47 protein-coding genes and 2 tRNA genes (1 of these 49 running past the window's edge) are annotated in these 57671 nt (G+C 60.5%); 21 read left to right on the top strand and 28 right to left on the bottom strand.

Annotation, left to right across the window (positions count from 1 at the left end):
- Nucleotides 1–81 carry the start of a YccF domain-containing protein gene (locus AB5Y90_RS04125; protein WP_005336982.1) on the bottom strand. 354 nt of this gene lie to the left of the window's left edge, so 81 of the gene's 435 nt are visible here — the first part of the coding sequence; the start codon lies at nt 79–81; its stop codon lies beyond the left edge, outside the window.
- 441 nt (nt 82–522) lie between these two features.
- Here AB5Y90_RS04125 and tig point away from each other — a divergent pair, with 441 nt between their 5' ends.
- The 6 genes from tig (at nt 523) to ppiD (ending at nt 8961) form a co-directional block, all read left to right on the top strand.
- On the top strand, nt 523–1833 hold the full coding sequence (gene tig, locus AB5Y90_RS04120) for a trigger factor (protein WP_005336981.1): 1311 nt from the start codon (nt 523–525) through the stop codon (nt 1831–1833).
- Nucleotides 1834–1919: 86 nt separating this feature from the next.
- A complete protein-coding gene (clpP, locus tag AB5Y90_RS04115; RefSeq protein ID WP_005336979.1) occupies nt 1920–2543 on the top strand; it encodes an ATP-dependent Clp endopeptidase proteolytic subunit ClpP in 624 nt (207 codons plus the stop codon).
- Between the two features lie 70 nt (nt 2544–2613).
- Nucleotides 2614–3888, top strand: coding sequence for an ATP-dependent protease ATP-binding subunit ClpX (clpX, locus tag AB5Y90_RS04110; RefSeq protein ID WP_005336977.1), 1275 nt, complete (start codon nt 2614–2616; stop codon nt 3886–3888).
- 141 nt (nt 3889–4029) lie between these two features.
- Complete coding sequence (gene lon, locus AB5Y90_RS04105) at nt 4030–6384, top strand: endopeptidase La (protein ID WP_307895027.1); 2355 nt, start codon at nt 4030–4032, stop codon at nt 6382–6384.
- A 240-nt stretch (nt 6385–6624) separates the two neighbouring features.
- Entirely contained in the window at nt 6625–6897 is a 273-nt protein-coding gene (hupB, locus tag AB5Y90_RS04100; RefSeq protein WP_005315375.1) for a nucleoid-associated protein HU-beta, read from the top strand.
- 150 nt (nt 6898–7047) lie between these two features.
- A complete protein-coding gene (gene ppiD / locus AB5Y90_RS04095; protein WP_307895025.1) occupies nt 7048–8961 on the top strand; it encodes a peptidylprolyl isomerase in 1914 nt (637 codons plus the stop codon).
- 193 nt (nt 8962–9154) lie between these two features.
- Here the strand turns inward: ppiD and AB5Y90_RS04090 are convergent, their stop codons facing one another.
- The 5 genes from AB5Y90_RS04090 to AB5Y90_RS04070 all read right to left on the bottom strand — a co-directional run bounded on the left by AB5Y90_RS04090 (nt 9155) and on the right by AB5Y90_RS04070 (nt 15411).
- On the bottom strand, nt 9155–10747 hold the full coding sequence (locus AB5Y90_RS04090; protein ID WP_040068106.1) for an ABC-F family ATPase: 1593 nt from the start codon (nt 10745–10747) through the stop codon (nt 9155–9157).
- Nucleotides 10748–10913: 166 nt separating this feature from the next.
- Nucleotides 10914–12566, bottom strand: a complete 1653-nt coding sequence (locus AB5Y90_RS04085) for a cation acetate symporter (protein ID WP_026035062.1) — start codon at nt 12564–12566, stop codon at nt 10914–10916.
- 11 nt (nt 12567–12577) lie between these two features.
- Entirely contained in the window at nt 12578–12889 is a 312-nt protein-coding gene (locus tag AB5Y90_RS04080) for a DUF485 domain-containing protein (RefSeq protein ID WP_005336970.1), read from the bottom strand.
- Nucleotides 12890–12994: 105 nt separating this feature from the next.
- The gene (locus AB5Y90_RS04075) at nt 12995–13621 is read right to left on the bottom strand and encodes a 3'-5' exonuclease (RefSeq protein WP_307895023.1); all 627 of its coding nucleotides are present in this window, start codon (nt 13619–13621) and stop codon (nt 12995–12997) included.
- A gap of 2 nt (nt 13622–13623) precedes the next feature.
- Nucleotides 13624–15411 (bottom strand): putative nucleotidyltransferase substrate binding domain-containing protein, encoded by a 1788-nt coding sequence (locus AB5Y90_RS04070; protein WP_307895022.1) that lies wholly within the window; start codon nt 15409–15411, stop codon nt 13624–13626.
- 168 nt (nt 15412–15579) lie between these two features.
- Between AB5Y90_RS04070 and AB5Y90_RS04065 the strand changes: the two genes are divergently transcribed.
- Nucleotides 15580–16386 carry a crotonase/enoyl-CoA hydratase family protein gene (locus tag AB5Y90_RS04065; protein WP_307895021.1) on the top strand — a complete coding sequence of 269 codons (807 nt, stop codon included), beginning with the start codon at nt 15580–15582 and terminating at the stop codon, nt 16384–16386.
- A 70-nt stretch (nt 16387–16456) separates the two neighbouring features.
- Here AB5Y90_RS04065 and AB5Y90_RS04060 read toward each other — a convergent pair whose 3' ends face one another.
- Nucleotides 16457–17956 carry a sodium:alanine symporter family protein gene (locus AB5Y90_RS04060; protein ID WP_139476900.1) on the bottom strand — a complete coding sequence of 500 codons (1500 nt, stop codon included), beginning with the start codon at nt 17954–17956 and terminating at the stop codon, nt 16457–16459.
- A 348-nt stretch (nt 17957–18304) separates the two neighbouring features.
- Between AB5Y90_RS04060 and AB5Y90_RS04055 the strand changes: the two genes are divergently transcribed.
- Complete coding sequence (locus AB5Y90_RS04055; protein WP_139494245.1) at nt 18305–18742, top strand: GNAT family N-acetyltransferase; 438 nt, start codon at nt 18305–18307, stop codon at nt 18740–18742.
- 76 nt (nt 18743–18818) lie between these two features.
- A complete protein-coding gene (locus AB5Y90_RS04050; protein WP_307896860.1) occupies nt 18819–19583 on the top strand; it encodes a zinc-dependent peptidase in 765 nt (254 codons plus the stop codon).
- Between the two features lie 81 nt (nt 19584–19664).
- On the opposite strand, the gene AB5Y90_RS04045 is transcribed toward AB5Y90_RS04050, so the two are convergent.
- From AB5Y90_RS04045 to phnR, 6 genes are all read right to left on the bottom strand, one after another.
- Nucleotides 19665–19967 (bottom strand): acetate uptake transporter, encoded by a 303-nt coding sequence (locus tag AB5Y90_RS04045; RefSeq protein ID WP_272940572.1) that lies wholly within the window; start codon nt 19965–19967, stop codon nt 19665–19667.
- A 243-nt stretch (nt 19968–20210) separates the two neighbouring features.
- Nucleotides 20211–21617: an FAD-dependent oxidoreductase gene (locus AB5Y90_RS04040; RefSeq protein ID WP_307895019.1), complete on the bottom strand. Its 1407-nt coding sequence runs from the start codon at nt 21615–21617 to the stop codon at nt 20211–20213.
- Nucleotides 21618–21635: 18 nt separating this feature from the next.
- A complete protein-coding gene (locus tag AB5Y90_RS04035) occupies nt 21636–23372 on the bottom strand; it encodes a putative 2-aminoethylphosphonate ABC transporter permease subunit (RefSeq protein WP_307895018.1) in 1737 nt (578 codons plus the stop codon).
- Nucleotides 23369–24463 (bottom strand): putative 2-aminoethylphosphonate ABC transporter ATP-binding protein, encoded by a 1095-nt coding sequence (locus AB5Y90_RS04030; protein WP_307895017.1) that lies wholly within the window; start codon nt 24461–24463, stop codon nt 23369–23371. The genes AB5Y90_RS04035 and AB5Y90_RS04030 overlap by 4 nt, the downstream gene beginning before the upstream one ends.
- A 272-nt stretch (nt 24464–24735) precedes the next feature.
- Nucleotides 24736–25755, bottom strand: coding sequence for a putative 2-aminoethylphosphonate ABC transporter substrate-binding protein (locus AB5Y90_RS04025; protein WP_307895016.1), 1020 nt, complete (start codon nt 25753–25755; stop codon nt 24736–24738).
- Between the two features lie 120 nt (nt 25756–25875).
- On the bottom strand, nt 25876–26583 hold the full coding sequence (gene phnR / locus AB5Y90_RS04020) for a phosphonate utilization transcriptional regulator PhnR (RefSeq protein ID WP_162519648.1): 708 nt from the start codon (nt 26581–26583) through the stop codon (nt 25876–25878).
- A 265-nt stretch (nt 26584–26848) separates the two neighbouring features.
- On the opposite strand from phnR, the gene phnW reads away from it, so the two are divergent.
- From phnW to phnX, 3 genes are read left to right on the top strand one after another with little or no spacing between them, the layout of a single operon-like run.
- A complete protein-coding gene (phnW, locus tag AB5Y90_RS04015; protein ID WP_181223995.1) occupies nt 26849–27991 on the top strand; it encodes a 2-aminoethylphosphonate--pyruvate transaminase in 1143 nt (380 codons plus the stop codon).
- Nucleotides 27988–29427, top strand: a complete 1440-nt coding sequence (locus AB5Y90_RS04010; RefSeq protein WP_181223996.1) for an aspartate aminotransferase family protein — start codon at nt 27988–27990, stop codon at nt 29425–29427. The genes phnW and AB5Y90_RS04010 overlap by 4 nt, the downstream gene beginning before the upstream one ends.
- Nucleotides 29420–30259 (top strand): phosphonoacetaldehyde hydrolase, encoded by an 840-nt coding sequence (phnX, locus tag AB5Y90_RS04005; protein ID WP_181223997.1) that lies wholly within the window; start codon nt 29420–29422, stop codon nt 30257–30259. Before AB5Y90_RS04010 ends, phnX begins: the two co-directional genes overlap by 8 nt.
- A gap of 98 nt (nt 30260–30357) precedes the next feature.
- Here phnX and AB5Y90_RS04000 read toward each other — a convergent pair whose 3' ends face one another.
- The 12 genes from AB5Y90_RS04000 to AB5Y90_RS03945 form a co-directional block, all read right to left on the bottom strand.
- Entirely contained in the window at nt 30358–30810 is a 453-nt protein-coding gene (locus tag AB5Y90_RS04000; protein ID WP_307895014.1) for an NUDIX pyrophosphatase, read from the bottom strand.
- A gap of 123 nt (nt 30811–30933) precedes the next feature.
- On the bottom strand, nt 30934–32127 hold the full coding sequence (nrfF, locus tag AB5Y90_RS03995) for a heme lyase NrfEFG subunit NrfF (RefSeq protein ID WP_307895013.1): 1194 nt from the start codon (nt 32125–32127) through the stop codon (nt 30934–30936).
- Nucleotides 32124–32738, bottom strand: a complete 615-nt coding sequence (locus AB5Y90_RS03990; protein WP_244776063.1) for a DsbE family thiol:disulfide interchange protein — start codon at nt 32736–32738, stop codon at nt 32124–32126. Before AB5Y90_RS03990 ends, nrfF begins: the two co-directional genes overlap by 4 nt.
- Nucleotides 32735–34690 carry a heme lyase NrfEFG subunit NrfE gene (nrfE, locus tag AB5Y90_RS03985; protein WP_307895012.1) on the bottom strand — a complete coding sequence of 652 codons (1956 nt, stop codon included), beginning with the start codon at nt 34688–34690 and terminating at the stop codon, nt 32735–32737. Before nrfE ends, AB5Y90_RS03990 begins: the two co-directional genes overlap by 4 nt.
- 162 nt (nt 34691–34852) lie before the next feature.
- Nucleotides 34853–35806, bottom strand: a complete 954-nt coding sequence (gene nrfD / locus AB5Y90_RS03980; RefSeq protein ID WP_307895011.1) for a cytochrome c nitrite reductase subunit NrfD — start codon at nt 35804–35806, stop codon at nt 34853–34855.
- Between the two features lie 87 nt (nt 35807–35893).
- Nucleotides 35894–36574, bottom strand: a complete 681-nt coding sequence (nrfC, locus tag AB5Y90_RS03975) for a cytochrome c nitrite reductase Fe-S protein (protein ID WP_307895010.1) — start codon at nt 36572–36574, stop codon at nt 35894–35896.
- A complete protein-coding gene (gene nrfB, locus AB5Y90_RS03970; protein ID WP_159163725.1) occupies nt 36571–37170 on the bottom strand; it encodes a cytochrome c nitrite reductase pentaheme subunit in 600 nt (199 codons plus the stop codon). The genes nrfC and nrfB overlap by 4 nt, the downstream gene beginning before the upstream one ends.
- Nucleotides 37171–37223: 53 nt before the next feature.
- Nucleotides 37224–38669, bottom strand: coding sequence for an ammonia-forming nitrite reductase cytochrome c552 subunit (gene nrfA, locus AB5Y90_RS03965; RefSeq protein WP_307895009.1), 1446 nt, complete (start codon nt 38667–38669; stop codon nt 37224–37226).
- A 625-nt stretch (nt 38670–39294) separates the two neighbouring features.
- Entirely contained in the window at nt 39295–40497 is a 1203-nt protein-coding gene (gene glpC / locus AB5Y90_RS03960; protein ID WP_307895008.1) for an anaerobic glycerol-3-phosphate dehydrogenase subunit GlpC, read from the bottom strand.
- A gap of 51 nt (nt 40498–40548) precedes the next feature.
- Nucleotides 40549–41814: a glycerol-3-phosphate dehydrogenase subunit GlpB gene (gene glpB / locus AB5Y90_RS03955; protein WP_307895007.1), complete on the bottom strand. Its 1266-nt coding sequence runs from the start codon at nt 41812–41814 to the stop codon at nt 40549–40551.
- Nucleotides 41804–43477, bottom strand: a complete 1674-nt coding sequence (gene glpA / locus AB5Y90_RS03950) for an anaerobic glycerol-3-phosphate dehydrogenase subunit A (protein WP_069555955.1) — start codon at nt 43475–43477, stop codon at nt 41804–41806. Before glpA ends, glpB begins: the two co-directional genes overlap by 11 nt.
- A 242-nt stretch (nt 43478–43719) precedes the next feature.
- On the bottom strand, nt 43720–44175 hold the full coding sequence (locus tag AB5Y90_RS03945) for a YchJ family protein (RefSeq protein WP_158111132.1): 456 nt from the start codon (nt 44173–44175) through the stop codon (nt 43720–43722).
- A gap of 123 nt (nt 44176–44298) precedes the next feature.
- On the opposite strand from AB5Y90_RS03945, the gene AB5Y90_RS03940 reads away from it, so the two are divergent.
- The 4 genes from AB5Y90_RS03940 (at nt 44299) to AB5Y90_RS03925 (ending at nt 49220) form a co-directional block, all read left to right on the top strand.
- Nucleotides 44299–45966, top strand: a complete 1668-nt coding sequence (locus AB5Y90_RS03940; protein ID WP_100645734.1) for a methyl-accepting chemotaxis protein — start codon at nt 44299–44301, stop codon at nt 45964–45966.
- Nucleotides 45967–46098: 132 nt separating this feature from the next.
- A complete protein-coding gene (locus AB5Y90_RS03935; protein WP_158112498.1) occupies nt 46099–47310 on the top strand; it encodes an ROK family transcriptional regulator in 1212 nt (403 codons plus the stop codon).
- A gap of 174 nt (nt 47311–47484) precedes the next feature.
- Nucleotides 47485–48240, top strand: coding sequence for a tRNA-uridine aminocarboxypropyltransferase (locus AB5Y90_RS03930; RefSeq protein ID WP_307895006.1), 756 nt, complete (start codon nt 47485–47487; stop codon nt 48238–48240).
- Between the two features lie 203 nt (nt 48241–48443).
- Nucleotides 48444–49220 (top strand): TSUP family transporter, encoded by a 777-nt coding sequence (locus tag AB5Y90_RS03925; protein ID WP_005333472.1) that lies wholly within the window; start codon nt 48444–48446, stop codon nt 49218–49220.
- A 76-nt stretch (nt 49221–49296) separates the two neighbouring features.
- On the opposite strand, the gene AB5Y90_RS03920 is transcribed toward AB5Y90_RS03925, so the two are convergent.
- Both AB5Y90_RS03920 and AB5Y90_RS03915 read right to left on the bottom strand, forming a co-directional pair.
- A complete protein-coding gene (locus AB5Y90_RS03920) occupies nt 49297–50163 on the bottom strand; it encodes a LysR family transcriptional regulator (RefSeq protein ID WP_307895005.1) in 867 nt (288 codons plus the stop codon).
- A gap of 69 nt (nt 50164–50232) precedes the next feature.
- Complete coding sequence (locus AB5Y90_RS03915; protein WP_307895004.1) at nt 50233–51150, bottom strand: DMT family transporter; 918 nt, start codon at nt 51148–51150, stop codon at nt 50233–50235.
- Between the two features lie 168 nt (nt 51151–51318).
- Between AB5Y90_RS03915 and AB5Y90_RS03910 the strand changes: the two genes are divergently transcribed.
- The 3 genes from AB5Y90_RS03910 to AB5Y90_RS03900 all read left to right on the top strand — a co-directional run bounded on the left by AB5Y90_RS03910 (nt 51319) and on the right by AB5Y90_RS03900 (nt 55015).
- Entirely contained in the window at nt 51319–52197 is an 879-nt protein-coding gene (locus AB5Y90_RS03910; RefSeq protein WP_139746712.1) for a helix-turn-helix domain-containing protein, read from the top strand.
- Nucleotides 52198–52459: 262 nt separating this feature from the next.
- Nucleotides 52460–54097, top strand: coding sequence for an ATP-dependent endonuclease (locus AB5Y90_RS03905; RefSeq protein ID WP_307895003.1), 1638 nt, complete (start codon nt 52460–52462; stop codon nt 54095–54097).
- A 198-nt stretch (nt 54098–54295) separates the two neighbouring features.
- Nucleotides 54296–55015, top strand: a complete 720-nt coding sequence (locus tag AB5Y90_RS03900) for a hypothetical protein (protein ID WP_307895001.1) — start codon at nt 54296–54298, stop codon at nt 55013–55015.
- Nucleotides 55016–55110: 95 nt separating this feature from the next.
- On the opposite strand, the gene glgX is transcribed toward AB5Y90_RS03900, so the two are convergent.
- A complete protein-coding gene (gene glgX, locus AB5Y90_RS03895; RefSeq protein WP_307895000.1) occupies nt 55111–57174 on the bottom strand; it encodes a glycogen debranching protein GlgX in 2064 nt (687 codons plus the stop codon).
- 196 nt (nt 57175–57370) lie between these two features.
- Between glgX and AB5Y90_RS03890 the strand changes: the two genes are divergently transcribed.
- Nucleotides 57371–57447 (top strand) — tRNA-Met (locus AB5Y90_RS03890).
- Nucleotides 57448–57542: 95 nt separating this feature from the next.
- Nucleotides 57543–57619 (top strand) — tRNA-Met (locus AB5Y90_RS03885).
- Nucleotides 57620–57671: the final 52 nt, after the last annotated feature.

Genomic DNA, 57671 nt, shown 5'->3' with positions numbered 1-57671 from the left:
GGCCAGCCACCAGGCCAGGCCCATAAAGACACCTCCCAGTACAAACCAGAGCAGATTGAACAAGAAGCGGAAAAAGGCCATGTGAGTGACTCCAGATCATCAATTTGGTTGCCACCATAACGAGGGAGGGGTAGGGACGCAATGGTTGATTGGTCCAATCGCCATTTGGCTGGTCAAATTGAGTCGCCGCCCGCAACGGTGGGCTGTTTTTCGGCGAAAGATGGGTAATAAAGCGGCGTTCGGATGAAAAAAGGTGAGCAAACGCAAAATTATTGCCATCGGATAGTTGAAGTCGGGCACCTCTCTCCCCATATAAAGGGCAGTTTTGCACGAATTGTGCTTGCACGCCGCTCAATCTGGGGGATGTGTGGCTCGACTCGACCAAAGTGCGCCGCTATAATGCCGCGTCATATTTTCTCATCACAAAGACATATCGTTGTCTTTATAAACAGGAAGACTCCGGGCTTTGCCCAGGGGCAATAAAGGGTCAGCACACAGTGCTGAGTTGAACGAGGTAGAAGAATGCAAGTTTCTGTAGAGACAACCCAGGGTCTGGAACGCCGTCTTACCATCACTGTACCGGCTGCTACCGTAGACGCCGCTGTGCGTAAAGAATTGAATGGCCTGGCCAAAACTCGTCGCATCGACGGTTTCCGTCCTGGCAAGGCTCCGGTTGCCATCATCAAGAAGATGTTCGGCGCCATGGCTCACGCCCGCGTTGCTGATGAAATGATGCAGAGCAACTTCATCAAAGCCATCATCGAAAACAAACTGAGCCCGGCTGGTGCCCCGACCATGGATCCGAAAGAGATCAAAGAAGGTCAGGATTTCGAATTCACCGCCACTTTCGAAGTGTATCCGGAGTTCGAAGTTGCAGGTCTCGAGACCATCAAGGTCGAGAAGCCGGTTGCGACCGTGAAGGACGAAGATCTGGCCAACATGATCGACACCCTGCGCAAGCAGCACGCTACCTGGGCTGATGCCGATGTTGCCGCTGCCAATGGCATGCGTGTGACCATGGACTTCGTCGGTTCCATCGACGGTGAAGAGTTCGATGGCGGCAAAGCTGAAGGCTTCAACCTGGTTCTGGGCGCTGGCCGTATGATCCCAGGCTTCGAAGACGCCATCATGGGCAAGAAAGCAGGCGACGAGTTCACCATCGAAGTGACCTTCCCGGCTGACTACCACGCTGAAAACCTGAAAGGCAAAGAAGCCAAGTTCGCTTCCAAGCTGATCAAGGTTGAAGAGCAGATCCTGCCTGAGCTGACCGAAGAGTTCGTGAAGCGTTTCGGTATCGAAAGCGGTTCTGTTGAAGAGCTGAAAGCCGAAGTGCGCAAGAACATGGAGCGCGAACTGGCTCAAGCCCTGAAAAACAGCGTGAAAGAGCAGGTTCTGAACGGTCTGGTTGAAGCCAACCAAATCGACCTGCCGAAAGCAGCTGTTGCTCAAGAGATCGACGCACTGCGTCAGCAGGCTCTGCAGCGCTTCGGTGGTTTCCAGGGCGGTAACGCTCCCGAGCTGCCGGCTGAACTGTTCCAGGCTCAAGCCGAGCGTCGTGTACGCGTAGGCCTGCTGCTGGGTGACGTGATCCGCACCAACGAGATCAAGGCTGACGATGCCCGTGTAAACAGCATCATCGAGTCCATGGCGACTGCCTACGAAGATCCGAAGGAAGTGATCGAGTACTACCAGAAGAACGAACAGATGCTGAACGGCGTTCGTAACCTGGCAGTAGAAGATCAAGCCATCGACCTGATCCTGTCCAAAGCGCAAGTGACCGAAAAAGAAGTTGCCTTTGACGAAGTGATCAACAAGTCTGGCGCCGCTGCCTAAGAACATTTGACTTAAGGTCAAGACTGTTAAGTATAATGGCTCGTGTGATCTCCACTCGGGCCATTTTATTTTAGGGACAATGCCTTATGTACAAGAACTATAACGATATGACCGATTCTCCCAGCAATGCGCTGGTCCCCATCGTGGTCGAACAGACTGCCAAGGGTGAACGTTCCTACGATATTTACTCCCGTCTGCTGAAAGAGCGGGTGATCTTCCTGACCGGTCAGGTTGAAGATCACATGGCCAATCTGGTGGTGGCTCAGCTGCTGTTCCTCGAATCCGAGAATCCGGACAAGGACATCTATATCTACATCAACTCGCCGGGTGGTTCGGTGACTGCGGGCATGTCCATCTACGACACCATGCAGTTCATCAAGCCGGATGTCAGCACCGTCTGCATGGGGCAGGCCTGCTCCATGGGGGCCTTCCTGCTGGCTGGCGGTGCCAAGGGCAAGCGTTTCTGCCTGCCTAACGCCCGCGTAATGATCCACCAGCCGCTGGGTGGCTTCCAGGGTCAGGCATCTGATATCCAGATCCACGCCCAGGAGATCCTGAAGATCAAAAATACCCTGAACGAGCGCCTGGCGTTCCACACCGGTCAGGACATGGCTACCATCGAGCGTGACACCGATCGTGACAACTTCATGTCCGCCGAGCAGGCCGTGGCCTATGGTCTGGTTGATGGTGTCCTGAGCCAGCGTAGCTGAGCAGGGGGTCCCGGTCTGTTGTAAACTCAACAGGCCGATCCATCCTCTATTGATAAAACGAGGTTGCTGAATGACAGAGAAACGCAAGGGTGAGGGTGATAAGCTGCTCTACTGCTCTTTTTGCGGCAAAAGCCAGCATGAAGTGCGCAAGCTGATCGCTGGCCCTTCCGTCTACATATGTGATGAGTGCGTCGAGCTGTGCAACGATATCATCCGCGAAGAGATCCGCGAGATCTCGCCCAAGCGCGATGGTAACGAGCTGCCGACCCCTCATCAGATCCGCGCTCATCTCGATGACTATGTGATCGGGCAGGAGTACGCCAAGAAGGTGTTGGCCGTTGCCGTCTACAACCACTACAAGCGTCTGCGCAACAGCGGCGAAAACAGTGGTGTGGAGCTTGGCAAATCCAACATCCTGCTGATTGGCCCGACCGGTAGCGGTAAAACCCTGCTGGCCGAGACTCTGGCTCGTCTGCTGGATGTGCCATTCACCATGGCCGATGCGACCACCCTGACCGAAGCCGGTTATGTGGGCGAGGACGTGGAGAACATCATCCAGAAGCTGCTGCAAAAGTGCGACTACGACGTAGAGAAGGCCCAGCGTGGCATCGTCTATATCGACGAGATCGACAAGATCTCCCGCAAGTCGGACAACCCCTCCATCACCCGAGATGTCTCCGGGGAAGGGGTACAGCAGGCACTGCTCAAGCTGATCGAAGGGACCATCGCTTCCGTACCGCCGCAAGGTGGTCGCAAGCATCCGCAGCAGGAGTTCTTGCAGGTTGATACCTCCAAGATCCTCTTCATCTGCGGCGGTGCCTTTGCCGGTCTGGACAAGGTGATCGAGCAGCGTTCCGTGAAGGGAACCGGTATCGGTTTTGGCGCCGAGGTGAAATCCAAGGATGCCAAGGCCACCCTGAGCGAGACCTTCGCCAAGGTAGAGCCGGAAGATCTGATCAAGTATGGTCTGATCCCCGAGTTCATCGGCCGTCTGCCGGTGGTCGCGACCCTGACCGAGCTGGACGAGTCTGCCCTTATCCAGATCCTGAAAGAGCCGAAAAACGCGCTGACCAAACAGTACGCTGCGTTGTTCGATCTGGAAGGGGTTGAGCTGGAGTTCCGTGACGATGCGCTCAACGCCATTGCCCGCAAGGCGATGGAGCGTAAAACCGGTGCTCGTGGTCTGCGTTCCATCGTGGAAGCCGTGCTGCTGGATACCATGTATGACCTGCCTTCTCTGGAAGGGGTCAGCAAGGTGGTGATCGACGAGACCGTGATCAAAGGGGACTCTGCGCCCTTGATGATCTACGAAAATCCCGAAACTCAGGCTGCTGCATCAGAGTAAATGTCTGATTTTTAATCAAATGGAAGGGGCTTTTTGCCCCTTTCATGCTTTTTACGGTTTCGGCGATTGAATCTCATCTCAGCGCCCCCATATACTCAGCCAAGCGCTTTGCCAACGGTATAACAAGCCGAGAGGACATATATGAACCTAGAGCGTTCAGAACGCATCGAGATTCCCGTCCTGCCTCTTCGTGACGTGGTGGTTTATCCCCACATGGTCATTCCACTCTTTGTGGGGCGGGAAAAATCCATTCGCTGTCTGGAAGCGGCCATGGAGCAGGACAAGAAAGTTCTGCTGGTGGCCCAGAAGGATGCGTCAACCGATGAGCCAACGGTGGAGGAGATCTTCACCGTCGGGACAGTGGCCAATATTCTGCAGATGCTCAAGCTGCCGGACGGCACCGTAAAGGTGCTGGTAGAGGGGGGACAGCGTGCCCGCCTGGAGCGGATGATCGACGACAAGGATTTCTTTGTCTGCGAGGCCCAGTACATCCCCTCCCAAGCCATTGAGGAGCAGGATCAGGAAGTGCTGGTTCGCTCCGCCATCGGCCAGTTTGAAGGCTATATCAAGCTCAACAAGAAGATCCCGCCCGAGGTACTGACCTCGATCTCGGCGATCGACGATGCTGCGCGTCTGGCAGATACCATGGCGGCCCACATGCCGCTCAAGCTGGAAGACAAGCAGAAGGTGCTGGAGATCGTCTCGGTTTCCGAGCGCATCGAATTCCTGATGGCGATGATGGAGTCGGAAATTGACCTGCTGCAGGTCGAGAAGCGCATCCGTACTCGCGTCAAGAAGCAGATGGAAAAGAGCCAGCGCGAGTATTACCTCAACGAGCAGATGAAGGCCATCCAGAAAGAGCTGGGTGAGCTGGAAGATAGCCCGGATGAGTTTGAAGCCCTCAATCGCAAGATTGAAGAGGCTGGCATGCCGGAAGATGCCCGTGAAAAGGCCCAGGCCGAGCTTGCCAAGCTGAAGATGATGTCTCCAATGTCCGCCGAGGCTACCGTGGTGCGCAGCTATGTGGACTGGATGGTACAGGTGCCGTGGAAGGCGCGCTCCAAGGTCAAGAAAGACCTTGGCAAGGCGCAAGAGGTGCTGGATGCCGATCACTATGGCCTCGAGAAGGTCAAGGATCGCATCCTCGAATATCTGGCGGTACAGGCACGGGTGAACAAGCTCAAGGGCCCCATCCTCTGTCTGGTTGGGCCTCCCGGTGTGGGCAAGACCTCGCTGGGCCAGTCCATCGCCAAGGCGACCGGTCGCAAATATGTGCGGATGGCCCTCGGTGGGGTACGTGATGAAGCGGAGATCCGCGGTCACCGTCGCACCTACATCGGTTCCATGCCCGGCAAGCTCATCCAGAAGATGGCGAAAGTCGGTGTGAAGAACCCGCTGTTCCTGCTCGACGAGATCGACAAGATGAGCTCGGACATGCGTGGCGATCCCGCATCCGCCTTGCTGGAAGTGCTGGATCCGGAACAGAACAACAGCTTCAACGATCACTACCTGGAAGTGGATTATGACCTGTCGGACGTCATGTTCGTGGCCACCTCCAACTCCATGAACATCCCGGGCCCCTTGCTGGACCGGATGGAAGTGATCCGTCTCTCCGGTTACACCGAAGATGAGAAGCTCAACATTGCCAAGCAGCATCTGGTTGCCAAGCAGATCCAGCGCAACGGCCTGAAAGAGTCCGAGATCACCATCGAAGATTCTGCCCTGGTCGGAGTGATCCGCTACTACACCCGCGAGGCGGGGGTGCGGAGTCTGGAGCGCGAGATCTCCAAGATTTGTCGCAAGGCGGTCAAGCGCATCCTGCTGGACAAGAGCATCAAGCATGTTCAGGTCAATCAGGAGAACCTCAAGGAGTTCCTCGGGGTGCAGCGTTTCGATTACGGCAAGGCCACCGACCAGAACCAGGTGGGTCAGGTGTGTGGTCTGGCGTGGACCGAAGTGGGGGGCGATCTGCTCACCATCGAGACCACCAACATGCCTGGCAAGGGCAAGCTCACTTATACCGGTTCCCTCGGTGACGTGATGCAGGAGTCCATCCAGGCGGCCATGACGGTCGTACGAGCCCGTGCCGAGAAGCTGCGCATCAACGCCGACTTCTACGAGAAGCGCGATATCCACGTGCACGTACCGGAAGGGGCAACCCCGAAAGATGGTCCGAGCGCCGGTATCGCCATGTGTACTGCCCTGGTCTCCAGCTTGACCGGTAATCCGGTTCGTGCTGATGTGGCGATGACAGGGGAGATCACCTTGCGCGGCGAAGTGCTGCCCATCGGTGGTCTCAAGGAGAAGTTGCTGGCAGCCCATCGTGGCGGCATCAAGCGAGTGCTTATTCCGAAAGAGAACGAGCGTGACCTCGAGGAGATCCCAGCAAACGTCAAACAAGACCTTGAAATTTATCCGGTTCGCTGGATTGACGAGGTGCTGGAATTGGCGTTGCAGGACAATCCACAGGGGTTTGAGCGCGTTTCTGTCGTGTAAATGTTGATGCGCCGCAAATTTGGCGCATTCGGCGGGTGGTTAAGGCTTGCATGCGCCCGATAACGGAAGTAGCCTTGACCACCGATCGGGTACTCGTGATGAGTCGCAATGCGTTGTGTGGCGCGGGTTTGCGCCAGATTGTCACTTGCAACTGATCAGGAGGCTTGCTATAAAACCTCCACTTGTTGTGGCCAGGGAAATCAGCGCCGCAGCGGTGTTTGATAAAAGGGGAATATAAGAGTGAATAAATCTCAACTGATTGACAAGATTGCAGACGGTGCCGATATCTCCAAAGCTGCCGCTGGCCGTGCGTTGGATGCCTTCATTGATGCTGTTGGTGAAGCGCTGAAAGAGGGTGACCAGGTTGCTCTGGTTGGTTTCGGTACTTTCGCTGTACGCGAGCGTGCTGCCCGTTCAGGCCGTAACCCGCAGACTGGCGCGACCATCGAAATCGCTGCTGGTAAAGTTCCTGCCTTCAAAGCCGGTAAGGCCCTGAAAGACGCTGTTAACTAAGTCGGTCGCTGATATCCGTCGGCTACCGTCCTTGGTCGCAGACCAGACAAGTTAGAGAGTCTTCTCTCATACTGATTGACCAAGGCGCATCGCAATCGGTGCGCCTTTTTATTGTTTACGCCCATCGAGTTCGGGAGCATAAGTACAAACATGATGTTGGATAAACTACGCGAAGGGGCGCAGGGCAAGGTAGCCAAGGTTATCTTGGGCCTGATCATCCTCTCCTTTGCCTTGGCTGGTGTAGGTAGTTACCTGAACGGCCCGGCCCGTACCGCCCCCGCCACCGTCAATGGCACCGAGATCAGTGCTGCGGCACTGGAAAATGCCTACCGTAACGAGCGCGCCCGCATGGAATCCCAGATGGGAGAGGCATTCAGCCAGTTGGCCGCGAACCCCGATTACATGAAACAGTTCCGCCGTGGCGTACTGGATCGCCTGATCGATCAGGCGCTGCTGGACAGCAAGGCCCGTGAACTGGGTCTGCGTATCAGTGACGAACAGATCAAACAAGCCATCGTGGCCATGCCGGAGTTTGCCGAGAACGGCAAGTTCAACAATGACCGTTACCTGCAACTGATCCGTCGTGCCGGCATGACTCCCGAAATGTTCCGTGACTCCCTGCGTCAGGACATGGTGCGTCAACAGTTGATGAGCGCCCTGCTGGGCACCGAATTCTCCCTCAAGGGTGAAGCGGAGCAGCTCGACAAGCTCTACAACCAGACTCGCGATCTGCGTCTGGTGCGTCTGGCTGCCGCCAACTACATGGCTGACGTTCAGGTCTCCGACAACGAGCTCGAGCAGTACTACAAGACCAATGGCGCCCGTTTCATGAACGACGAGCAGGTCAAGGTCGACTATCTGCTGCTGGACGCTGCCAACCTCGCCAAGGATATCAAGGTCACCGAGCAGGATGCCCAGGATTACTACGATCAGCACCAGGATCTGTTCCAGCGTGCCGAGCGTCGCCACGTGGCTCACATCCTTATCCCGTTTGGCAAGGATGAGAAAGCGGCCGAGCAGAAAGCAGAAGCCGTTTTGGCCAAAGCCAAGGCGGGCGATGATTTCGCTGCGCTGGCCAAGGCTGACTCTTCCGATACCTTCTCTGCCAAAAAAGGCGGTGAGCTGGACTGGTTCGAGAAAGGGGTGATGGATCCGGCCTTCGAGAAAGCCGCGTTCGCCCTGAACAAGGCTGGCGATCTCTCCGGCGTGGTGAAGAGCCCGTTCGGTTTCCACATCATCAAGCTGCTGGGGGTTGAAGCAGCCCAGACCAAGCCGTTTGCCGATGTGAAAGAAGAGACCATCACTCGTCTGCAAGCTGACAAGGCCAAGGAGAATTTCTTCGCCGAGCAGCAGAAGATGGCTGACAACAGCTTCGAAAACCCGGACTCGCTGGATCTGACCGCTGATGCCATGGGGATGAAGGTTCAATCTTCCGATTTCTTCACCCAGGCGACTGCTCCGGCTCCGCTGAACGATCCCAAGGTGCTCTCTGTTGCGTTCTCCGAACAGCTGCGCGATGACAACACCAACTCCGACGTGATCGAGCTGGCTGACGGCAAGGCGCTGGTGCTGCACATCACTGGTCACAAGCCCAAAGCGGTCAAGCCGCTGGCCGAGGTGAAAGAGCAGGTGATTGCCGCCATCAAGCATGACAAGGCTAGCGAAGTGGCCCGTGGCAAGGCCCAGGGCCTGCTGGACAAGCTGAAAGTTGGTGAGAGCATCACCGCCGATCTGACTGCACTCGGTCTGAAAGTGGAGACCCACAAAGGGGTTGCCCGCTTCGATCGCGAGCTTGATCAGAACCTGATTGCCCAGGCGTTCACGCTGCCCCATCCGATCGACGGCAAGCCGAGCGTGGCTCTGGTTGCCGAGACCAATGGTGACCGCGTTGTGGTTGCGCTGGACAAGGTCAACGTCCCTGCCGCCGCATCCGGTATGGCCGCCATGCTGCAAGCTCAGCTGGGTCAGGGCAAAGCCCAGGTGGATTACAAATCTCTGATCGACGAGTTGCGTAAAGCGGCCAAGATCGAGTACTTCACCAGCGTGGAAGCCACCGTCGAGTAATCGTCAGTTCAATTCAGTGAAAACGGCTCCTTGATGGAGCCGTTTTTTTATCTGTGGGCGAGGGGAATAATCAAGCCCAGCTCCCAGTGATCGCTGCGTAGCCGTAAGCCATATCAGTCGCCATAAACATGAGATATAAAAAAACCGGCACATAAGTGCCGATTTCTCATTGCTAGCTTGTGCTGCGCAGGGGTTACACCACGCCCTGAGTGCGCAGGTAATCCTCGTAGGTGCCGCCGAAGTCGCGGATACCATCTTCGGTCAGTTCCAGGATACGGGTCGCCAGAGATGAGACGAACTCGCGGTCGTGGGAGACGAAGATCAGGGTCCCCTGGTAGAGCTCCAGTGCCATGTTCAAGGATTCGATGGATTCCATGTCCAGGTGGTTGGTCGGCTCATCCATGATCAGGATATTGGGGCGCTGCATCATCAGCTTGCCGAACAGCATGCGACCCTGTTCACCACCGGAGAGCACCTTGACCGGCTTCTTGATGTCGTCCTGAGAGAAGAGCAGACGGCCCAGTATGGAGCGTACAGCCTGCTCGTCTTCGTTCTCCTGTTTCCACTGGGCCATCCAGTCGAACACGTTGAGGTCGGTGTCGAAGTCTTCGGCGTGATCCTGAGCGTAGTAACCGATCTGGGCGTTCTCGGACCACTTGATGGTGCCGGTATCCGGTGCCAGTGCGCCGACCAGGGTCTTGATCAGAGTGGATTTACCGATACCGTTGGTACCCAGAATGGCGACCTTCTCGCCCACTTCCATCATCATGTTGAGGCCCTTGAACAGGGGACCGTCGCCATAACCCTTGGATACACCTTCCACTTCCAGGATGTTGCGATAGAGCTTTTTGTCCTGCTCGAAGCGGATGAATGGGTTCTGGCGGCTGGAGACCTTGACGTCCTCAATCTTGATCTTGTCGATCTGCTTGAGACGAGAGGTCGCCTGACGGGACTTGGAGGCGTTGGCGCTGAAACGGGAGACGAAGGATTGCAGATCGGCGATCTGGGCCTTCTTCTTGGCGTTGTCGGCCAGCAGACGCTCGCGCGCCTGGGTGGCGGCCAGCATGTAGTCGTCGTAGTTGCCCGGGTAAACGCGCAGCTCGCCGTAGTCCAGATCCGCCATGTGGGTACAGACAGAGTTCAGGAAGTGACGGTCGTGAGAGATGATGATCATGGTGCTTTCACGTTCGTTGAGCACCTGCTCCAGCCAGCGAATGGTGTTGATATCTAGGTTGTTGGTCGGTTCGTCCAGCAGCAGGATGTCAGGGTTGGAGAACAGCGCCTGTGCCAGCAGCACCCGCAGTTTCCAGCCTGGGGCCACTTCGCTCATCGGGCCGTTGTGCTGCTCAAGGGGAATGCCGACACCCAGCAGCAGCTCGCCTGCACGCGCTTCAGCGGTGTAGCCGTCATATTCGGCGACCAGACCTTCCAGCTCGGCGGCCTTCATATAGTCTTCGTCGGTGGCTTCGAGGTTGGCGTAGATGGCATCGCGCTCGGCGATAGCCGCCCACAGCTCGGTGTGACCCATCATGACCACGTCCAGTACGCGCATATCTTCGTAGGCGAACTGATCCTGACGCAGCTTACCGATGCGCTCGTTGACGTCCAGGCTCACATTACCGCCAGTGGGCTCCAGATCACCACCGAGGATCTTCATGAAGGTGGACTTGCCACAGCCGTTGGCGCCGATAAGGCCATAGCGGTTGCCGCCGCCAAACTTGACGTTGATGTTCTCAAACAGCGGCTTGGCGCCGAACTGCATGGTGATGTTGTTGCTACTTAACAAGGTATGTGTCCCGATTGGTCTGTCAAATGGCGCGCATTATGGCACAGATCCCCCGAAAGTTTTAGCGAGAAGTGTGATCTTGATCGGGGCAAGCGGGGCGTGCAGCCGATTGATGGGCAATAAAAAAGCCGGCATGAAGCCGGCTTGGAAGGATGAACTTGATCTGTTAGTGGGAGGTGGCGCCAGAGGCTCCCAGCCCGGTTTGGGAGCGAACGAACTGCGGCAAGAACTTGGCATGTTCGTCGGCGGCGTTCTGGGAGCTGTCGGTGATGGAGAAGAACCAGATCCCGACGAAGGCCAACCCCATGGAGAAGAGGGCAGGGTATTCGTAGGGGAAGATGGCTTGGGCATGGCCCAGCACTTTCACCCACACGGTCGGGCCCAGGATCATCAGGGTTACGGCGCTCACCAGTCCCAGCCAGCCACCGTAGACGGCGCCACGGGTGGTCAGGCGTGACCAGAACATGGAGAGGAACAGTACCGGGAAGTTGCAGCTGGCGGCGATGGAGAAGGCCAGACCGACCATGAAGGCGATGTTTTGCTTCTCGAACAGGATCCCCAGACCAATGGCAACCACGCCCAGCACCAGAGTCGTCATCTTGGAGACACGCAGTTCATCGGTCTCGTTAGCCTTGCCCTTCTTCAACACGCTGGCATAGAGGTCATGGGAGACCGCAGAGGCTCCCGCCAGGGTCAATCCGGCAACTACCGCCAGAATGGTGGCAAATGCCACGGCGGAGATGAAGCCGAGGAACAGGCTGCCACCAACCGCATTGGCCAGGTGGACGGCTGCCATGTTGGTGCCGCCCAGCAGGGCGCCGGTGGCGTCCTTGAAGGCCGGGTTGGTGCTGACCAGCAAGATGGCGCCAAAGCCAATGATGAAGGTGAGGATGTAGAAGTAACCGATAAAGCCGGTGGCGTAGAACACCGATTTACGCGCCTCTTTGGCGTCACTCACGGTGAAGAAACGCATCAGGATATGGGGGAGACCGGCGGTACCGAACATCAATGCCAGCCCGAGCGAGATGGCGGAGATGGGGTCAGCAACCAGGCCACCCGGACTCATGATGGCGATCCCTTTCTCGTGCACCTTGACCGCTTCGCTAAACAGGGCACCGATATCGAAGTTGACCGATTTCATGACCATGATGGCCATGAAGCTGGCACCGGAGAGTAGCATCACTGCCTTGATGATCTGCACCCAGGTAGTGGCCAGCATGCCGCCAAACAGCACGTAGAGCACCATCAGGATACCGACCAGCACCACGGCCACATGGTATTGCAGGCCAAACAGCAGCTCGATCAGTTTGCCGGCACCGACCATCTGGGCGATCAGGTAGAGGGCGACCACCACCAGCGAACCGCAGGCGGAGAGGGTGCGGACTTCAGTCTGCTTGAGACGATAGGAGGCGACATCGGCGAAGGTATATTTGCCGAGGTTGCGCAGCCGCTCGGCGATCAGGAACAGAATGATGGGCCAGCCCACCAGAAAGCCGATGGAGTAGATGAGGCCGTCATAACCGGAGGTGTAGACCAGCGCGGAGATCCCGAGGAAGGAGGCGGCGGACATATAGTCACCGGCGATTGCCAGACCGTTCTGGAAGCCGGTGATACGGCCACCGGCCGCATAGTAGTCGGAAGCCGAGCGGTTGCGCTTGGAGGCCCAATAGGTGATGAACAGGGTGGCGGCCACAAAGACCACGAACATCACGATGGCCGATACATTGAGGGGTTGGCGTTGTACCTCGCCGGTCAGCGCATCCGCTGCCAGCAGGGGGGAGGAGGCCAGTGAGGCCAACAGCAGCCACTTGCCTTTCATGCTTTTTGCGCTCATGACTGCACTCCCTTGAGGATCTTCTGATTCAGCTCGTCAAACTCGCCGTTGGCCCGAAACACATAGATGCCGGTCAACACGAAGGAGGAGAGGATCAGTCCCACCCCGACCGGAATGCCACGGGTGACGGTGGTGCTGTCGCTGAGCGGGGTGCCCAGCCAACCGGGGGCAAAGGCGATGAGCAGAATAAACGCCAGGTAGAGTCCCAGCATCAGAGCCGAGAGGGCCCAGGCAAAACGCTGGCGCTTGGCGACCAGCTCCTGGAAGTTGGGATCTTGCTGGATCCTCAGATAGCTTTGCTGTTCCATTGCAGTTCTCCATGACATGAGTGTCAGCGGTGGATGGGGTAACCCCGACGAGCAGGCAATCTGCTCATGTAAGCAAAATGTGAATTAAATGTTATTTGTCGACAATTAGACTTTGGGATAAGCCAGTGGCGAGCCGCAGGTCAGGCGCAGGTAGATGAGCGCGGCCGTGGTGGCATCGGCAAGGGCGTCGTGGGCGGGCAGGGATGGCAGTTCAAGGTGGCTGCAGATGGCACTTAAGTGGAGGTCAATGGCCGCATCGGGATAGCGGCGATAGAGGTGGTCGTGATAGAGCTGGCTCACCTCGATCCCTCGCTGGGGCAGGGTCAATCCCCACAATTTCTGGCAGGCAAGATTGAGAATGCGCAGGTCGTAGGCGATGTGATAGCCCACCAGTTCGCGCGGGCCGATATAGTCGAGTAGCAGGCGCAGCGCGGCTTCCAGCTCCATTCCCTGTTGCAGATCCTGATGGCGCAGACCGTGGATCACCACAGATTGGCTGGTCAGGCTGGCCGGTGGCTGTACCTTGATGGCGAGGGCCTCGCCGGTCAGCAGCCGGTTGCCCTGAATGCGCACCGCCCCGATGGAGACGATCTCGGCCTGCTCGGGATCGAGACTGGTGGTCTCGAAATCGAGGGCGATCCGTTCATCTTCCGGTGGGGTGGCAAAGAGCGGCGCGAACTCGCCCATTCGGAACGCACGGCCATACCAGTAGCGTCGAACGCGGCTCAACATGGTTATTGTCTCAGACGAAAGTGCAAGGTGAGCCACTGCTGGAATTTCTTCACCTGATGCAGCGCCTGACGCAACAGATCCCGCTCGCTGTGGCTAAGCTCGCTTGTCTGCACCCGACTATTGCCTCCCTTTAGCTGGCTGCGCAGCCTCAGCCGGATAAAGAGCCGAAACGCCTCCGCCAGATTGCTGCCATAGTCGGCACTGAGCCGATCGGCGGCCACCAGCGCATCGATACGCCCCAGGGTTGAGGTTTCCAGAATGCCTGCCTCAAGGGCCAACATGCGGATACCGTGCACCAGCGGGAACAGGCCGCCCCGCTTCAGATCCAGCCCTTCCGGTGGCTGCTCCAGCCGGCCAAACAGGGTGAGCGGCGCGTGAAAGGCCACCGCTGGTCGCACCATCTCCGCCAGCAGATCCCGCCTGTCCGCCAACTGCTCGCGCAGCGCTCTGGCAACCGGCAGATGGAGCTGTCGATCCCCCGCGATGGGGTGAGCATCGGCCAGGGTGGCGAGCCAGAGCAGCTCATCCTCCTTTGCCGTAGTACAGGCGCTGGCAATAGCGCTTTGCCACTCGCTGCCCGTTTTCACCCAGGCCGGATTGTTCACCATCACCTGCCCGGGGCACAGCGGGTAGCCGAGCCGCTCCAGCAGGGCGCTGAATTCGGCCAGATCGGCTGCCTGGGTGGGCCATGCCAGCCCCTCTGGCAGGATCAGGGCGTTGTCCTGATCGGTTTTGAGGATCTGCTCGCCGCGCCCCTCCGAGCCCAGCATCAACAGGCAGACTCTATCCTGCACCTCGGGGGAGATCACCAGCGCAAAGGCTTTGGCGATCAGCTGTTCGTTGATGGTGGCGATGAGCTTCATCAAAAAGGCGGTGTGGATCCCTTGGGCAAACAGGGATCGGGTCAATTGCTGCTGCTCGCGGGCCACCGCCTCCAGCGCCGGCAGGCTGTCGGCACGGGCGATGCGCAGGGTCAGCACGTGGGAGTGGGTCGAGAAGAGCCCCAGCACCTGAGTCAGTTGCAGGATCCCCGCCACCTCGTTGCCACGCCACACCACCAGTCGCTTGATGCGATGGCGGGTCATCAGCAGCAGGGCATCAAACAGATAGCTCTCCAGCGGCAGACCAATCAGAGGAGTAGGGGTCAGCACAGAGAGGGGGGCCGTCAGCGGCAATCCCTTGAGGGTCAGGGCGTGGAGCAAAGTCTTGCGGGTTGCCAGCGTGAGGGAGCCATCGTGGGCGGGGTAGAGCAGGCAATCGGTCCCCTTGCTCACCATGGCTTCGGTCGCCGCCAGCAGTGACAGCTTGCTGTCGACGATAAGCGGTGCTTGCAAGTGGCCGGGTTCGATGCGGGTCAGGATAAATTCCGCCAGATTCTTCTGACCCAGTTGTTCGCGTTGCTCCTGCTGGCGCTGGCGTTCGGCCAGATTGGCGGTGAAGTAGCTGGCAAACTGCGGATCCTGCTCACAGAGCGCCAGAAAGGTGTGGCGAGGGATGAGCTGACAGAGGCTATCTTCCAGCGCGGTGAAGCGGTGGCGGCAGCGGCCATCAAACTGGGCGCGCACATCGAACAGATCATCGACCCCGTAATCACCAAACTGGTGGTGAGGAGCAGACTCTTCCACCGCCCCCTTGATGATGAGATAGAGGCCGGGAGGCTCCTCCCCCTCCTTGAGCAGCAGCTCCCCGGCCCGAAAATAGCAGAGCGAGAGGTGACGGGAGAGCCGCTCGCGCGCCTCCTCATCCAGTCGGTCGAACGGTGGTCTGGCAAAATTGAACAGGGTTGACATGACAGCGTCCTCTGCTGGCTTGCGGCACACATGCAGCTCCCAGTGTGACAAAGGGAGGGGGAGGCGACCAGCCGACTTTAGTCTCAGCTGTACCGCCTGTTCACACTCTGATAACGTGGTGGTATGACCAGTGAGTCAGTTTCAGGGATCAAGGAGAGGACAAGGGAGATGGAAAAACCAAGGATCAAGTGTGAGATCCACGACGGGATTGCCGAAGTGATGCTGACGCGGGGGGATAAACTCAATGCGCTGGACCGCGCCATGTTCAGTGCCATCGATGAGACGCTGACGCAACTCGCCCGGCACAAGGGGCTGCGGGCGGTGATCCTGCATGGCGAGGGGCGAGCCTTCTGCGCTGGGCTGGATGTGAAATCCATGCTGAGACAGCCGGTGGCGGCGCTCGATATTCTCAAGCGTGAAGCGGACGAGGCGACCAATCTGGCACAGCGGGTTGCCTATGGTTGGCACCAGCTGCCGGTGCCGGTGATTGCGGTGACCCAGGGAGTCTGTTTTGGCGGTGGTCTGCAGATTGCGCTCGGCGCCGATTTTCGCTTCAGCACCCCCGATTGCCGCTTCTCGGTGATGGAGATCAAGTGGGGCATCATTCCCGACATGAGCGGCAGCGTCACCATGCGCAACCTGATGGGGCTGGATACCGCTATGGAGCTTGCCATGAGCGGGCGCGAGCTGGATGCCGTCGAGGCCAAATCCCTCGGGATGGTGAGCCGAGTCTGCGCCGATCCGCTGGTGGAGGCGCGGGAGTTTGCCCGCACCCTGATCACCAAGTCACCGGATGCGCTGGCGGGGATCAAGCAGCTCTACAGTCAGGCTTGGGCCCGCAGCGACGAGGCGATGCTCAAAGAGGAGACCCGGTTGCAAAAGCAGATCCTGGGGCTACCCAATCAGTGGCGGGCCACCCTTAACAGCCTGTTTCGCTGGCGGCTGTCCTTCGGGCCGCGCCGCAATCCGCTTTGAGATGAGGTGACAGGAAAAAGAAATGGCAGCCGAGGCTGCCATTTCTATTGATGTTTTATGTCGTTCTGGTTCAGGAGGTCTTGCGATCCTGATCCGGCTCGAACTGATGGCCCGATTTCTCCCGCTCAAGGTTCTCTTCGGAGCGCTTGCCCACCCAGTAATCGGCGTTCTTGATGCCGAGCTTCTCCGGGTGGAATACGGGGTCAATCCCTTGTGCCTGCTGCGCTTCATAATCCTTCAGACAGGTGAAGGCGGTCTTTTGCAGCAGCAGGATGGCGATGATGTTGAGCCATGCCATCAGGCCGACCCCGATATCACCCATGCCCCACGCCAGATCCGCCGTCTTGACGGTGCCGTAGACGGTGGCAGCCATCAGCGCAATCTTCAGCAAGAAGGTGAGCCAGGGGCGATTTATCTTGCGGTTGATGTAGGCGATGTTGGTTTCGGCGATGTAGTAGTAGGCAACGATGGTGGTGAACGCGAAGAAGAACAGCGCGATAGCCACGAAAATGCTGCCAAAGCCCGGCATCATGCTCTCCATGGCGGTCTGCACATAGCCCGGGCCTGCTGCGATACCGGCAATACCTGTGTAGATGGCGGCGCCGTCCGGCCCTTGTACGTTATAGAGACCGGTGATCAGCAGCATAAAGCCGGTGGCGGAGCAGACGAACAGGGTGTCGATATAGACGGAGAACGCCTGCACCAGACCCTGCTTGGCCGGGTGGCTCACTGCCGCAGCAGAGGAGGCGTGCGGTCCGGTACCCTGACCCGCTTCGTTGGAGTAGACCCCGCGTTTTACCCCCCACATGATGGCTAGACCCAGAATAGCACCGAAACCGGCATCCAGACCGAAGGCGCTCTTCCAGATCAGCAGGATCACGCCCGGCAGCTGGCCGATATTGAGGGCGATGATGACGCAAGCCACGATGATGTAGCCCAGCGCCATAAAGGGTACTACGGTACTGGCGAAGTTGGCGATGCGCTTGACGCCACCGAAGATAATAAAGCCGAGCAGCAGCGCCAGACCGGCGGCTGTGACGTTCGGATCGATATTAAAGGCGGTCTGCAGGCTTGAACCGATGGAGTTGGCCTGCACGCCCGGCAGCAGCACGCCGCAGGCGAAGACGGTGGCGATGGCGAAGGTCCAGGCGTACCATTTCATGCCAAGCCCTTTCTCGATATAGAAGGCCGGGCCGCCGCGGTATTCACCGTTGATCTTCTCTTTGTAAACTTGACCCAGAGTGGACTCCACGAAGGCGGAGCTGGCGCCGAGGAAGGCAACCATCCACATCCAGAACAGGGCGCCCGGGCCACCGAAGGTGATGGCGGTGGCCACACCGGCGATGTTACCGGTACCAACGCGACCAGCCAGGGTCATGGCCAGCGCCTGGAAGGAGGAGACACCGGCATCGGTGCTCTTGCCATCAAACATCAGGCGCACCATCTCTTTGATATGACGCAGTTGCAAAAAACGGGTGCGCAGGGAGAAGTAAAGACCGACCCCCAGACACAGGTAGATGAGCGCAGGGCTCCAGATTACACCATTGATGGCATTGACGATTTCATTCATGTACAACAACTCCTTTGTTGTGTTTGTGGCGCTGTCTTGGCGAGATCTTGGCCTCGCTCTCTGTCACTGTTTTCGGCCCTGTTTGTTAACAATCCAGTTAACAAATGAGCGCGAGGTTGAGGGGTTAAGCAGAGCGCAAACACGCGCCATGCATGGCTTGTAACATATCGAGTTGTATCGGTGCTTCCCAGCGAAAAATGTTGCCTTGTTGCAAATTTGTGAATTGACAAGGGTGGGGGGATAATGGCAGGCAGCGTTTTCTATGAGTAAAGATGAGATCCTCCTTGTTGATCTGCGCCGGACAATGTGACGGGCGTAACACAATGGAAAGCAAACATGAGGCCAACAATGAAAAATGACCCTGAGACGTTGACGATCCGTCCCCCTGAGGCCGACGACGGGAGCGCCATCGCCCACCTGTTCAGCCAATTGGGGTATCCTGCCGAAGGCGCTGACGTGACGGCGCGCCTGTTGGCGCCGGATCCCGCGAGCGTTGTGCTGCTCGCATCCCTGGCCGACAAGGTGGTTGGCGTGCTGGTGTGGCACAAGCTGGCACCGCTGCATGTTGCACCAGCTTGGGGCCTGATCTCGGCGCTGGTTGTCGATGAAGGGGCAAGAGGGGCGGGAGTGGGCGCAGCCTTGCTCAAAGGAGCAGAAGCGATGGCGCGGGCCGCAGGTTGCGCCCAGCTGGAGCTATCCAGCAGCCTCAAGCGCGAGGCGGCCCACCGTTTCTATCTGGCGCAGGATTATCAGGAGCGGCCGAAACGGTTCGTCAAACTGTTGTGACCTGTTGTTTGCATCAAAAGAAGGAGTAGGCGTGCTGGGATGGTTCAAATGGCTGGGTGGTCGCCCGCAAACGCCCATGAGTGAGGATGAGTTGGCGCTGTGGCGTCAGGCGCTGGCGGCAGTGCCCATCTTGCAAGGGCTCAGCGACACCGAGCAGACAACGCTTATCGGCTTGGGGCAACAGCTGCTCAAGCGCAAGACCCTGACCCTGATCGGGGTCGAGCTCAGCCCACGCCAACAGGCGGTGCTGGCGCTACAGGCGGCGTTGCCCATTCTTCATCTCGGTATCGACTGGTATCGCGGCTTTCACGAAATCATCATCATTCCCGAACCCGTCACCCGGCGTCAGGAGGTGCAGGATGAGTTCGGGCTGGTGAGCGAGTTTGAAGAGGAGAACGCTGGTGAATCCTGGCCGCAAGGGCCGCTGGTGCTGGCCTGGAGCGAACTGCAGCAGGATGGTGACTGGGACGGCTTTAATCTGGTGATCCACGAGCTGGCTCACAAGCTCGACATGCTGGGCGGTGAGGCGGACGGCGCGCCGCCGTTGCCGGGGCAGATGAGCAGCCTGCTGTGGCAACAGGCATTTCAGAGCGCCTTCGATACGCTGTGCCAGCAGCTTGATCGGGACGAAGTGACCGATATCGATCCCTATGCTGCCGAACATCCCGCGGAGTTTTTTGCCGTCAGCTGCGAGTGCTTCTTTACTGATCCGCTGCGGCTGCAGCAGGTCTATCCCGCGGTATACCGGCAACTGAGCCAGTTCTTTAGCCAGGATCCCGCGCAGCGTTTTCCCGCGACCCGCTTGCTGGCGGGGGAGGTGGACGCCGGGTCACTTAGCTGATAACCGATCGGTTGAATGGTTATTCGAGATAGCAAAAAGGCACCCGAGGGTGCCTTTTTCACAATCTGAGTGGCTTGCCTATCAGGCAGCGGCTTTCAGCTGTACGGCGGCGGCTTTCTTGTGATCGCCGATTGGCATCACGGTGCGGCCGAACTGCTCGTTGATCACGGTGGCCATGGCCAGGTAGATGGCGCTGGCGCCACAGATGATGCCTTCGAAACCGGCGATGGTGCCGATCAGGGTGCTGCCGGTGAAGTCACGGGCGGCCAGCAGGAAGAACATCTCGTATGTTGGGCTAAAAAGGTAGGTTGGTGCTGAACGAAGTGAAGCCCAACGTTTGTACCGTGAAATATGCTTGTCAATCTGTTTACTGCTCTGCCACATCCTCGTTTATCCCGCTCTGGTTGACGTAATCATGCTCGCCTGTTGGGCTTCGCTATGCTCTGCGCCAACCTACAAATCACGCTATCTCAACCCTGCCGCCGCTGGGGCCCATCAGCGGATCACGCTTGGCGATAATGCTCCCTCAGATTTCACCTGTAAAAATGCCGACCCTCGGGTCGGCAGTTTCAAGAAATAGGGTGTGGGGCGAAACAGTATGAGAAATGGTTGCCCTCTATCGCCGGGCTATTTATCCGCCTTGCCCGCCGCATCGGCAAGTTTGGCCAGCTGTTTGTCATACCAGGCTACCGGGCGGTTCTCATCTTCCGCTCGTTCTTTGCGCCGGATGGCGTTGCGCACCGCCATGGCGCCCAGCCAGCGAAAGGGCTCGGGCGGGAAGTAGCCGCGCGGGCCGCTGACCAGCGCACATTCACGCCACGGTTTGTCCTCCTCCCGCACTTCATCGCGCACCAAAGCCGCCAGGATCTGGCCGCCGATCCAGCTTTGCGCCACTCCGTTGCCGGAGTAGCCGAGACCATAGACGATATTGGGCTGCCCTCGCCAGTGGCCGAAGAAGGGGAGGCCATCCACCGAGCGGTCGGAGGCGCCGCACCAGCTGGCTGCGATGGGCACCTCTTTAAGCGCCGGAAAGAAGCGGCGCAGGGTGCGGGTGAGGGGGGCAAGATAGCGGCTGGGGGCATCAAACTCGGCTAGATGGCGGTTGGCAAAGGCGAAGGTGTTGCCCCCCTTGCCCAGCATCAGCCGCCCTTGCGGGGTGGATCGGTAGTAATGGACAAAGGTGCGGCCATCCACCACGGAGCGGCCGTGCTCAAGCTGCTGGGCAGCCAGTGCATCCGGTGCGGGGTCGGTTATCACCATATCGGAGGAGACCAGCACTATGCTGCGGCGAAACTCGCGAAAGTGCTGCACCATGGCGCTGTTGAGGGCCAGCACCACCTTGCGGGCACGCACCTCGCCCTGTGGCGTTTGCACCCGCGCAGGCTGGCCCGCCTCAAGGCGCCGCATAGGGGAGTGTTCATAGACCTCGACCCCCAGTTCCAGCGCCACCCGCAGCAGGCCGCGCACCAGCAGTGCCGGTTGCACCGAACCGGCGTGGGGGCTGTAGAGCCCCTCCAGATGAACGTGGGAGCCGCTCTGGCTCGCCAGTTCACCCTCCGCAATCGCCTGCCACTGGTTAAGACCGGCGCGCTGTAGCTCCTGCAATACCGGCTCCATCAGGCCGCGCTGCGCCTCGCTGGTGGCGGTGTAGCAGGTGCCCTCGACCCTCAGCTCTGCCTCTATGTTGTGCTGTTCGCAGAAGTGGGCGATCTCGTGTACCGCCTGCTCGGATCTTTGTACCAGCCATGCGGCCTGCTGCTCGCCAAACAGGCGCCTTAACGTCAAATACTTCGCCGACCAGGTGAGCAGGCAGCCGCCGTTGCGCCCGGAGGCGCCGCTGCCGCAGCGATCTTTTTCCAGCACCATGATGCGTAAGGCAGGCTCGGTCTGTTTAAGGGCGATGGCGCTCCATAGCCCGGTAAAACCGCCACCGACGATGCAGACATCGGCCTCGTGGTTGCCGACTAGGGGCGTGGGCGGCGCGGGCTGTTCGGCGGCGAGCGCTTCGGCCAGCCAGAAGGGGAGAGTGGACATGATGACTCCTCGATAAGGTTATTGGTGGCGCCAGCGCTGGGTGCAATCCAGCAGGGCGCGGCTCAAAAAGAGCTGGAGCAGCTTGACGGTGGCGGCGGCCAGCAGGATCAGGGTGGCCATGGCGGCGGCCGCGGCGGTATCGCCGGAATCCTCCATGTTCAGCACGGCGATGGAGGCGAGCACGCTGTCGCTCGAGTAGAGGAAGATCACCGCCGAGGTGGTGGTCATGGCGTTGACGAACAGATAGATAAAGATCTCCAGCAGTGCGGGCAGGGAGGCGGGCAGGGTGACTCGCCAGAACGCCTTCCAGAGCGGAATGCGTAATGAGATGGCCACCAGCTCCAGCTCCTTGGGCAACTGCTTGAGGCTGGTCAGCGCCGTCATATGACCCACCGTGTAGTAGTGGATGACGCAGGAGAGCACCATCAGCGGCAGAGTGCCATAGAGGCCGCCAAAGAGCGGATTGCCGTTGAAAAAGAAGATGTAACCGAGCCCCAGCACCATGCCGGGCACCGCCAGCGACAGCATGGCAAGCAGGTGTAGCAATTGGCGCAGCGGCGCAAAGTGGCGGCCCTTCTCCTGCGCCCAGGCCAGCACCATCACCAGCACGGTGCCGATAAGCGCGGTATAGAGGCCCAGCTGCAAGGTGTTGGTAAAGGGCTGCCAGCCGTAGACGCTGTTGCTGTCAAAGGCGTAGTGATCCAGCGTCAGAGCGAGGTTGTAGGGCCAGAACTGTACCAGGGAGCCGTAAATGGCCATCCCCACCAGCGCCAGAAACAGCAGGGCCCAGAGCATGCACCAGCCGAGCGCCAGCAGATCCCGCAGCCGATGGGGTTTGGGCTGATAGGGCACCGCCTTGGTGCTGCTCTGCTCCTGCATCTTGCTGCGTACCCTGTGTTCCAGCGCAAAGCTCAATAGTGCCGGCAGCAGCAGGGTGACGCTGGCAACGGCGCCCAGCGAGAAGTACTGCATCCCGATCACCTGCCGGTAGATGTCGGTGGCCAGCACGCTGTACTGGCCGCCAATCACCTTGGCAACCCCGAAGTCGCAGATGGTGAGGGTGAAGACGGCGATGGCGGCGCTGAGCAGGCCATAACGGGCGGTAGGCAGGGTGACAGTGACAAAGGTGCGCCAGCCGCTGCTGCCCAGCACCCGGGAGGCTTCATAGAGGCGGGCGTCGCTCTGGCCGAGCGCAGTGATAAGGATCATCAGGGCGTGGGGGAAGCACCAGAAGCCCAGACCAATGACGATGCCGATGGGGCCGTAGATGCTCTCGCCGCCGAGCAGCCCCTTGGCGATCCCCTGATTGCCAAACCAGTAGACCAGACTGATGGCGGGCAACAGGGAGGGCATCAACAGCGGGATCAAACCGATGAGGCGAAACAGGGGCTTGCCCGGCATACAGGTGCGGGTGAGGGCGTAGGCGTAGCCAAAGGCGATGGTCACCACCAGCGCGGTGATCAGCACCCCGAGCCAGAGGGTGTTGCCGATGGTGCGCCCCAGATGAGGGGAGTCGAAGTAGGCGCTGAAGTTGGCAAGGCCCACCCAGAGGCCGTTCTCATCCTGCAGGCTCTTTTGCAGCATGGTGAGCAGCGGCAGCAGCAGACCGCCGGTGAGCAGGGCAATGCCGAGCACCAGCAGGATCAGTTGCAGCAGCTGATCCCGGCTCCAGCCACGACAAAGCCGCTGCCAGCGAGAGTCATGGCGGGCTGTCGCTGGCGGCAACAGGGAGGAGGTCACAAAGGGGGCAGTCATGGGCGATCTCCTTCAAACAGCTGCATCGCTCCGGCGGGCCAGTGCAGCGAGCAGCGCATGCCACTGCGCCAGCCACCCTGTTCGTGGCGGGGCAGCTCGTGGGTCGGGCGCTCCACCAGAATTTGCTGCGGGCCCAGATAGGTGTCGGCGGTGCAGATAAGGCGCTGGGCGGCGCCGAGAAACTCCACCTGATCGATGGTTGCTTCAACGCCATGTTGGCCAAGATACGGCTCGCTCGGCGCACTCAGGGTGATTGCCTCGGGGCGGATCGCCACCTGCAATTTGCTGCCGGCAGCGGCCTGGTTGGCAAGTGTCAGCTGTTGTTCGTTGAGGCGCACCTGATTGGGGCTCAGCACCAGGGTGTCGAGGAAGTTCATGGTGCCGACAAAGCTTGCCACGAAACGGCTGGCAGGCTGGTGGTAGATCTCCTGCGGGGTGCCCACCTGTACGATGCGGCCGCCCTCCATCACCACGATGCGATCAGCCATGGTCAGCGCCTCTTCCTGATCGTGGGTCACCATGATGGTGGTGATGCCAAGGCGCTGCTGCAGGGCGCGGATCTCGCTGCGAAGATGGGTGCGCACCAGCGCATCCAGCGCGCTGAGCGGTTCGTCCAGCAACAGCAGGCCAGGGGAGAGGGCCAAGGCCCGGGCCAGCGCCACCCGCTGCTGCTGGCCGCCGGAGATCTGGCTCGGGTATTTGTGGGACTGGGCAGTGAGATCCACCAGCCCCAGCCAGTGGTCCACCCGTTCCTTGATGAGATCCCGCGCCAACCCCTGATTCTCAAGGCCGAAGGCGATGTTCTGGGCAACCGTCAGGTTGGGGAAGAGAGCATAGGACTGAAACACGATGCCAAAATCGCGCTCCTGGGGCGGCAGGCGGGAGATATTGCGCCCCCCTTGCCAGATCTCGCCGCTGTCCGGCAGATCCAGCCCGGCGATGGCTCTGAGCAGGGTGGTCTTGCCGCAGCCGGAGGGGCCGAGAAAGCAGATAAACTCCCCCGGCTCAATGGTCAGAGAGATCCCCTTGAGGGCTTGAAAAGCACCGAACTGCTTGTTGAGATGTTGAATGTCCAGATAGGGCTGGGTCATGGTTCGACTCACTACTGATTTGGTATATACCAGTTTGCGGGTGAAGTGTGACGGTCAGGTGATCGGGGGATGACAGCTTGATGACAGTCAGATGACGACGGGTCGTCAGCAAGTGGCTGGGCCCTGTGTGAATGGGCGAAGCGTCGCTAATGGAATGCAATACAAACTCGGGAAGTTAAAACCAAAAAGCGAAGGCCAACAGCTGTTGGCCTTCGACTGGCAGTTTATTGGCGGCGGTGTGTCTGGCGTGAACAAACCGCCGCCCTTCACGCTTACTGTTTGGCTTCGGTCTTGCCGTCGAAGCTGGCGCTCCACTGGGCCAGGATGGTGTTGCGCTCGCGGGCGGCCCAGCTAAAGTCGTTGTCGATCATCTGGCCTTTGATATCCGCCGGATAGCCCGCTCTCGGTTGGGCCACATCGGGGATGGCGACCACGGCGAACGATTTGTTGTAGAGGGCGTTGGCCTGTTCGGTGGCGGCAAAGTCGAGCAGCTGTTTGGCTGCTTCCAGCTTGGGGGTGCCCTTGATGATGGCGGCAGCTTCCATATCCCAGCCCGACCCCTCTTTAGGGAACACCACCTCGATGGGGGCGCCCTTGGCCTTGAGGCTGGTAGCCGGGAAGTCGAAGGAGATACCGATCACCGTTTCACCGCTGGCGGCCAGCTTGCAGGGGGCGGAGCCCGAGTGGGTGTAGCGGTCGATGTTCTGGTGCAGGCCGTTCATAAATTGCCAGCCCTGCTGCTCGCCCATGGTCTGCAGCCAGCCAGCAACGCTCAGGTAACCGGTGCCGGAGGAGCTGGGGTTGGGCATGATCACCTTGCCCTTGTAGATGGGCTTGGTGAGGTCGGCCCAGCTGGTGGGGGCCGGGATTCCCTGTTTCTCGGCCTCTACCTTGTTGAAGCAGATGGCGCTGAAGAAGGCGTCCAGACCGATCCAGTGCGGCTCGGCCTTGTTGTCGCGAAAGCGGCTGTCGAGCTTGTCCAGTCCTTTCGGTGCATAGGCATTGAGCATCTGCTGCTGATCGAGCTGCATCAGGCTGGTGGCGGCCAGTCCCCACACCACATCCGCTTTGGGCTGGGCTTTTTCTGCCAGCAAGCGGGCGGTGACCACGCCGGTGGAGTCACGCACCCACTTGATGTTGATATCCGGATGCTGGCGTTCGAACGCGGTTTTCAGCTCGTTGAGCTGCTCCGGTTCGAAGGCGGTGTAGACGGTGAGATCGGTCGCGGCCAGTGCCGGGGCGGTCATGGCAGCCAGCACGGCGGCGGCCAGCAGATGGGTTCCCTGTTTCATCCTCTTCTCCAGTTAAATTGGTTTGGTATAAACCAGATTGGTCGAGAGAGAGGCTAGGGGATCTTTATGACGTGACCGTGACAGCCCCGTGACGTTTTGCCGTTCCTGATTTATCCGTGACTAATCCTGGGTATCCACCTCGATCTCCAGACTGTCGTGGCGCCAGTACTCCAGATCGAAGTCGAGCACCCGGCCGTGCTGATCGAAGTTGAGCCGCTCGAGGCGCAGGGCGGGTAGGCCGGCGGTGGCCCCCAGCGCCTTGGCTACCTCGTCCGGCAGGGCGGTGGGGAAGAAACGCACCTGCATGCGGGCATAATGAAGATCGTAATGGGCTTGGTAGATCTCGGTCAGACTGCCGTTGAGATCCAGCTCCAGCAGGCCGGGCACCCGCTCTGGCAGGCAGTGGTTCTCGCAGTAGCAGATGGCGCGCCCGTTGGCGTAGCGCAGCCGCTTGAGCAAAAAGAGGCTGTCAAACGGCTTGAGCTGCAACTGCGCCATCAACGCGGGCGGCACCGCCTGGCGGTTTTTCTCCAGCAGCTCGGTGCGCGGCTCACCCCCTTGCTCCCGCACTATCTGGTGAAAGTTGGAGGTGCGTCTGGGGTTCAAGCGAAAGCGCGGCGGGGTGACAAACCAGCCGCGGCGATCCTCCCGATAGATAAGGCCGTTCGCCTCCAGCTGCACCAGCGCCTCGCGGATGGTAACCCGGGTGGTGCCATAGAGTTCCCCCAGCAGCCGCTCGGAGGGGAGCTTGTCGTTGGGGGCCAGCCCCCCCGCCAGGATCTGGTTGGCGAGGGCATCCTTGATCTGCAGATATTGCGGTTTGCTCATGAAAATCCCTGGTTTTGCAATAAGTTGTGCAATGAGTTGGGCAATGGGCTGGGCACAGGGCAGGACACCTGCCCGGTCGTTAAAGGGCAGCATCAACATGCGTTGGTAGATACCAGCATCGCCCCTGTTGTTCAGGCTTCCTAGATTATCGCGATCCCGGCGCTGAAAATGAATTTTTTGTTGCACGTAGCGCCACCCCTTTGACCTTGGCGGGGCAGTTACCCACAATGCGCTCATTCTGGTATATACCAAAAGGAGCGAAGTCATGACCCATATTCCTGCGGCCCCTGCTGCCGTCGATTACCTGCTGCTGACCCCGGGCCCCCTCTCGACCACCGCGACTGTGCGTGCCGCCATGCTGCAAGACAGCTGCACCTGGGATGCGGACTACAACCAAGGTGTGGTGGAGCCCATCCGCCGCGAGCTGGTGCGCCTCGCCACCGGCCCTGAATATGAAAGTGACTACAGCGCCGTCTTGCTGCAGGGCAGTGGCAGCTATGTGGTGGAGAGCGTACTGGGCTCGGCGATAGGCGTCGATGAGTGTCTGCTGATCATCAACAACGGTGCCTACGGTGCCCGCATGGGGGAGATGGCCCGCTGTCTTGGCCTGCGCCACCACGAGTTGGATTGCGGCGAGACCAACCGCCCCGAACCCGCCGCCATCGAGGCGATGCTGGCGCGCCACCCCGAGATCACCCATCTGGCCATGGTGCACTGCGAGACCACCACCGGTATGCTCAACCCCCTTGAGGAGGTGGCTGAGCTCTGCCAGCGCCGCGGCATCCGCCTGATCGTCGATGCCATGAGCAGCTTTGGCGGTATCCCCATCGACATGGGTCGCCTTGGCATCGAGTTTCTCATCAGCTCGGCCAACAAGTGCATTCAGGGGGTGCCGGGTTTTGGTTTTGTCATCGCTCGCCGCGCCGCGCTGGTGGCCTGCGCCGGTCGCGCCCGCTCGGTCTCCCTCGACCTGCATGCCCAGTGGCAGACCATGGAGCAGCAGGGGGGCAAGTGGCGCTTTACCTCGCCCACCCATACAGTGCTTGCCTTTGCCCAGGCCCTGCGCGAGCTGGACGAAGAGGGGGGCATTGCCGCCCGTCATCAGCGTTACAGTGAAAATCAGCGCACCCTGGTGGCGGGGATGGCGGCGCTCGGCTTTGCGCCGCTGCTGCCAGAACAGTGGCAATCTCCCATCATCACTGCCTTCTACTCTCCGGCCCACCCTGACTACCGCTTCGCCGACTTCTACCAGCGGCTCAAGGCGCAGGGTTTTGTTATCTATCCAGGCAAGGTCTCCCAGGCCGATTGCTTCCGTATCGGCAATATCGGCGACGTGACCCCTGAGCGGGTGCGCGATCTGCTCGCCGCCATGGCCAGCGCCTGCTACTGGCAAGGGGACGCGCGATGACCAGCATGCTGGCTCAGGGTCGTGATCTGCGTGGCCGCGATTTGCATGACCATAAGCTACACGGCAGCGGCCGTGCCGACAGCGAAGGGGATATCAACCTCGGCGAGGGGCGGGCGCGCTGGTGGGCGGGCCAGAGCGAAGATGTACGGGCCGGATTGGCGGAGGATAGCCGCTATTTCCTCCATCAGGCGCTCTCCACCCCCTGTCTCGATCTGCTTGAGGGGGCGCAGGGGAGCTGGTTGACCAGCGTATCGGGCAAACGCTATCTCGATTTTCACGGCAACAGCGTCCATCAGCTGGGCCACGGTCACCCCAAGGTGGTGGCCGCGGTGCAGCAGCAACTCGCCGATCTGCCGTTCGCGCCCCGTCGCTACACCCATCAGGTTGCCATCGACTGCGCCCGCACCCTGGCTGAACTGGCCCCCGGCGATCTCAACCGGGTGCTGTTTGCCCCCGGCGGCAGCGAGGTGGTGGGGATTGCCCTGAAGCTCGCCCGTTTCATCACCGGCAACAGCAAGGTGGTGTCCCTCTGGGATGCCTTTCACGGCGCCTCTCTCGATGCCATCTCGGTCGGTGGCGAGGCCTGCTTTCGCACCGGTATGGGCCCGCTGATGGCCGGGGTGGAGCGCATCCCACCCCCCACCCGCTATCGCGGCGTCTGGTATCGCGGGGAGGGGGATGACCTGCACTACGCCGATTATCTGGAGTACGTCATCGAGAAGGAGGGAGGGATCGGCGCCTTTATCGCCGAGCCGATCCGCAATACCGATGTACAGGTGCCCTCGAAGGCCTACTGGCAGCGGGTGCGGGAGATCTGCGAACGCCACAAGGTGCTGCTGATTGTCGACGAGATCCCCAATGCCTTGGGGCGCACTGGCCACTGGTTCAGCTTTGAAGAGTTCGGCATCGAGCCTGACATCATCTGCCTGGGCAAGGGGCTGGGGGGCGGGGTTGTGCCATTTGCCGCGCTCATCACCCGCGATCGTTTCAATCAGGCCGCAGCTATTTCGCTCGGTCACTACACCCACGAGAAGAGCCCCATCGGCTGCGCGGCGGCCCTCGCGACCATCGCGACCATCCGCGAAGAGGGGTTGCTGGCAAAAGCGCAGGAGGATGGCCGTTTTATGGCGGCCGAGCTCGGCAAGTTGGCCGAACGTCACCCGCTGATCGGGCAGGTGCGCGGTATCGGTATGCTTTGGGCGCTCGATCTGGTGGTCGATCATCAGAGTCGCGCCCGCAATAGCCAAGCCGCCGAGCGGCTGCTCTACCGCTGTCTGGAGCTGGGGCTCAGCTTCAAGGTTTCCCAAGGGAACGTTATCCAGCTCTCGCCACCGCTCAATATCACCCGCGCCGATCTGGTGCGCGCCATCACCATTCTCGATCGCGCATTGGGCGAGATCGCACTTTCACCGAAACAGGAACACCACCATGACTGACTTGCAGATTGCCATTCACCCGACCACCGACGTGGAGGCGCTGATCCTCGACTGGGCCGGTACCGTCGTCGATTTCGGCTCCTTCGCCCCCACCTCCATCTTTGTCGAGGCCTTCGCCCGCGCCTATGACTTCCCCGTGACCCTGGATGAGGCGCGCCAGCCTATGGGCCTTGGCAAGTGGGATCATATCGCCGCGCTGGGCCGTCTGCCCTCGGTGGATGCGCGCTGGCAGGCTCGCTTCGGCCATCCTATGAGCCACGCCGAGGTGGACCACATTTATCACACCTTTATGCCGCTGCAGATTGCCGCCGTGACCCGCTTTGCCGCCCCCATCCCCGGCGTGTTGCCAGTGCTGGATGCTCTGCGGGGCCAGGGGCTGCGTATCGGCTCATGCTCCGGTTACCCCCGTCCGGTGATGGAGGCGCTGGTACCAGCGGCTGCCGATCACGGCTATCGGCCGGATCACTGGGTCGCCACCGACGATCTCAAGGCAGGTGGTCGCCCCGGTCCCTGGATGGCGCTGGCCAACGTGATTGAGCTGGGAATAAGCGCCGTGCATCGCTGCATCAAGGTGGATGACGCCGTGCCGGGTATCAGCGAAGGGCTTAACGCGGGCATGTGGACGGTGGGATTGTCGGTTTCCGGCAACGAGTTTGGTGCCACCTGGGACGAGTTTGCCGCCATGAGCGAGGCAGAGATCGCCGCCCGGCGCGCACCGGCCGAGGCCAAACTGCGGGCGGCGGGGGCACACTATGTGATTGATACCCTGGCCGACATCGCCCCGGTTATCGCCGATATCAACCGCCGTCTGGCGGCTGGCGAGCGGCCGTAGGCCATCTGCTTGGTCTAACAAAAGCGCATGGCTGGCTTTAGATACAACACGCCCCCATCCGGGGGCGTGTTGTATCTACAGGGGGACGTTGTGCGCGGTCAGCGGATATCGACCCGCATCAGGGGAGAGGGGGCGTTGTCGACAAAGTGGTGCCAGATATGGTCGTAGAGCGCCTTCTGGCCGGGGAAACTCACCAGCGCCTTGGCTTCGGTCAGAGAACACCAGCGATATTCGGTGTGCTCGTCGTTGAGGGTCACCGCCTGATTGGCCGGGCAATAGACCACAAAGACCGGCACCACCTCCACCGTATTCAAGGCGGCATCGTAAAACTGCTCCAGATACTGGCCGTTGTAGAGCTCGGTGACCCGGATACCCGTCTCTTCGCCAAACTCCCGAATAATGGTCTGCCAGCCGTTTTCACCCGCCTCCATCGTGCCCGCCACATGACACCAGAAGACCCCCTTGACCCGTTTCATCACCAGCAATTTGGTTTCGCCATCGACAGTGGTAAGGGCAACGCCAGAGACGGCCTTGCAGCGAATGGGGATCATGATGTGACTCCAGAGGTTGGCCAAAGAGAGCCGTATTGTTTGGCGGACGAGTCAGAGTGGCAAGTGATTTTACGGTCGGCACTGGTCTGTGCCGACGGGGAGGGCCAAAGTGACAGGAGGCGGTCAGCCCCCCATTATGCTTGCCGTCTGGATCGCCTCGATCAGCGCGGCCCGGTTGATACGAGGGCGCTCGCCATCGAGCAGTTGCTGCCACAGCGCAATGGCCTGACTGTAGCGACCATGCAGGAAGTGATCGGAGGCGAGCAGCATCAGGGCGCTCACTTCCCCCGCGTCCTGCTTGAGGGCACTCTCCAGCAGGCGGGTTGCCTCGGGAGTCAGCTGCTGGCCTGCCTGATAGTAGAGTACAGTGGCTTGGGCGGCCTGGGTCGCTGCACTGGCGCCCCCCTCCAGCAGGGCAATACGCTTATAGGCGAGCAGGGCGTTGTCATATTCACCCCGATAGAGATAAAGCTGGCCGAGCGCCGCCCAGCTGTCGAGATCGGCGGGGCTGCGTTGAAGCTTCTGATGCAGACTCCCCAGCTCCTTGTCCTGCAGATCCCGCGGGCTCAACCCCGCCAGCGGATCGGGACGGGATGCATAATCCTGCCATGCCTGATAGCGGCCGCTGCTGAAATACACAGCGGCAACGGCCGCGATGGCCATGATGCCAAGCAGCAACAAGGCCCGCCCGTGCTGGTTATTGCGGCCGCGATTGTCACGCTGGCTGGCCAGTTGCGCGCGCAGGGCCAGCTCAGCCGACGGGATGGCGTTGGCCAGGCGGGCGGCGCTCAGCTCCCTGTAGAGTGGTTGGTCGGGGGCGAGGCCTGCCTGCTCCCCGTGCATGATCAGCCAATTCAATTTGCTGCGGGGATCGGCGGCGGGTTCATGGATGGCCTTGGCTACAGGGATGGTTTGTACCTGTGTGCGCGTGAGGCGGCGAAACAGGGTCAACAGCGCCAGCCCCAACAGCAGCAGGGGACCGCCCCACAGCAGCGCAGTGCTGGCCTTGAAGGGGGGATCGTAACGGACGAAATCGCCGAAGCGCTCTGTCATGCGGGTGATCACCTGCTCATCGCTCTGCCCCTCGTCCACCCAGCGGTAGACCTCTAGCCGCAGATCCCGCGCGATGGGGGAATTGGACTCCACCAGGTTCTGGTTCTGGCACTGGGGGCAGCGCAGGGCGCGGGCCAATTCCTGAGCGCGGGTCTGCCGCTCGGGGTGGCGAAACTCATAGGTATCGACCCCGCTGGCATATGCAGTGGCACTCAGCAGCATGCCGAGGGCCAGCAGGGAGCAGGCAAGAGAACGGCACATCATGGCTGTGTCTCCCGAGCTGATGTTGCAATAGATGGCGCAATAGATGGCGCAATCGCGGGTGCCGTTGTGGCGGCCTTCATCTGTGCGTCCGTTCGCGCCTGGTCGAGCAGGGGGGCAAACTGGCGTTGCCAGATCCCTTTGGTGAGTTCGCCGGTATGGCGGGCGAGCAGGGTGCCATCGGCATCAAACAGATAGGTCTCAGGCGTGCCGTAGACACCGAGCTCAAGGGCCAGTTTGCCGTCGGGGTCGGCCAGCACGGCGCGATAGGGGTTGCCCGCCTGGATAAGCCAGGCGCGGGCCGCATCCCCCTTGTCCCGGTAGTTGAGACCGTAGAGGGGCACTGTTGCCGCGAGCTCGCTGAGCAGCGGATGTTCAGCGCGGCAGTTGGCGCACCAGCTGGCCCAGACGTTAAGCACAAAGGGCTCCCCCTTGAGGCTGGCGGTCTGGATCGGACTCCCATCCAGCAGATTGTCGCTCTGCCACGCAGGCAGGGTACGTCCGAGCGTCGCGTCATCCTGGCTGTAGGGATTGTTGCCAAGGCCGAGCCAGAGCAGGGTGCCGAGGCCCAGGGTCAGCAGCAGTGGAAGAAAGAGGCGCAGGCGGGATCTCATAACGCCTCCTGTTCGAGCGGGTGATGGGAGGTGCCAACCATAACGGAACGGGAGGCGAGCAAGGGGCGACGGGCGAGCAGACGCAGGGTGCCGCCCGCCATCATCAACAGGCCGCCGAACCAGATCCAGCGCACCAGCGGCTTGTAGTGCAGCCGCATGGCATAGGCATCTGGTCCCATCTTCTCACCCAGTACCACGTAGAGATCGCCGAGCATTCCCCACGCAATGCCCGGTTCGTTCATGTTCATGGTGCGCACGCTGTAGTGGCGCCGCTCCGGTGTCAGCTGCGCTACCTCTTTACCGCTCTTGTGCACGCTAAGCGTGATCCGCTCGGTGGTATAGTTGGGGCCGATCACCGGCTCGCTCCCCTCATAGCGAAATTCGAACGCGCCGAGTTGGTAGGGTTGGTGGGCACCAAGCACTGTGCCCCCTTCCTGACTGTGGTGACTCACCTGAGCGATGCCGAGGGCACACACCGCCACCCCGAGGTGGGCCAGCAGGCTGCCGAACCGATTGAGGGTCAGCTCGCGCCATGGGGTATTGAGCAGCAGGCTGGCCATCAGCCAGAGGCTCACCATATTGGCGAGGATGCCAATCCAGCTACCGGAAAACGATCCCTGTTCCAGATAGGCAAGGCTAAGCAGCCCGCCACCAAGCAGGCCAAACAGCGGCGGCAACAGCGAGTTGAGCCGGGAACCTGCCGCAAGCTGCTGCCAGCGCAGGCGCGGCAGCTGGGTCATCAGCGCCATCAGGCAGAGGGCCAGCGGCACGAAGATGGTATTGAAATAGGGGGCACCCACCGAGAGCGAGCCCAGATGGAGCGACTGGAACACCATGGGGTAGAAGGTGCCGAGTAGCACGCTGGCGCAGGCCACGCAGAGCAGCAGGATGGCGGCGCCGAGCAGCCCCTCTTTTGACAGCAAGCCAAAGCGGGCATAGGGGGCGCGAATGTCTGCGCGCAGGGCAAACAGGGTGAGGGCGCAGGTCAATAGCAAACTGAGCAGCAACAAGAGGGTGAGTCCGCGGCTGGGGTCCACCGCAAAGGCGTGTACCGAGGTGAGTACCCCGGAGCGCACCACGAAGGTGCCGAGCAGGCTCAAGGCGAAGGTGAAGATGGAGAGCAACAGCACGGCGTGGCCGTAGGCGCCGCGCCTCTCGCAGACAATCAGGGCGTGCAGCAGGGCGGTGCCGAGCAGCCAGGGCAAGAGGGAGGCGTTTTCCACCGGATCCCAGAACCACCAGCCGCCCCAGCCGAGCTCGTAATAGGCCCACCAGGAGCCCAGCACGATGCCGGCGGTGAGAAACACCCAGGAGCCGAGCGCCCAGGGTCGGCTCCAGTGGGCCACGGCGCCATCGAGCCTGCCCGAGTGCAGCGCCGCCATGGCGAAGGCGAAGTTGACCGCAAAGCCGACGTAACCGAGATAGAGCAGGGGCGGGTGGATGATAAGACCGATATCCTGCAGCATGGGGTTGAGATCACGCCCCTCCAGTGGCCCCGGGAACTGGCGGTCAAACGGGCTGGAGAAGATCAGGGTATAGAGGCCGAACAGCCCGACGATCAGCCCCATGATGGCCAATACCCGGGCTGTGATCAGCGGATCTACCCGTTTTGAACAAATCGCCACCAGAGCGCCCCACAGCCCCAACGCAAAGACGAAAAAGAGCATGGAGCCCTCATGGCCGCCCCACACCGCCGCCAGTTTGAAGCCAAGGGGCAGGGCGCTGTTGGCGTGCTGGGCCACATAGACCAGGGTGAAGTCATCCTGGCCAAAACAGCTGGCGAGCAGCAGCAGGGCGGCCCCGAGCAGGAGCGCGACCAGGAGGGCCAGCGGCTTTGCGCAGCGCAGCAGTGTCGGGGAGGCGAGCCGCAATCCCAGCCAGGGCAGCAGCCCTTGCAGCAGGGCGAGTCCGGTCGCCAGCAACAGTGAGAGATAGCCGAGCTCCGCCAGCACACAACCTCCAGTCAATCATTTGTCTATGTTATGCCGCAGCGTCTGCACCGTACCGGCGCTGGGGAATAACATCCACATTTCTGGCAACAACCAATCGCAACAACTCATCGCAACAAATAAGCGCCAGTCACCCGAGGGTGGCTGGCGCTGGTGATCATACCTTTAAACTACAGTCATCTGGCCGGCATAAAGCACGAAGTAGCGCAGCAGCAGGATCCCCACCAGGGTCAGGCTGCAGACCAGCACCAGATGGCCGTTTCGCTCCCGCAGGGGCGCCGGGGTCAGCAGGGCCAGCAGCTGGGGCAGCAGCATGCCGACCCCCACCACGCCGACCCAGAACACCTGAGCCCAGAAGCCGCTGCCGATGGCCGCCCACATCGCCACCTCTTTCTGGCCGCCACCGAAGTAGAGGCCGGTAAAGAAGCAGACCAGCAGCAGCACCTCCACCGCCAGCACGGGTCGCTCGAAGCGATGGACAAAGCTCACCCCCTGGCTGTGGTGGTTCTCCTTGAAGAGCGTCACCGCCAGCAAGATGGTGGAGGCGATGCCGGAGCTGATGCCCGAGACCAGAAACAGCACTGGCAGCACCGGGTTGTTCAAGAGCGGATAGGTCTTGAGGGCCGACAACAGAAAGCCGGTGTAGGCCCCCAGCAGCACGGCGAGCAGCAGCAACAGCGGGGCCAGCAGCCGCTCGATGCGGGCAAGCCAGCCAATCAGCCCATCCACAAAAGCGAACTTCTCTTTCAGCAACCGGTGGCGCAGGGTTTCGATCTCGGCGCGAAACACCACCGCCAGCCAGGCGAACAGCACCGCCATATAGAGCTGAAACAGCATGACCCCCATCGACATCACTGAGTCGAACTGGTAGTGGAACATCAGCTTCCAGAAGGTCCAGGGGCGGGCCAGATGGAAGATAAGGATCAGCAGCCCCAATATCACGCTCGCTGGCGCCAGAATGGCGGTCGCCTTGATGATGCCGCTCTCGCTGCCTGCCCCCTTGCGGCGCAGCAGCACCGAGAGGGTGGTGGCCCCGGCGGAGATGCCGAGTAGAAAGAGATAGATGGCGATGGGCCAGTCCCACACCAGCGAGGAGAAGTGAAATGCGTCATGCAACATGATCCATTCCTCCTTCTGTTACTGCGGTAGATGGCGATCGGACAAATCCCCACACGAGGGAAGGGAAGTGAAATGCCTCTTGCATCGTCATGACTTTATCTCCCCTTTGGGCACGCGGTACATCTTGGGTGAGGTGCCGAGCGCCTGCTTGTAGCGATAGGTGGTCTCCTTCACCAGCCGTTTGGCGATGGGGCTGTCCGGATCATCCAGATTGCCGAACACCAGTGCCTTGGTGGGGCAGGATTCCACGCAGACTGGCTCCTTGCCCGCCGCCAGGTTGGTCTTGCGGCAAAAGTCGCATTTGTCCGCCACTCGGGTGACCGGGTTGATAAAGCGCACCTGATAGGGGCAGGCGGCGAGGCAATACATGCAGCCGACGCAGAGATCCGCGTCGACATCGACGATGCCATCCTCCTTGCGAATATGGGAGGCGCCGGTCGGGCAGACGTGGACGCAGGGGGCGTTGTCGCAGTGCTGGCAGGACTTGCGAAAGAAGCGGTACTCGGCGTCGGGAAATTCACCGATGGGACCTGAGCGGATGATCTCGAGGCGCGAGACCCCTTCCGGCACTTTGTTGACCTCCCGGCAGGCATCCATGCAGGCGGTGCAGCCGATGCAGGCCGTCTCATCGTGGATCATGCCATAGCGTATCCCGTCGATGGTCTGGCTGTGGGCGAGGGGTGTGGCAAGGGAGCGAGTCGGCCCCGTCATCATGATAAGGGCCCCCGCGCCCATGCCCGCCATAAAGTCACGGCGAGAGCAGCTCATGATGCCTCCTTGCCGGTAGCCGGTTTGGACTGCTCCTGCCGGGCCTTGCTGGCCTCATGCTGCTTGCTGTGGCAGTCGACACAGAGCTTGATGCGGGATTTTTCCGGGATCCCCACCATGGGCTCCTTGGCCGGATGCAACTGGTGACAGCTGGTGCAGGTGAGCTTGGTGGCGTGCACGTCGTGGGCCCAGAGCGCCTCGCGAAGCGGTTTGGGCTCGTGGCAACTCATGCAGACTCCATTCTGCTCGCTGATGGGATAAAGCTTGATGCTCTCTTTATCCTTCAGGCTGTGGCTAAAGCGCATCACATCTTTGACCCCTTCCCTGTGCTGGGGGGAGGGCTGGCCGTGGCAGTTGGTGCAGGTGACAGGTGCCAGGTTGTTGGGATTGGTCGCCTGACCATGCTTGCCGTGCATTCCCTCGCTCTGCTCCTTGTGACAGTCGGTGCAGGCCTTGTCGGGATTGCGTAAAAATTCCACCTCATGTGTAGCTGGTACAGGGGCTGCTGCCGGCTCGGCCGCCTGACCCTGCAGGCTGGTGAGCAGCATGGCTGCCATCAGCATCAGTCGTAAAAAATCCATCGTTAAATCACCCATAGGAAGCCTCCATCCGCTGCGGGCCCGACTTGGCGCCGGACCCGCAGGCGCCGTTACTGTGCCAGCCGTCCGGCCGCTTTGGCCTCGGCATCCCAGGCGGGGACCGTGGTCTTGAGGAACTGGGCCTTGTCGCTGTTGAACTGCTTCATATCCATGCCAAGAGCCGCTTGCGCTTTCTCCTTGGTGGAGATGTCGGGGATGGCGATTTCGTGGCTGATCCCCTTGCTGGCCAACAGGCGCGCCAGCTTGGTGCGGGCGTCAGCGGCTTTATCCAACGCGCTGCCAAGTACCTTGAGTGCCACTTCGGGGGCGTGCATCTGCACTCCGTGGGAGGCGATGGCGTAGTCCCAGCGCCACTGGGCGTGACGGATGTCCTGCAGAATATCCTTCATCTCTGCCTCGGTGGCGCCGGCATCCCAGGCCGCCTTGGCTTCAAAGTGGGCGTGTACCAGCTGCTTCTCGACCTTCAGCTTGGTCTCTATTACCGCCTCTTTGCGCTGCTTGACGATCCCTTGCAGCATCTCCTTGCTCTGGGTGTGACAGTTGCGGCAGGTTTGTTCGAAACGATCGAAGGGGTTGCCCACCTTGTGATCCGTATAGACCTTGCCCTGTTCGTTCTGCACCTTGGGCATGTGGCAGTCGACACAGGCGACGTTGTTCTGGCCGTGGATGCCTGCGCGCCAGGTTTCGTACTCGGGATGCTGGGCTTTCAGCATGGGGGTTTTGGAGAGGGCATGGGTCCAGTCGGCAAAGCCGATTTCATCGTAATAGGCCTCCATCTGCTCAACCGTGGTGCCCTTGTCCCAGGGGAATTTGACCGCCTTGGTGGGGCCGCTGAAGTAGTATTCCACGTGGCACTGGCCGCACACCTGGGACTGCTGATCAAAGCGCCCCTGATCCTTGAACGGCTTGCCGATGGCGGTCATGGCCCGATCGGCATAGGGACGGGAGAGGTGCAGGGCCGGTTTACCCTCCTTGAACTCCTTCGAGGCGGTGTCGTGGCAGTCGGCGCAGCCGATTGTGTTGACTACTTCTGGCCCACCCTTGGCCCACATCCCCTTGAAGTAGCCATCCTCGCCTCTTTCGTCGATGACGCGGGCCACATCCGGGCCTTTGCAGCTCCAGCAGGCCATCGGCAGGGGGCCATCTTCGGCTGTTTTCGGGGCGCCGGTACGCAGGGTTTCGCGCACATCGGTCAGCGCATAGAAGTGGCCCCGCGGCTTGTTGTAATCCTTGGCGAAGGGGTAACCGCCCCACAGCACCACCATATTGGGATCTTCCGCCAGCGCGTCGGTGCGCTCCTTGCTTTCGCTGGTGGCTTGCCAGCTGGTGAACTGATCGGCGTGATCCTTGGCGAACAGCTCGCTGCGCGCCTCGATCTTGCCTTTGGGTTGCGTCTCATCGGCTGCCTGTGCCCAGCCGCTGGTGCCAAGGCTGGTAGTCAGCAGCAGGGCGGCGAGGCCCAGCTTGATCTGTCTGTTGCGTGAACTCACGATCATCACTCCCTAATCGATCTCATTGCCAGACCTGACAGTTCCATCCTGTATGTGGGCATTGGTTCGCCCCCGCCAAGCAGGAGCAGGCAGGCCGCTTCATTGTTATTAGTGAATAAAACCCATGTTTTTATGCGATTGCTCGAGCTGGATATTACCAAATGGGTAAAAATAATGATGATTTATCAGAGGGGGGCTTGCGCTAGATCAATTACCGAGAGCACCAACAGACAGAAATGAGATCCCGGTTAAATTATTAAGAAAGTCAGAATATTGGAAGTGTAATGAGTCTCTGTGGCGGGACGGAGCGACACCTGAGGTATGCCTGTGTTATTTGGCAAGGCATGCAGGGTTATCTGTCATATCAATTATCTATTTATGGGTACAAAAATAACAAATGAATAAATATTCTTTTTTTTGAGAGGGCTGTCGGTTACAGTCTGTACGGGCCGGGCGTTCCGCCGATGGGCGAGATGGTCGGCAACATCAATGAGAGAAGCCGGCAATGCCGGCTCCTCTCAGGTCTTATCGTGATCAGATACTGTTTGGGTTGCAGCCCCAAAGGCATGGTGGTGAACCAACGAATACCCCGGCTTCGGGGTTTACACCAGCGGATATGGTCACGCTCATCTTATGCCAGAGCCTGGGCCAGCAGATGAATGGGATGCTCGCAGCGGAAGCTGGTGCTCATCTCGATCTGCCATTTGCAGGTCTCGCAATCGGTGATCACCAGATCGGGGGAGAGGCGGTTGATTTGATCAAACAGCCCCTCGCCGATGGTCTGGCTGGTCTGGTAGTTTTCGGACTTGAAGCCGTAGGTGCCGGCGATGCCGCAGCACTGGGACTCCAGCACCGTCACCTTGACTCCGGGAATGGCGCGCAGCAATTCGAGGGTGTAGATGACGCCCCCCATTTTTTCCATGTGGCAGGGGGTGTGGTAGGCGATGTGCAGATTGAGCGGCTTCATCGCCGGTTTGTTGCCCTTGTAGAACTCGTTCCACAGGAAGCGGGTCACCAGCGAGATGCGATCCCGCACCTTGTGGTTGTCCTGCTCCAGCAGGTGGGGATATTCATCGCGCAGGGTAAAGCCGCAGGTGGAGGAGGTGGCCAGCAGCGGCATCTCGTTGCCCAGCAGGGAGTTCTCCATCTGCTTGATATTGAAGGCCGCCTGCTGCTTGGCCTTGTCCATAAAGCCGTTGGCAATCAGTGGCACGCCGCAGCACTTCTCCCGTTCAAGCAGCTGCACGCCGATGTTCATTGCGTTGAGCACCTGTACCAGCTCCTTGCCAAGCTGCGGGTGGTTGTAGTTGACATAGCAGCCGTGGAAGTAGGCGATCTGCCGCGCAAAGCTGGCCTGAGTCTTTTTCTGCTTCTTGTACCAGCCGCGGAAGGTGCCCTGGGAGTATTTGGGCAGATCGCGGTGGGATGAGACACCCAGCGCCTTGTCCAGCACCAGCTTCATCGGCTTGAGGCCGGTAGTGAAGTTGACCACCGGCGCCATCAGGGTAGACATGCTGCCCATCAGATCGGTGTGGGAGAGCACGAACTCGCGGATCCCCGGTTTGAAACCGCTGTACTGATGCTTGGCCTTGGCGATGATGTCACCGATGCGCACCCCGCTCGGGCAGGCTACTTCGCAGCGCTTGCAGTTGGTGCAGTGCTTGAGGGCGCTGTCAAAGAGCTCCGGGCTCTTGATCCGCAGCCGCTCGCCATCCGGGCCCGCCTGTTTCGGGCCGGGGTAGGCGGGGTTAGCCTTGGCCACTGGGCAGTAGGCGGTACAGACGGTGCATTTGATGCACTGATCGAAAGTTTGGTTGGCGTGATCCAGTAGCATGTCAGTTCTCCTCCCGTAGGGTGTGAAGGCACGGGATATGGGACAAAATCATCATTGGGCTGAACTCAAAATGTGACCGGCGGCCTGCCAGCCGGTGGCAACGGCAACGCCGGAGCCGGAACCTTCACGAATTGGGTCGTAATGGGCCAAGACACTGCCCGCGCCATAGAGGTTGGCGAGCGGCTTGCCGCCACGCAGCACTCTGAGCTTGTCGTCGGTCTTGACCCCGAAGCCCATGAAAGGGTGGTGATCGAACAGGCGGCGACCGGCCCAGGCATCACGCTCCTCCAGACTCAACACATCGGCATCGAAGATGGGTTCGCGAATGCCACGCAGACGGGACTCCAGCCCGCGGCTGAAGAAGCTGCCGGAGGCAAGCACGAAGTTGTCCGCTTCGAACAGCTGATCATCGCCATTCTGGGTATGTACGCCGACCACCCGGTCACCTTCGTAGCGGGCGCCCAGCACCCGCTCGCTGGTGAGGAAGGTGCCGCCAAGGGCCATAAAGCGGCGCTTGAGCGCCTCCTGCATTCTCATTCCGATCAGAGACGGCGGCATGGTGGCCACCTCCTTGATGGTGCAGCCGGTACGCTGTTCCAGCTCCGCCAGACGCGGGCCAACCAGCCCCAGCGACAGGCAGGCGGGCAGCACGATATGGCGGCAGCCGGGTACGCCGCTCTCCTGCACCATGCGGCTGATCTCGCGGGCCAGGTCCGCTACCAGATGGTGTTTGTCACACAGGCGCGCGATATCGGCTGAGCGAAACTCGTGGGGATTGCGGCTGAATTCCGCCAGCTGGGGCAGGCGGATTTCGCCGGTCAGAATGCGGCAGTGGGCAAAGCGCGGATGGGTCGCCAGATTGGCGGCCGCCAGTGCCGGATGAAAGTCGCGAAAGCCCTCAAGGGTGGCCAGCAACAGCACGTCCGGGATCGGCGCATCGGTGACACAGGCGCAGGTATCGGGGGAGAGCCAGGTGCGCTTGAGGGTACCGATGGGGGTCAGGCGCTGGTGGTTGGTCTCGTGGCGAACCAGCGGCAATCCCTGTTCGGCGCAGTGGCGCTGCAGATCGGCCAGACTCGCTTCGATATTTTGCATTCCTACTTTGCTGTAGGGGTGATCCGGATGGGCAGCCATAAAGGCGGGCAAGGCGGCGCGGGGATCTCCCTCGCTTTCGAGCAGATCGACCGAGCCGGAGGAGAAGTGCAGGGCACTCTGGCCGGAGGCCATCAGCAGGGTCTTCTGGCCTGCCTCCACCAGCCGCAGGGCTGCCGAGAGTCCCGCCATGCCACCGCCGATAACGATATTGTCAAACTTCATGACGGCTCTCCTTGTGAGTGGTCTCGCTGGTTGGGTCGCGTGGGGTATCGGCGACCAGCTGCGGCGCCGTCCATTCCCCCAGACCAAACAGCCCTTCGTAGATCCAGTAGGTGAACTCGGCCTCGCGCAGGGCATCACCCCACAGGACGGGGCGGGTCCCCTTGTAGCGCTCCTCCAGGAACTGGCGCAGCATGACGCAGGCCTGACGGCCGTCAGCTTTGCCATACTCCTGCATCAGACCGGCGGCGCGGTAGGCGCACAGCTCGCCCTGGCAGGGCCCCATTCCCAGACGGGTGCGGCGGCGCAGGTCGATGAGGTTGTCCACATCCAGCTCGCGCAGGGCGTATTCGATTTCACCCGCGGTGACCATTTCGCACTCGCAGATCAGGGCGTTGGCCTTGGGATTGTCACGGAAGAAGGCGATGACCCGCTCGCCGTGGCGGTATTGGGCTGAGCCTTCGACCGGCACCGAGAGACCGGGGGCGGAGACCTTTTCCGGATCCCGCGAACCGGGCAGGCTCAGTTCGGCGGTTTGGCAGGGTTTGCTGTTGCCGAGTTTCTTGGCCAGCAGATCGGTGGCCCACTCCGCCATCAGGCGGTAGGTCATCAGCTTGCCGCCGGTGATGGTGTTGAAGCCCTTGAGGCCGTCACGCTCGGCGTGATCCAGCAGCACTATGCCGCGACTGATGTTGCGGCCGGTGTCGTCACCGTCCACCGCTACCAGCGGGCGCACCCCGGCGTAGGCGCGCAGCAGGCGGGTGCGCGCCATGATGGGAGCGAGCTTGATACCTTCGCGCAGCAACACTTCGACCTCTTCGGGTTCGACGGTGAGCTGGTCAATCTTGTTGTAATCGATGCGACTGGAGGTGGTGCCGATGAGGGAGATGGTATCGCCCGGCACCAGAATGTCCGCATCCGCCGGTTTGCGGGCGCGGTTGAGCACCAGCTGGTTGATCCGGTAATCCATGATGAGCAGGGAGCCCTTGGCCGGGAACATGCGGATGCCGAGATCGGCGTATTCGCAAATTTGCTGGCCCCAGATGCCGGCGGCGTTGATCACCTCCTGACACTCCACCTCGAACGCTTCGCCGGTGCGGGTATTGATCGCCTTGACCCCGTGTACCCGATCTTGCGTGCGCAGCAGCCCCAGCACCTTGCAGTGGGTGAAAATGCGGGCGCCGTGCTCTTTCGCGTCCAGCACGTTGGCGGCGGCGAGGCGGAACGGATCGACCGTGCCATCCGGCACATGGATGGCGCCGATCATCGCCGGGTTGGCGTTGGGCTCCATGCGCAGGGCTTCACCGGGATCAAGTTGGCGAGTTTCGATACCGGCCAGGGCGCAGGCATCCATAAAGGTGGTTTGGAAATTGATGTCATCTTCCGGCAGGGTGAGGAAGAGGCCGCCCGTGTCCTCGACACAGTGGCTGGCAATCCGCTTGAGGATGCGGTTTTCCTGGATGCATTCGCGGGCGGACTCCTGATCCGTCACCGCGTAGCGGGCACCGGAGTGAAGCAGGCCGTGGTTGCGGCCGGTGGTGCCGGCGGCGATATCATCGCGCTCGAGCAGGATGCAGTCGATGCCGCGCAGTGCGCAATCGCGCATGATGCCGGCCCCTGTGGCACCGCCGCCTATGATGACGACTTGTGTAGTTATTCTTTTCATTGTTGCCCGTCTCATCTCTTCCAGATGAGGCCAGTGTGGCCTACTTCTGAGTGGAAATGTTTGATATGGGCCAAATTTGCGTTCGCAAACGCTCATTTGCTCGCGCGTTAATGAGCATTCTGTGACATTTGTCACGCTTGTTATCGCATCGGTTGATGGGCGGGTGGTGAATGGCAGGCACAAAAAAGGGGCATCGGATGCCCCTTGTCACTGTTTGACGAGTCTGGTGGGTGTGTTATGGGTCAGCCGCAGCACTTCTTGTGCTTTTTGCCGCTGCCACAGGGGCAGGGATCGTTGCGTCCCGCCTTGAGGGGCGCCGGATCCTGCTCTCCCTCGGTGTAGACCCAGCGGCCCTGATAACGCACGAAGCGGGAGCGCTCATGGAGGCAGTGGCGCTCATCTCCTTCCAGAAACCAGGCTTTGAACTCCACCATCCCGGTTTCATCCTTCGGGCCGCCCTGGCTGGCGATGATCTCGAGACCATCCCAGCGGGTGTCGATGCGTGAAAGCTCTTCGGCGGTGAGACCGCCAAGGTGGGCCGGGTGCCAGCTATGGACCAGATATTCCCCCAGACCAAGCACAAAAGCGCTGTAGCGCGAGCGCATCAGCTGTTCCGGGGTGTCAGCCACAGCGCCACTGTGACGTGAGCCACAGCACAATTCGAGAGAAAGGGTTGAGCCGCAAGGACAAAGATTCATGATTTTCACGTTCTGGCCGATTTGTTTAAGGGAATTGTAACGAAAGCTGGGCTCGCCCTGCCAGCACCTATACTGATGAGTAAGCAAGGAATTCCAATAAAAACAGCTGCAAGGATGTGAAAGATGACGCTAAAGCAGAAAATCCTGTTACTGGGTGCAGTACCCGTGCTGCTGATGGCCCTAGTGGTCAATCTCAGTAACTACATGGTCTCCAAGAGTGATCTGGAGTCTGATCTGGTGGTGGCGAGGGAAAATGCCATCAAGGAGCGTAAAGCGCTGCTCAGCAGTTACATCATGATGGCCAAAACCGCTGTCGATGCCGTGTATTCTCTGCCGGATTCTCCGGAAAATCGTCAAAAGGTCAAAGAGTTGCTCAGGCCGCTGCGTTACAGCAGTGATGGCTACTTCTTTGTCTATGACTTCGAGGGTAACACCATACTGCTGCCGGTGCGTACCGAGCTGGAGGGGAAAAACCGCTGGAACGACAAGGATGCCAAGGGCAAGTTGCTGATCCAGGAGATCCTCAAGTCGGCTCGTCAGGGGGATGGTTTTACCGAATACTGGACGGCCAAGCCCTCCATCGGGCGCGATGCTCCCAAGCTGGCCTTTACTCTGGTGCTGGACAAATACCAGTGGGCCATTGGCACCGGTTTTTATATCGATGATATCGATAACGAGCTGGCAGCCCTTCGGGCAGAGCGCGAGAGCAATATGCATGCCTCGTTGCAGAGCAGTGTGCTGGTGATCCTGTTGATCCTCGGTATCACTCTGGCGGCGACCGTCATTGTGGGCAACCGGGTTACCAAGCCGCTGGCGGATGCGGTGCTGGCATTGAACGATATCGCCAACGGTGACGGGGATCTGACCCAGCGCCTCAAGGTGCAAAGCCAGGACGAGATTGGCCAACTGGCCAGCGCTTTCAACCGCTTTGTCGAGCGGATCCAGTCGGTGGTAAGTCAGGTGGGCGAGACCAGCAACCACCTCTTTAGCGCGGTCGACAAGTTGCACCATTTGAGCGAGCACTATGACCATCAGATGCAGGGTCACAGTCGCGAGACCGATCAGGTGGTCACAGCGGTGACCGAGATGAGCTCCACCGCGCAGGAGGTGGCGGCCAGTGCCTCCAATGCCGCGACAGCAACCAGCGATGCGGCCCGTGAATCGGACGCTGCCCGAGGGGTGGTGAGCGGGGCCATCAACAGTATCAACCGGCTGGTAGGGGAGGTGCATACTGCCTCCGGCGTAATCGAACAATTGGCGCAAGAGACCGCCAAGATTGGCTCGGTGGTGGAGGTCATTCGCGGCATTGCCGAACAGACCAACCTGCTGGCGCTGAACGCTGCCATTGAGGCGGCCCGCGCCGGTGAGCAGGGGCGGGGCTTTGCGGTGGTGGCGGACGAAGTGCGTTCGCTGGCCGGTCGTACCCAGCAGAGCACCAAAGAGATCAACGAGATGCTGCAACGTCTGCAGGGCGGGGTGAAGCAGGCGGTGGAGGTGATGCAGGCGAGCGAGGATCGCAGCCAGGAGACGGTGCAGGAGGCGAGCCATATCGCCAGCTCCCTCGACAGCATGGTGATGGCGGTCAGTACCATCAACGACATGAACATCCAGATCGCCACCGCCGCCGAGGAGCAGCACGCGGTATCGGAGGAGATCAACAAGAACCTGGTGGCCATTCAGCAGATTGTTAGCGAGCTGACCAGCGCGGCGGTGGAGTCCAACAGTACCACCCGCGATCTGGCCAATACCGGCGACAAATTGCGCAAACTGGTGTCGCAATTCCGTTATTGATCTTGCAATGGTCCGTGACGGCAACCACAAGATGCGGCCTGACCCCCGGTTCAGGCCGCACTTTATTTGGGGATTGACCAATAATGTGTGAAAATTGCCAGCCTCTTTTTTTCAGCCTTTGCCCCATACCCTATGAATGAGATCGTGAAAGGTAGTATCGATTTGATCCGGCAGCTCAACTACGGCCTGGTCTATGCCAGCCTGGAAGAGCACAAGGAGCTGTCGCGCACCGATCTCTCCCGCCTGACCGGTCTCTCGCCAGCCAGTATCACCAAGATCACCCGGGAATTGCTCGATGGAGGTCTGGTGGTCACCTGTGGTGAAAGTTCGGTGGGGCGCGGCCGTCGTCAGACCTTGCTGCGCATCAACGAACGCCGCTTCCAGTTTCTCTCCATGCGTCTTGGCCGTGGCTACGTGGATATGGCGCTGTTTGACTTTTCCGGCCGTTCGCTGGCCCGCCAGCGCCACCTCTTTACCGAGGAGGAGCGCGCCGATCTGCTGGGCAGTCTGGTACACGCCATCAAGGTGTTTTTGCCGAGAAAATCTCTCAGTCTGGCCTGTATCGCCCTCTGTCTGCCGGGTCAGGTAGAGCGCCACTCCGGTATGGTCAAGCACTTCCCCTTCTACGATCTGCGCAACTGGCCCCTTGGCCCGACTCTGCAACAGGCGTTCTCGGTACCTGTGCTGGTGAGCGGTGACGTGCGCACCTGGATCCAGGCCGAGCGGGAGTGGGGTGCCGCCAAAAATTGTGCCGATGCGGTGCTGGTGTTTGTCCACAACGACATCGGGGTCGGCATGGTGGTCAATGGCCAGCTCATCGAGAGTGAAAATGCGCTGCTCGGAGATCTCAGTCACCTGCAGCTCGAGCCCTATGGCCAGCGCTGCTACTGCGGCGGCTTTGGCTGTGCCTGCACCCTGGTGACCAATCAGGCGCTGGAGGCGCAATACCGGGATCTGCGCGAGCGGATGCAGGAGCACGACTTGCCCGAGAGTGTCACCATTCGCGAGCTGTGCGAGCTGGCGCTGGCTGGCAACAGCCTCTGTCAGGACATTCTCCATCAGGCGGCGGGGCGCCTGTCGCGGGTGCTCTCCAACCTCATCTGCCTGCTCAATCCGGGCAAGCTGCTGCTGGGGGGCGAGATCACCCGTGCCGATCGGCTGCTCTTCCCCATGTTGCATCAGTCGCTGGCCAGCCAGTTGCCGGCCGAATATCTGGTGCGGCTGCAGATCGAATCCACCCACTTCTACGAAGATCCCACCAAGCCCACCTCGGTGCAGGTGCACAAGGCGCTGCGCGACGGCAGCCTGCTGCTGGAGCTGCTGCGCAGCTGTCAGGAGTCGTAAGGCAATAGGAGTTGGCACTGTGTCTGGCGAAAGGGGCAGGGATTGCTGTTCCGCCAGCACGTAACTGGGTACAATCTTGCCCTTTTCCGGCAGCCCCCCTGTTATCGCGCCCTGTGGCGCCATGACATGTTGGCACCGCTGCCGTTCCTGTTTTGACTCCAGTTGTGAACCTAGATGAAGCCTGTTCCTGATCACGCCGTCAACCGCCTGCGGGCCTGGCGCAAGAGTATCTCTACCCGACCGTTTCTTGCCCGTGGCGGCACCCTGGCTCGCTGTCCGGCCTGTCAGCTGCGCGAGGATTGGTGTGCCTGCGAGTGGCGCCCCGAGCTCAAAGCGGAGGCCGGTTTCTGCCTGCTGATGTATGATAGCGAGCCGATGAAGCCCTCCAACACCGGTCGCCTGATCGCCGATGTGTTGCCGGATACCACCTGGGCGTTTCTCTGGTCACGTACCCAGCCCCATCCCGAGTTGCTGGCCCTGCTGGCCGATCCCGTCTGGCAGCCCTATGTGGTCTTTCCCGCTTGCGAGAAGGAGCCTGCCCGCCTGACCGGCGAGGTGACGCTGGCACCGGGTAAAAAACCGCTCTTTATCCTGCTCGACGGCACCTGGCCGGAGGCGCGCAAGATGTTCAACAAGAGCCCCTATCTCGACGGTTTTCCGGTGCTCGCCATCAAACCCGATACGCTCTCCACCTACGGTATGCGGGTGGCCAACTGCGATGAGCACCTCTGCACCGCCGAAGTGGCGGCCTGCGTGCTGGAAGTGGCGGGGGAGCTCAAAGCGGGGCAGGCACTGCAGCACTGGTTCAATCTGTTCAGCAGCCGCTACATGGCCGGGCGGGTCAGCCGTTTCCCCGGTGCCGATGAGGATCATCTCTGTGAGGCGCTGGCGGCCATCAAGGAAGCGAAGGTCGCTTCAACGGCTTGCTAACTGGCCCTCTGAAGGGGGGCAGGGGCATGGCCGCTCAAATTAATGAAAATCAGGAATCAATTGGCTGCCACTGTTTCGTTAGATTCATGTTCAGGGGCCCGCTAGGATAGCGGACAGCCTGTGCAGCCCCCCCGCACAACGTCGTTTTGGTTATCTCCGGTTGCCCGGCCCCTTCGGGCAACCCACTCTCGTGAGGTCTATGGATGGAATTGGAACTGGTTACCCTGTTTGCCCTGTTTGGTGTGGCGCTTGTCGCCGGCTTTATCGATGCCATCGCCGGTGGCGGCGGCCTGCTGACGGTGCCAGCGTTGCTTGCCACCGGCATGCCGCCCGCGCTGGTGCTCGGTACCAACAAGCTGCAGAGCAGTTTTGGCTCCTTCTCCGCCACCTGGTTCTATGCCCGCAAGGGGCTGCTGGAGTGGGCCATGATCTGGCCTGCGGTGATCTGCACCTTTATCGGTGCGGCCATCGGCACGCTGGCGGTGCAGACCATAGACGCCGCCATTCTCGAGCGCCTGCTCCCTTTCCTGCTGATGGCCTTTGCCTGCTACTTCTACTTTTCGCCGCGGGTAAGCGATGCCGAGAGCTCCCGCCGTCTGACTCCCATGCTGTTTGCGCTGCTGGTGGGGGGCGGTGTCGGCTTTTATGACGGCTTCTTCGGGCCGGGCACAGGTTCGTTTTTTGCCATCGGTTTCGTGGCGCTGGCGGGCTTTGGCATGGCGCGCGCCACCGCCCATACCAAGCTGCTCAACTTCACCTCGAATATTGCCTCCCTGCTGTTCTTTGCTCTTGGTGGCAAGGTGGTGTGGAGTGTCGGTTTTTGCATGGCGTTGGGGCAGTTTATCGGCGCCCGCTTTGGCTCCAAGATGGTGTTGAAAAAAGGAGTGAAGCTGATCAAGCCGCTGCTGGTGACCGTCTCCTTGCTGATGTCTGCCAAGTTGGTCTGGAGCCAGTATCCGGAGCTGTTTGCCTGGATCTGATGTGCGCCTTGCTTGCCGCATCGCAATTGTTAACGGGGCCCAAGGGCCCCGTTGTCACATCTGGTGTTTTACAGCGCTAGCGCGGCGTGTCGCTGCGGTGGCGAAAGTGTTGGTGCAGGGCGCTCACCAGCCGGGCAATGCGCTCGCGCTTTAGGCTGTTTGGCCGGTAGACCAGATGCAGGGGGCGGCCCAGCCCGGGCAGTGGGCGGGCCATCTCCCCCTGTTCTCCCACCAGCCCCAGCAGGCCAGCGGGGAGCAGCACAGGGCCAATGCCTGCCTTGGCGAGTTCGATGAGCGCCAGATAGGAGTCGAGCTCCATGGTGGGCTCCAATCCCATATCTGCCAGCGGTTCGCGCAGGTAGCGGTTGGAGGGGTTCTCCAGATCCATGGTGAGGATCTTGCGCCTGCTTTCTGCGCTGGCTGGCGGCAGGCTCTGCTGCGCCTCGCCCACCAGATAAAAGGGCTCTTCCAGTAGCAGATCGGCGCCGAGGCCATGGCCGGGTGGGAGCCGACCGGCGCAGATGCCGAGCAGGGCATCACCGCTGCGCACCCGCGCCAGAATGACCGGCGTGTGGTGGGTAGAGAGGGCAAGGTGGGGATCGCGCTCCAGATAGTCGCGCATAAAGTGGGCGAGATAACCGGCCAGCAGGGTTTCGGAGCAGGCGATGGGGAGGGGGCTCTGATCCGTCAGATCCTGACTATCGGCAAGCACCCCCTTCATTTCGGCCAGACTCGGCGCCACTCGCTCAAGCAGCTCCTGCGCCTGCGGGGTGAGCCGGATCTGGCGCCCCTCCGGCTCGATCAGCTTCTTGCCAAGGCGCTGCTCCAGCTGGGCAATCCGCTTGCTCACTGCCGACTGGCTGATATAGAGGCGACTGGCCACCTTGGCCATGGTTCTTTCACTTGCCAGCAGGCTCAGCGTCTCCAGCCCTTCCAGTAACATCTCGCCCCCTTGTTTATCGCCATCAGGATCGTCACAGATTGAGCAGCGCTACCTTAGGGGCTGACTGGCTCAGGAGCAAGGGTCGTTTGCTGCCTTGGCCGGTCGAATGCGCCATTCGCTCAAGGGCGGCGCGAAGATCACCAGATTGCCGATGAGGCTCACCACCACCCCGGCCACCGAGACCGGCTGCCAGACAAAGCCTTCATAAAAGGTGGAGAGGGTAAGCGCCACCAGCGGAAAGAGCACGGTGGCGTAGGAGGCCTTGCTGGCACCGATGCGCCCCACCAGCGTCAGGTAGGCGGTAAAAGCGATCACCGAGCCAAACAGGGCGAGGTAGACCATGGCCGCCAGATAGTGGCCATCGGTTGGCACCATCAGTTGCTGCCCGAGCAATATGACCCAGCCCAGCAACAGCACCACGCCGTAAACCATGCCCCAGGGCACCAGTTGCAGTACGTGGTAGCCGTGGCGTTGGCCCCGGGCCGAGACCAGATTGCCCAGCGAAAAGCAGAGGGTGCCGCAACAGGCGAGCAGCAGCCCCTTCCAGCCGTTTGCACCCAATTGCGCATCTGCCAGCACCGGCCAGAACAGTAACAGGGTGCCAAAGAGCCCCAGCAAGGAGCCTTGCAACCAGCGCAGGGTGGGGCGCTTGCGCTCGAACAACCAGAGGTTGATGCCGTTGAAGATGCTGGCACTGGCGAAGATCACCGCCGACATGCCGCTCGGGATATAGCGTGTGGCGTGGTAGAAGCAGAGAAAGTTGGTGGAAAAGAGCAGGGCACCGAGCAGCGCCGCATAGCGCTGGCCATGCCACGGCAGGCGCGGAAAGCGGCCGCTGGCGGTGAGCAGAGCAAACAGTGCCACCGCTGCCAGCAGGAAGCGATAGAGCACCGAGACCTCGATGGGGATGGGGCCAAGTTGCCAGGCGATGGCAATCCAGGTGCTGCCCCAGATAAGCACGGTGGCAAGATAGAGCATCAGATTCATCACAGTTCCGGAGAGTCAGGGAGAGATGACCCACTATGGGGCGAGCTCTGATGGCTGGATTGCACCATCTTGCGGTTTTTCATCGCCCTGCGCTGTCATCTGTGGGCGTGGTCGGTAAGATGGATGGCAGCGGCATAATACGTACACCTGAACAGGCGGCAGGGGCGAATGAAAACAGCAGGGGTATTTGATGCACTGGTCAGCACCGGCGCCCGGCTGGAGGACGCCTGCTGGCTCGAACCCGGGCTTGGCGTCGCCAGTTGGCGCAACTGCTATGACCAGACCCGCTATCACAAGCCGGGCCACCACACCCTGAGCGTCTATCTGCAAGGAGGCGAGCAGACCGAGCGACTCGATGGGCCGGGTGGCCACGGCGGCACCGGCAAGGTGTGCATCATGCCGGATCACCACAGATCCGAGTGGCTGGTGCGCGAAGAGTTTCGCTTCTTTCATCTCTACTTCACCCCGACTCACCTCACTCGTATCGCCGAGGAGGTGTGTGACAAGGAGGGGCGCCACCTGCAACTGGTGGACAAGACCTTTATCGACGATCCGCAGGCGGCCGGGCTTGTGCAGCGCCAGTTGATGCAACTGCAGTGGCAGCACGGGGTCGATCGGCTGGCGCTTTCACACGGCGCCTGGATGTTGATCCTCCACGCCTACCGCCACCACACCGAGGAGGCTCCCGGTTTGCCGCCTCTGCGCGGCGGGCTGGCGCCGGTGGTGATAAAGCGGGTGCAGGAGTATCTGCAGGCCCATCTGGCCGATTCGGTCACGCTGGCAGAGCTGGCGCAGCAGGCGGGGCTGAGCGAGTACCACTTCGCCCGCATGTTCGGCCAGAGTCTCGGTTGCCCGCCCCACCGCTATCTGCTTGGGCTGCGGCTCAAACGGGCCAAGCAGCTGTTGGCCGGCCCCGAGCCGCTGGCCAGTATCGCCAGTCAGTGTGGCTTCTCTTCCCAGGCCCATTTCGGCAATCGTTTTCGCGAGGCGTTTGGTTTGACGCCGGGGCAGTGGCGGGCACAATTGTCATCTTCCCGTCACAGATAACCCTGAGACTTTGGGCAAAAGAGGTGTACTCTCTACCACTTATCCATTGAAAGGAATGCCCATTGAATTATCGCAAACGTCAAATCCGTACCCGTCATCTCTGGTTCAGCCACTGGAATGCCCCGCAAGATCGCACCGCTGTTGTGACCCCTCCCGAACCTGCAGTGCCTCACAGTTCACGTTGAAAAAGCCCCGCCTGCGATAGGATTTTTCCGGTAACTTTGCCACTATTGCCCCATCACAATGATGTGGACATGGCTGGATGTTTCTGGAACGTATTGAAGTCAAAGGTTTTCGCGGTATAAATCGCCTGTCGCTCGGGCTGGATCAGACCACAGTGCTGATCGGCGAGAATACCTGGGGTAAATCGAGCCTGCTGCGCGCCCTCTGGTGTTTGCTGGGGCAGGATGCCGAGCCCTATCAGTTCACTGCCGAGGATTTTCACCAACCGGAAGATCCCGAATTGGCCCCGGCGCGACACCTGCAACTGGTGCTCACCTTCAGTGAGCACAGACCCCAGATGTGTCAGCACTCCCGTCGGCTGGCCCGTCTTTGCCCCTCCTGGGTGCTGCACAAGGACAAATTCCACCGCATTCACTATCGCGCCAGCGCCGAGCTGCAGGCGGATGGCTCTGTGCTCACCATTCACGACTTTCTCGACGGGGTAGGCAAGAGCTTGCCTATCGCCAATACCCACGAGCTTGTCTGCATGCTCATCACCATGAACCCGGTCTTTCGCCTGCGCGATGCCCGCACCGCCCGCAACGGGGTGGAGACGTTGCCGTGGGGAGATCTCTCCGAGCATCGCCTGAACGAGCTGGCGGACAAGCTCATCGACGAACCCCAGCGGATCGGCGAGCCGGAGCTCAAAGAGGCGTTGCAGGCGGTGCGCCAGCTGATGGATCACTACTTCAACGCCCTGGCCCCCATCAAGAACAAGCCGCGCAGTCAGCGCGATATCATCAATCGCCCCATGACATTGCGCAATCCGGGCAACCTGCATACCCTGCTGCGTCGCGCCGATAACCGCGCGCTGCAGCTGGCGATGGCCGGGATGGCGGCCACCCTGCTGCAAGCGCGGGGCAACCGGGAGCTGGAGGAGGGGGCCCGTCCCATCATGATCCTGGAGGACCCGGAGAGTCGGCTGCACCCGACCATGCTGGCGCTGGCGTGGGGGCTGCTGGAACAACTGCCGGGTCAGAAGCTGCTCACCACCAACTCGGGAGATCTGCTCTCTTCCCTGCCGCTCAATCAGGTGCGACGACTGGTGCGCCGTCAGCAGGATATCCTCTGTCACCAGCTGGGGGGCGAGCGTTACAGCAGCGACGATCTGCGCAAGATCGCCTTCCACGTGCGGATCAATCGCCCCATGTCGCTGTTTGCCCGTTGCTGGCTGCTGGTGGAGGGGGAGACCGAGATCTGGCTGCTCTCCGAGCTGGCCCAGATCTGCGGTTACAGTCTGCGGGCCGAGGGGGTGCGGATCATCGAGTTTGCCCAGTGCGGCCAGTCGCCGCTCATCAAGGTGGCGCGAGATTTTGGCATCGAGTGGCACTTGCTGACCGATGGTGACGAGGCGGGGCTTAAGTATGCCACCTCGGCCCGGGGCCAGCTCAAGGGAGAGCGGGAGCGGGACCGACTGACCCAGCTCCCTGCCGCCGACATCGAGCACTACCTCTATCACAACGGTTTTGAAGCTGTGTTTCGCCGAGAGGCCGGGGTGGGCGGGCGCGCCATGTGGAGCGCCAGTCACATCATCAACAAGGCTATCCATCACCGTAGCAAGCCGGGAATGGCGCTGGCGGTGGTGGAAGAGGCGGAGCGGCTCGGCGCCGAGCATATTCCGCCGGTGATCCGCCAGATGTTTGCCCGGGTGGTTGCGCTGGCCCGCGGTCAGGGCTAACGCCACCACCGCATCCCGTCACTATGGGCATGGCTGCCAGCAGGGCGCCCTTCAAGGTGGGCCCTGCTGGCGGCAAATTGCCCCTGATTGTTTGCCCACGATTGTTTGTCGCGATTGGGGATAGCCGCCGGTTTGGGTATACTCGCCCCTCTCTGGCGCCCCGGTGGCGCACCTCGAATCTTTACTGCTGGAGGCGTCGTGTTCGTCCAACTCCCTTTTTGGCTCTTTCCCCTCACCGGATTGATGGCGCTTGGCGCCCTGATCGCCCTCGGTATCGTGCTGTGGCGCGGTGATATCTGCCCTGGCCAGCGCTCGCGCATCACTCAGCAGCTCTTCTCCATCTGGGTTATTACCGCGCTCTCTCTGATGCTGGCGGTAGAGGCCAAGGCGGCCAGCTGGCTCATCTGGAGTGGTGGGGCTGCACTGGTGCTCGGGGTTGGCTTGTCGCTGGCCCAGTCACGGCTGGAGGGCAAGCGTTCAGTCCCCTCGACACTGCTCTGGCTACCGGCGTTGCCGCTCGCTGTCTATGGCATCGGGCTGCTGCAACTGCAGGGCTGGGTGAGCGGTTTGCTGCAGATGGCGATGCTGGGGGCGGCCTTTGCCCACTTGATGCTGCTGCGGGCCCGTCATCGTCTCAAGGCATTCAACACCCTGTTGCCGCTGGCCGGTCTGGTGGGGGCGATGGCCAGCCTTGTTTGGCTGGCCGTGCTGGTGGGCTGGCAAGGGGGTGAGGCCAATCTCGATGCCCTGATCCCGGCGGTGGTGACCCAGGCAGCGCTGCTGGTGGCCTCTCTGTTGCTCTGGTTCAGCCCGCTCTACTTGCAGCGTGATACCGCGCCAGTGGTGGTCTCCACCTCCCTGTGTGGCCTGCTGATCGCCCAGATCGCCGCCACCAGTGTGTTGCACCAGCTGATCTGACACTGGCGCTGAAATAGAGAAAGCCCCGAGCCAACACTCGGGGCTTTTGCATATCTGGCTTGCAGGTATCGCTGCTATCAATTCACAGCAATCGATCAATAGAAATCGTCTGCCCCGCAGATAAAGAGGCAACTGCTGCGCGGCTGGGCGAGATACTCCCGGGTCAATCCCTCCAGCGGCATGCCGAAGGTGCAGATATCCTGCGGCGAGGGGAGGGCGGTATCGAGGATCCGCCGCCAGTAGCCGCCGACCCCCTTGGGGGGGCTCGGCAGGTTGAAGGTGAGGGGCTCCCAGTAGGCGTTGAACAGCACATAGAGCGCCAGCTTGGTTTCGCTCGACAGCGCCGACATGGCGATGGCGTGGGAGTGGGGGCTGAAATCCGGTTGCCCGGCGTTGACCCCATGCCAGCAGATCTCGCTGTGGCGCAGGATCTCGGTGAGCGACAGCGGCATGCTCTCCTGCTCCGGGCGCTGGAACAGGTGTTTACGGTACTGGATCAGCTCCTTCATAAAGCGGAACATCTCCTGACTGCGGGCATTGGGCAGCCAGTTCATCCAGCAGGTGGCATTGTCCTGGCAGTAGCCGTTGTTGTTGCCCCGTTGGGTGCGCAGCAGCTCGTCTCCCATCAGCAGCATGGGGGACCCCACCGAGAGCAGGGTCGCTACCATCATGTTTTTGGCCTGGCGCATCCGCAGGGCGTTGATCTGGGGATCTTCCGTTACCCCTTCATGGCCGTGGTTCCAGCTGAAGTTATGATCGCAGCCGTCACGGTTCTCCTCCCCGTTGGCCTCGTTGTGCTTGCTGTTGTAACTGGCCCAGTCCCACAGAGTAAAACCGTCGTGACAGGTGACGAAGTTGATACTCTTCTCGGGATCGGCGTGGTGATAGTGGTAGATGTCGGGGCTGCCGCACAGCCGCTCGACAAAGGCGGTGACGCTGTTGTCATCCCCGCGCAGAAAGCGGCGCACATCATCCCGGAACTGGCCGTTCCACTCACGCCAGCGGGCGCCGGCCAGTGACCCCACCTGATAGAGCCCCCCCGCGTCCCAGGCTTCGGCAATCAGCTTGATGTCGGCGATGTTGGGGTCGGTATCTATGGTGCGTAGAGTGGGGGCATTGGCCTGCGGCTGACCCGATTCATCCCGCGACAGAATGGCGGCCAAATCGAAGCGGAAGCCATCGACGTGCATCTCCTGACGCCAGAAGTGGAGGCTGTCCATGATCATCCGCAGCACCACCGGATGAGCGCCGTTGAAGGTGTTGCCGCAGCCCGAATAGTTGGTGTCCTTCTGGTTGTTGTCGAGGATGTAGTAGGCCTCGTTGTCGATGCCGCGAAACGAGAAGGTGGGGCCATCATCACCCCCTTCGGCGGTGTGGTTGTAAACCACGTCCAGGATCACCTCGATATTGGCCTTGTGCAGCGCCTTGACCATGTCGCGAAATTCGGTCAGCGGATCATCGCCGCAGGCGTATTGGGCGTGGGGGGCGAAAAAGGACATGGGGCTGTAACCCCAGTAGTTGGAGAGTCCTTTGGGCGCATCCTGAGGATCGAACTGGAACACCGGCAGCAGCTCGACGGCGGTGACGCCGAGCGATTGCAGATAGGGGATCTTCTCAATCAGCCCGAGATAGGTGCCACGCAGCGCCGGATCGACCCCGGAGCTCGGGGACTTGGTAAAGCCCCCCAGATGCAGCTCGTAGATCACCGAGCGGGAGAGGGAGTGAGCGGGCAGTTTGTCTCCTTCCCAGTCGTAGTGGCGAGTATTGACCACCTTGTTCTTGGCGCAACAAGCCAGATTGCTGCCTGGACGGGCCGCCGCCCATCGATCGTAATTGGCGCCAAGCTCGATGCTGCGGCCGTAAGGGTCGAGCAACACCTTCTCGGCATCGAAGCGGGTGCCGCCATATGGGCGCCACGGGCCCTGAATGCGATAGGCGTAACGTTGCCCGACCGAGATCCCCTCCACATGGATATGCCAGTAGTAGGCGGTGCGGTTAAGGCGCGGGGAGAGGGGGATCACCTCGGGGGTCGCATCGTCTGCGCTCGCGAAGAGCAGCAGTTCGACCCGGCTGGCGAGGCGTGCCCAGATCGCAAAGTTGACGCCGTTACTGTCGGGTGTGGCCCCCAACTGACGGCAGTGACCGGCGGAGATGCGCATATTCTACCTACCCAAAATGAGGAGTGTTCATCTTATTGAGTGTAGTGCCGGATGCTTGGCAAGGACTCGATTGCCTGAAAAAACAGCATGATGCTGCTAATGACCGCACTATTTGTCCGATTAATCTACGAATAAACTTTTTTTGAGATATTTACTTGCAATCTGTGCGCTGGCGCCTATTATTGGCGACCTCAGACGCGGGGTGGAGCAGCCCGGTAGCTCGTCGGGCTCATAACCCGAAGGTCGTCAGTTCAAATCTGGCCCCCGCAACCATCTGAGATCCTGACCAGTCAAGCCGGTGTAACCGGTTGGTGGGAAAGGAGAAATCGAACTGGCTACTGCTCGGCCACTTCGAGAAAAAATTCGGACGCGGGGTGGAGCAGCTCGGTAGCTCGTCGGGCTCATAACCCGAAGGTCGTCGGTTCAAATCCGGCCCCCGCAACCAACTCTTTCGTCAGCTTGCGATTGTGTAAACAGTCGAAAGCAGACAAACGCCA

Origin of the sequence: Aeromonas sp. R4-1, from assembly GCF_040908325.1 — a bacterium.
Classification (GTDB): Bacteria; Pseudomonadota; Gammaproteobacteria; order Enterobacterales; family Aeromonadaceae; genus Aeromonas; species Aeromonas veronii.
The sequence above is the reverse complement of the archived record's forward strand: the minus strand, read 5'-3'. Positions and strand labels throughout refer to the sequence as shown.

Coding starts and splice junctions, on each gene's coding strand:
- tig (WP_005336981.1), top strand. CDS start 523: ATGCAAGTTTCTGTAGAGACAACCCAGGGTCTGGAACGCCGTCTTACC.
- clpP (WP_005336979.1), top strand. CDS start 1,920: ATGTACAAGAACTATAACGATATGACCGATTCTCCCAGCAATGCGCTG.
- clpX (WP_005336977.1), top strand. CDS start 2,614: ATGACAGAGAAACGCAAGGGTGAGGGTGATAAGCTGCTCTACTGCTCT.
- lon (WP_307895027.1), top strand. CDS start 4,030: ATGAACCTAGAGCGTTCAGAACGCATCGAGATTCCCGTCCTGCCTCTT.
- ppiD (WP_307895025.1), top strand. CDS start 7,048: ATGATGTTGGATAAACTACGCGAAGGGGCGCAGGGCAAGGTAGCCAAG.
- AB5Y90_RS04085 (WP_026035062.1), bottom strand. CDS start 12,566: ATGAAAGGCAAGTGGCTGCTGTTGGCCTCACTGGCCTCCTCCCCCCTG.
- AB5Y90_RS04080 (WP_005336970.1), bottom strand. CDS start 12,889: ATGGAACAGCAAAGCTATCTGAGGATCCAGCAAGATCCCAACTTCCAG.
- AB5Y90_RS04075 (WP_307895023.1), bottom strand. CDS start 13,621: ATGTTGAGCCGCGTTCGACGCTACTGGTATGGCCGTGCGTTCCGAATG.
- AB5Y90_RS04070 (WP_307895022.1), bottom strand. CDS start 15,411: ATGTCAACCCTGTTCAATTTTGCCAGACCACCGTTCGACCGACTGGAT.
- AB5Y90_RS04065 (WP_307895021.1), top strand. CDS start 15,580: ATGGAAAAACCAAGGATCAAGTGTGAGATCCACGACGGGATTGCCGAA.
- AB5Y90_RS04060 (WP_139476900.1), bottom strand. CDS start 17,956: ATGAATGAAATCGTCAATGCCATCAATGGTGTAATCTGGAGCCCTGCG.
- AB5Y90_RS04055 (WP_139494245.1), top strand. CDS start 18,305: ATGAAAAATGACCCTGAGACGTTGACGATCCGTCCCCCTGAGGCCGAC.
- AB5Y90_RS04050 (WP_307896860.1), top strand. CDS start 18,819: ATGAGTGAGGATGAGTTGGCGCTGTGGCGTCAGGCGCTGGCGGCAGTG.
- AB5Y90_RS04045 (WP_272940572.1), bottom strand. CDS start 19,967: ATGTGGCAGAGCAGTAAACAGATTGACAAGCATATTTCACGGTACAAA.
- AB5Y90_RS04040 (WP_307895019.1), bottom strand. CDS start 21,617: ATGTCCACTCTCCCCTTCTGGCTGGCCGAAGCGCTCGCCGCCGAACAG.
- AB5Y90_RS04035 (WP_307895018.1), bottom strand. CDS start 23,372: ATGACTGCCCCCTTTGTGACCTCCTCCCTGTTGCCGCCAGCGACAGCC.
- AB5Y90_RS04030 (WP_307895017.1), bottom strand. CDS start 24,463: ATGACCCAGCCCTATCTGGACATTCAACATCTCAACAAGCAGTTCGGT.
- AB5Y90_RS04025 (WP_307895016.1), bottom strand. CDS start 25,755: ATGAAACAGGGAACCCATCTGCTGGCCGCCGCCGTGCTGGCTGCCATG.
- phnR (WP_162519648.1), bottom strand. CDS start 26,583: ATGAGCAAACCGCAATATCTGCAGATCAAGGATGCCCTCGCCAACCAG.
- phnW (WP_181223995.1), top strand. CDS start 26,849: ATGACCCATATTCCTGCGGCCCCTGCTGCCGTCGATTACCTGCTGCTG.
- AB5Y90_RS04010 (WP_181223996.1), top strand. CDS start 27,988: ATGACCAGCATGCTGGCTCAGGGTCGTGATCTGCGTGGCCGCGATTTG.
- phnX (WP_181223997.1), top strand. CDS start 29,420: ATGACTGACTTGCAGATTGCCATTCACCCGACCACCGACGTGGAGGCG.
- AB5Y90_RS04000 (WP_307895014.1), bottom strand. CDS start 30,810: ATGATCCCCATTCGCTGCAAGGCCGTCTCTGGCGTTGCCCTTACCACT.
- nrfF (WP_307895013.1), bottom strand. CDS start 32,127: ATGATGTGCCGTTCTCTTGCCTGCTCCCTGCTGGCCCTCGGCATGCTG.
- AB5Y90_RS03990 (WP_244776063.1), bottom strand. CDS start 32,738: ATGAGATCCCGCCTGCGCCTCTTTCTTCCACTGCTGCTGACCCTGGGC.
- nrfD (WP_307895011.1), bottom strand. CDS start 35,806: ATGTTGCATGACGCATTTCACTTCTCCTCGCTGGTGTGGGACTGGCCC.
- nrfC (WP_307895010.1), bottom strand. CDS start 36,574: ATGAGCTGCTCTCGCCGTGACTTTATGGCGGGCATGGGCGCGGGGGCC.
- nrfB (WP_159163725.1), bottom strand. CDS start 37,170: ATGGGTGATTTAACGATGGATTTTTTACGACTGATGCTGATGGCAGCC.
- nrfA (WP_307895009.1), bottom strand. CDS start 38,669: ATGATCGTGAGTTCACGCAACAGACAGATCAAGCTGGGCCTCGCCGCC.
- glpC (WP_307895008.1), bottom strand. CDS start 40,497: ATGCTACTGGATCACGCCAACCAAACTTTCGATCAGTGCATCAAATGC.
- glpB (WP_307895007.1), bottom strand. CDS start 41,814: ATGAAGTTTGACAATATCGTTATCGGCGGTGGCATGGCGGGACTCTCG.
- glpA (WP_069555955.1), bottom strand. CDS start 43,477: ATGAAAAGAATAACTACACAAGTCGTCATCATAGGCGGCGGTGCCACA.
- AB5Y90_RS03945 (WP_158111132.1), bottom strand. CDS start 44,175: ATGAATCTTTGTCCTTGCGGCTCAACCCTTTCTCTCGAATTGTGCTGT.
- AB5Y90_RS03940 (WP_100645734.1), top strand. CDS start 44,299: ATGACGCTAAAGCAGAAAATCCTGTTACTGGGTGCAGTACCCGTGCTG.
- AB5Y90_RS03935 (WP_158112498.1), top strand. CDS start 46,099: ATGAATGAGATCGTGAAAGGTAGTATCGATTTGATCCGGCAGCTCAAC.
- AB5Y90_RS03930 (WP_307895006.1), top strand. CDS start 47,485: ATGAAGCCTGTTCCTGATCACGCCGTCAACCGCCTGCGGGCCTGGCGC.
- AB5Y90_RS03925 (WP_005333472.1), top strand. CDS start 48,444: ATGGAATTGGAACTGGTTACCCTGTTTGCCCTGTTTGGTGTGGCGCTT.
- AB5Y90_RS03920 (WP_307895005.1), bottom strand. CDS start 50,163: ATGTTACTGGAAGGGCTGGAGACGCTGAGCCTGCTGGCAAGTGAAAGA.
- AB5Y90_RS03915 (WP_307895004.1), bottom strand. CDS start 51,150: ATGAATCTGATGCTCTATCTTGCCACCGTGCTTATCTGGGGCAGCACC.
- AB5Y90_RS03910 (WP_139746712.1), top strand. CDS start 51,319: ATGAAAACAGCAGGGGTATTTGATGCACTGGTCAGCACCGGCGCCCGG.
- AB5Y90_RS03905 (WP_307895003.1), top strand. CDS start 52,460: ATGTTTCTGGAACGTATTGAAGTCAAAGGTTTTCGCGGTATAAATCGC.
- glgX (WP_307895000.1), bottom strand. CDS start 57,174: ATGCGCATCTCCGCCGGTCACTGCCGTCAGTTGGGGGCCACACCCGAC.